Here is a 57671-nt window from a genome sequence, read left to right on the forward strand (position 1 = left end):
TCAAAAGAAAAATGAATTAACTAAAGACGAAGCTTTATATGTTGCCAAAAACTATATGAAGGAAGGTTTAGAAGTTGCTTCCATTGAAAAAATAACAGAGGCAGGAAAGCATCATGAGTATCGAGAAAAGTTACTTCCTGCCTATGTGATCTCTTATAAAACAGACGATAATTTAAAAGCATATGTGTCTATCATAGATGCAAAATTTCAAACAGTCAGACATCAAAGTTGGAGATGGTTTGATTTTTTATGGATGACACACACCATGGATTATGAAGGGAGAGACAATTTTAACACGATAGTTTTAAGAGCGTTTTCTCTTTTGGGTTTGATTACAGTAATGAGTGGATTTTTACTTTGGTATGTATCATCTCCCTCAATTAGAAAATTAGTACAAAGAAAAAAATAGAATACGATGAAAAAATATAGTGTATATCTAGGGTTATTAGCAATTGGACTGTTATCAGGGTGGTTATTATTTGGTGGTGATAATTCTGAGACAAAAGAACATGACCATACGAATGAGGTAGCTTCTAATCAAATGTGGACATGCTCAATGCATCCACAAATCATGCAACCAGAAGCAGGAGATTGTCCAATTTGTGGAATGGATCTAATTCCTGCTGAAGCAGGAGCAGATGGATTGTCAGCAGATGAATTTAAACTTACTGAAAACGCTATGAAGTTAGCGAACATCGAAACAACAGTGATTATTGATGCAAATGAATCCGAGAACTCCATCCTGTTATCTGGTAAAATTGTTGAGAATGAAAAGAAAAATGCTGTTCAAGTAACCTATTTTTCAGGAAGAATTGAAAAACTGCTTATCAATTTTACAGGAGAGAAAATAAAAAAAGGGCAACAGTTGGCTACTATTTATTCTCCTGAGCTATTTGCTGCTCAACAAGAATTACTGACAACTGTAAAGCTTAAAGAATCTCAGCCTCAATTATACAAAGCGGTCAGAAACAAATTAAAACTTTGGAAGCTTTCAGAAGCTCAAATTAATAGTATTGAATCTTCTGGAAAGGTCATTGAAAACTTTCCCGTTTATGCGACTGTTTCAGGTACAGTTACAGAGAAAATGGTGGAAATAGGGCAATCAGTAAAACAAGGCCAAGGCTTATTTAAAATAGCAGACTTGCAATCACTCTGGGCAGAGTTCGACGTGTATGAAAGTCAAGTTGAGTTCATCAAAATTGGACAGAATATTGAAGTCAGTACCAACACTCAATCTGATAAAACCATTATCTCCAAGGTTTCATTTATTGACCCTGTTTTAAATACAAAAACAAGAACCGTCACTCTAAGAGTTGATTTAAATAATTCAAAAGGTCTATTAAAGCCCGGAATGTTTGTCAAAGGAAAACTCAATGCAAAGAATAAGAATGGTTCTCTTTTGGTTCCATCTTCAGCAGTATTATGGACTGGAAAACGATCCGTTGTTTATGTGAAAACTAAACAAGACCAAGCCATATTTGAAATGAGAGAAGTACAAATAGGTTCGAAGATTGGAGAGTCTTATCAAGTGTTAGAAGGTTTGAAAAATGGAGACGAAGTCGTGACCAATGGCGCTTTTACTGTTGATGCTGCTGCACAACTCCAAGGTAAAAAATCGATGATGAACAAAAGTGGTGGCACTGTAATGACTGGTCACGAAGGACACTTAGGGATGAATCACAATGGTCAGAACATGAAAATGACCAATGAGAGAATAGAAGTAGACTCAAAATTCCAAGAACAGCTCAAAACTGTATTTGATGAGTACATTATTTTGAAAGACGCACTGATAAAAGGAGATTCAAAAACTTCAACACAAGCTTCATCAATGATGTTGAAGAATTTAGCAAAAGTCGATATGAAACTACTTAAAGGTGATGCTCATAATTCATGGATGCAACTATCCGAGAACTTAAAACTTCATACACGATCTTTAAACTCAACGACAGATATAAAAACACAAAGAAATCATTTCAAACCACTATCATCTAGTCTGATTATGGCAGTCGAAAAGTTTGGAGTGAATATGCAAGTCTATAGCCAATTTTGCCCTATGGCAGATAATAACACAGGTGGTTATTGGCTTAGTTTAGAAGATAAAGTCTTAAATCCATATTTCGGTGACGCTATGCTAAAGTGTGGTGAAGTAACCAAAACAATCAAATAATAATAATTTTTAATTTTAATCAAATGAGAAAAGTAATTTTAAGTTTAGCAGTAATTGCTGCTGTAGGTTTTACAAGTTGTAAAAGTGACGCCAAAAAAGATGAAAAAAAATCAGAGCCTACTGAAGTAAAAAAAGATGTCGCTTACACTGACGCTAGTTTTGGAGTCAGAGGAAATTGTGGAATGTGTAAGACTACTATTGAAAAAGCTGTAAATAATTTAGACGGTATATCGAAAGCAGAATGGGATAGATTGAGAAAGAAAATAGATGTTTCTTTTGATGCTTCTAAAACAAACCTAGATGCAATTCATAAAGCGATTGCTAATTCGGGTTACGATACGGATAAGTTAGGTGGTAGTGAAGATGCTTATAATAATCTTCCTGGGTGTTGTAAATATGACCATTCTATGGAGATGAGTTTAAAAGGAGAAGTAAAAGATGATGGGAATGGGCATTAATTGTTTGAAAGACCAACAAGGTAAAGTTTGCTTCATAGCCTAGTGCTTTGTAATTCATTGGATAAGCCTTTTGTTGTTGAAAGTTTATCCAGTAAATTAAGATGATGATTAGATATATTATAGCTACTATAGAATAGATACTCTAAAGTAGTGATTAACTCAGTTAGAGCTAGACTTCTTAAGTTACCCAACTTAATTCACCCAGTCATTAATCATTTTTAAATCGGAAGAGAAAAAAGTAAAACTACTTTAAGTTGACTGGATTATTATTTATTTGGGTATTTTAAAATGTACCCCTTAAGGAGATACAATTAACTAAAGAAAACAAAGTGTACCAAATAAATTTAGAAAGACCTTATTACAAATAAAAAAAGACAATCATTAAAGAATGATTATCATTTTATATCAAAGAAGGCTTTTAGTGTTTTTTGAGAGAATTTTGTTAGAATAGAACAAATGTAGCCCAAAAAGAAAAACACCCCCTTGAAAAAGAGAGTGTTAGCTTTAATCTTGCGGTCTGGACGGGACTCGAACCCGCGACCCCATGCGTGACAGGCATGTATTCTAACCAGCTGAACTACCAAACCGTTGCTCTAAGCGGATGCAAATATAACTGAGTTTTTTGTTTTTGCAAAAGAAAAAGAAAAATTTATAACATTTTCTGGCGACTTAAAAAATAACTGGTCAGTACTTGACCAAAACCGATCTGAATATCCACAGGAACATAATCTATCTTGTACTGCAAACATTTATTGCGTAGTTCTTCAAAATAGTTTTCTACCAATGCTTTGTAATGTTCTTGTATGTTTTCACTAAACAGATTCACTTCTTCGCCAGTTTCTACATCTACAAATTTTTTAGGTGCATTGTCGAAATCGAAATTCAATTCGGTCTTTCCATCAAATGTATGAAACAATACTACTTCGTGCTTGTTGTATTTTAAATGACGTAATGCTTCAAACAGTTCTTTCTCGTGCTTGCTGGATTGCAGCATGTCTGTAAACAGAAAAATCAAAGAGCGTCTGTGAATTTTTTCTGCAATCTCATGTAAATATTGATAGGTTTCAGTAGTAGCCTTGGATGTAGAATTCAATAGGTTTTCTAACTGATGTAATACCATCTTTCTATGACGATCACTTCCTTTTTCTGGTGCATAGTACTCATATGTATCGGAATAAATACTCAGTCCAACAGCATCTCTTTGTCGTTTTAAGACTTCCATCAAACAAGCGGCTGCAACTGCTGAAAAACCAATCTTATTTAAACTGTCTAATGTTTGCGTCTTTACCGTTGGATAATGCATAGACGCCGAGTTATCTATGATGATATGACATCTTAAGTTGGTTTCTTCCTCGTATTTTTTCGTGTAGAGCTTTTCTGTTTTGGCAAAGAGTTTCCAATCGATATGGCGAGTACTTTCTCCTTTATTATAAAGCTTGTGCTCGGAAAATTCAACCGAAAAACCATGAAAGGGACTTTTATGCATTCCGGTTATAAAACCTTCCACTACTTGTCTTGCCAAGAGGTCTAGGTTTTTAATTTCTGAGATTTGTACTTGAGAAAGGTTGATCATGATTCTCGAAAATAGAAAAAGGTTTGACCGTAGCCAAACCTTTTCTGTTTCAATTTTGTTAATTCCGCTAAAGACGGATTAGATCTGTTTAGATTGCATCATTGATTTTTTGCTCGTACACAGATTTTGGAGCTACTCCTACTTGCTTGTCTACCAACTCTCCTCCTTTAAAGATTAATACAGTTGGAATGTTACGTACTCCGTATTTCGCAGCAAATTCTTGATTTGCATCTACATCTACTTTTCCTACTACAGCTTTTCCATCGAAATCTGTACTTAATTCATCTACGATAGGAGCTAACATTCTACAAGGTCCACACCAAGCAGCCCAAAAGTCTACTAATACTGGTTTGTCTGATTTTAATACGACTTCGTCAAATGTTGCATCTGTAATTTCTAATGCCATGATATTATATTTCTAATTAATTCAAAAGTTTATACTACAAAAGTAATTAAATATTTTTCCATTCCTAGCTCAAAAAATTAGTTTTGATTATATGTCTATCAAGTGAGTCTATCCTTATATGTGTTAATTAGCAATGAACAGTGACAACTGATTAAAATATCTCTTTAGCTATCTTATGAATATTAGATGATTTTCCCATAGAATAGTAATGTAAAACAGGAACTCCGGCTGCTAATAGCTCTTTAGATTGCTGAATACACCATTCTACTCCTACTTGACGAACTTGCTTGTTGTCTTTGCATTTTTCTACTGCTGAAATTAAATCTTGCGGCAAATCTATTTTAAATACTTGTGGCAATAATTGTAAGTGTCTTTTAACGGCTACCGGTTTAATTCCTGGAATGATAGGAACATTGATTCCTATTTTTTTGGCTTCTTCTACAAACTCGAAAAACTTCTGATTATCAAAAAACATTTGTGTTACCACATAATCTGCTCCTGCATCTACTTTTTCTTTCAATCGTTTTAAATCTGATTGTAAAGAAGGGGCTTCTAAATGTTTCTCTGGATAACCAGCAACACCAATACAAAAATCTGCTTTGTGGTTAGCATCTATTACATCATGTAGGTATTTTCCTCGATTCAAATTCTGAATTTGATCTACCAATTCTACTGCATAGGTATGTCCTCCTTTGGATGCTTGAAAATACTTTTGATGACTCATAGCATCGCCTCGAAGTGCCATCACATTTTCGATTCCTAAATAATGACAGTCTACTAATAGATATTCTGTTTCTTCTTTGGTAAATCCTCCACATAATACATGCGGAACCGTATCTACATCATATTTGTGTTTGATGGCCGCACAGATCCCTACAGTTCCGGGTCGCATTCTTGTAATCTTACGATCTAACAATCCGTTTTTCTCTATATATACATATTCTTCACGTGAAGTTGTTACATCGATAAATGGAGGGTTGAATTCCATTAATGGATCTATATTATTATATAGTTCTTGAATGTTATTTCCTTTTTTGGGAGGGATTATTTCAAAAGAGAATAAGGTTTTTCCTCCTGCTTCTTTTATATGTTCTGTTACTTTCATATATGCTGAACTTGTTTCAGTATTTTAATTGTTGGCAATGGTTGGATGCAACCATTTTCTTGCTTTTTCTAATGCGATTCCTTTTCTATTGGCGAAATCTCTTACTTGATCATCGGTAATTTTTCCTAGCCCGAAATACTTCGCTTCTTCATTGGCAAAGTAGTATCCAGAAACGGCTGCTGCAGGCCACATTGCTAAGCTTTCTGTAAGCTTAACTCCTATTTGTTCTTCTACATTAAGAAGACTCCAAATTGTTTCTTTTTCTAAATGATCTGGACAAGCAGGATATCCGGGAGCCGGACGTATTCCTTTATAATCTTCTTTGATAAGCTCTTCATTGGTTAGGTTTTCTGAAGCTGCATATCCCCAATGTTGAGTTCTTACTCTGTGATGTAAATATTCTGCAAAAGCTTCCGCAAAACGATCGGCAATGGCTTGTGCCATAATCGCATTATAATCATCTTGTTCTTCTTTGTATTGATTGGCTAATTCATCGGCTCCAAAAATGGCTGTACAGAAAGCTCCCATATAATCTTGTTTCCCTGTTTCTTTTGGAGCTATAAAGTCTGCCAAAGCAAAACTTGGCTTTCCTTCTCGCTTTTTCAATTGTTGACGTAAGGTTCTAAACAAAGCGATTTCTTTTCCTTTTTTACTTATTGAGATATCATCGTCATTCACAGTATTGGCTTCAAAGAGTCCGAAAATAGCTTTAGGCTTCAAACTTTGATTGGCGATAATTTCTTCTACCATTTTTTGTGCATCGTTGTACAGACTTGTTGCTTGCTCTCCTACAACTTCATCGGTAAGAATATTCGGGTATTTTCCGTGCAAGTCCCAGCTTCTGAAAAACGGACTCCAATCAATAAAAGGAACTAATTCTTTTAAACTTAATTGTTCTAAAGTTTGAACTCCTAATTCTTTAGGTTTGGATATTTTAGAGGTTTCCCAATTGATAGAAAACTTTCGTTTTCTGGCTTCTTCTATAGAGATATAGGCTTTGGTTTTTCCTCGTTTTAAAAACTTTTCACGAAATTCTTCGTAATCTTTTTTGAGTTTGGCTACGTATTCGTTTCTTGTTTGTTTATTCAATAAATCTCCCACAACAGTAACTGCTCTTGATGCATCGTTTACATGTACCACAGCATTCTTGTATTGCGTATCGATCTTCACAGCTGTATGCGCTTTGGAAGTAGTTGCTCCACCAATAAGTAAGGGAACATCAAATTCTTGACGCTCCATTTCTTTGGCTAAGTATACCATTTCATCTAAAGAAGGTGTAATTAAACCACTAAGACCAATAGCATCTACATTTTCTTTTTTGGCTGTTTCGATGATTTTTTCTGGTGGAACCATCACACCTAGATCCACAATTTCATAGTTGTTACATCCTAGAACTACTGAGACAATATTCTTTCCGATATCGTGAACATCACCTTTTACAGTAGCCATTAAAATCTTCCCTAAGGCTCTTTGTTCTTCACTTTTTTCTGCTTCGATATATGGGTTTAAATAGGCAACAGCTTTTTTCATAACTCTTGCAGATTTTACCACTTGTGGCAAGAACATTTTTCCGCTTCCAAAGAGATCTCCTACTACATTCATTCCATTCATCAAATGTCCTTCGATTACGTGTAATGGTTTTTCTACACTTTGACGTGCTTCTTCTGCATCTTCTTCTATAAAAGCATCGATACCTTTTACTAAGGAATGAGTTATTCTATCTTGCAAAGGCAATGTTCTCCATTCCAATGCTTTTCCATCGTCTTCTTTTTTCTTTCCTTTTACAGTTTCGGCAAAATCTAACAAACGCTCAGTAGCATCATCTCTTCTGTCTAGAACAACATCTTCTACATGCTCTAACAAATCTTTAGGGATGTCGTCATAAACCTCTAACATGGTTGGATTTACAATTCCCATGTTCATTCCAGCTTGAATGGCATGATAGAGAAATACCGAATGCATGGCTTCTCTTACCACATTGTTCCCTCTGAAAGAAAAAGACACATTACTTACTCCACCACTTACACTTGCGTGAGGTAAATTTTCTCGTACCCAACGCGTAGACTCTATAAAGTCTATTGCATTTTTACGATGTTCCTCCATTCCTGTGGCTACAGGGAAAATATTTAAGTCGAAAATAATGTCTTCTGGAGGGAAACCAACTTTGTTTACAAGTACTTCATAAGATCGCTTGGCAATTTCTATTCTTCTGTCATAATTATCTGCTTGACCTACTTCATCAAAGGCCATAACTATAACAGCTGCTCCATATCTTTTAATCTGTGTTGCTTCCCATATAAACTTTTCTTCTCCTTCTTTTAAGGAAATAGAATTTACTACACATTTTCCTTGCACCACTTGTAATCCCGCTTCTATAATTTCCCATTTAGAGCTATCAATCATGATAGGAACTCTACAGATATCTGGTTCTGCAGCGATTAAATTTAAGAATCTTACCATGGCTTCTTTTCCATCAATCAAGCCATCATCCATATTGATGTCTATAATCTGAGCACCGCCATCTACTTGATGTCTTGCTATTGCTAAGGCTTCATCAAATTTTTCTTCTTTAATTAATCGCAAAAACTTACGAGATCCTGCTACATTAGTTCGCTCTCCAACATTGATAAAATTACTTTCTGGAGTAATAATTAAGGGTTCTAGACCCGATAAACGCATATATCTTTTTTCTTCTTTGCTCATCTTTCTTTTCTTTAACCCACAACTGCGTTTAAACTGTCAATATTTCGTGGTTGATATTTTGCTGCAACATCAGCTATGGCTGTAATATGTGCAGGTGTAGTTCCACAGCATCCACCAATAATATTGATGAGATTCTTTTTCAAATATTCTTCTATCTGTGAAGCCATTTCTTCTGGTGTTTCATCATATTCCCCAAAAGCATTAGGCAATCCAGCATTAGGATGTGCAGAGATTGCAAAATCGGTTTTAGGAGCTATTGCTTCTAAATGTGGTTGTAATAAATTGGCTCCTAGGGCACAATTAAATCCTACGCTTAACAACGGAATATGAGATACTGAGATTAAGAAGGCTTCTGCTGTTTGTCCTGACAAAGTTCTTCCTGAAGCATCTGTGATAGTTCCTGATATCATTACAGGAACTTCAATATTTCTTTCTGCTTTCACCTCTTCAATAGCGAATAATGCTGCTTTTGCATTGAGCGTGTCAAATACTGTTTCTACTAATAAAAGATCTGCTCCTCCATCAATTAAGGCTTCTGCTTGTTGTTTATACGCGATACGCAACTCATCAAAAGTAACGGCTCTATAACCTGGGTCATTTACATCTGGAGACATGCTAGCTGTTCTGTTAGTGGGTCCAATAGATCCTGCAACAAAACGAGGTTTGTGTGGTTCTTTTTTTGTGAATTCATCAGCAGCTTCTTTGGCAATCTTTGCTGACTCATAATTGAGTTCATATACTAAATCTTCCATTTGATAATCTGCCATAGCTATAGTAGTTCCTGAAAAGGTATTGGTCTCTACAATATCTGCTCCAGCAGCAAAGTATTTTCTATGAACTTCTTTTACAGCTTCAGGTTGAGTGATTGAGAGTAAATCATTATTTCCTTTCAATGGAGAAGGGTAATCTTTAAAACGTTCTCCTCTGAAATCTTCTTCTGTAAAATTATATTGTTGCAACATGGTTCCCATGGCACCATCTAGCACTAAGATTCGTTTTTGTATTTCTTGATGTATGTTTGACATTCTTGATAAATCGAATAAGATATTATCAAGAGAAAGGAAGAATATTTCTTACCGTTATCTCTCCACTAATTGTGGTAGAATTTAGCACCTTCTTTATCTAGAATAAAGGGTTGCTAAGGTTTCTCAGGGTCTATCCCTCCGCCTTTCTTGATAACATCATTAAATTAATGAACTCTGGTGCAAAGAAACGTAATATTTTTTTATTTCTAAGCTTTTAGAATTAATTTTTAGTTTCCGAAAAGATCTGAAGACAAATATCGATCTCCTCGATCACAAATAACAGCGACAATTACACCTTTGTCTATTGTTTTGGCAACTTGTAATGCTGCGTAAACGGCTCCTCCGCTACTCATTCCAGCAAAAACACCTTCTTCTCTAGCCAAGCGTTGTGTCATTTGTTTTGCCTGAGTTTCATTTACTTCTTCAACCTGATCTACTTTCGAAGGTTTGAAAATCATTGGCATGTAATCTTTGGTCCATTTACGGATTCCGGGAATCTTGGAATTTGAATCGGGTTGAACTCCAACAATTGTGACGTCTTTATTTTGTTCTTTTAAAAAATCGGATACTCCCATGATGGTTCCTGTTGTTCCCATTGCCGAAACAAAATGGGTTACTGCACCTTGTGTATCTCTCCAAATTTCTGGGCCTGTGGTGTTATAATGTGCCTTAGAATTGTCTAGATTATCAAACTGATTTAATCGAAAATAGCCTTTTTTATATTTCAACTCTAAGGCCAAATCTCTAGCTCCTTCCATTCCGAGTTCCTTAGGAGTAAGAATAACTTCGGCTCCGTAAGATCGCATTGTTTTGATTCTCTCTTCTGTTGAATTTTCTGGTAAGATTAAAATCATATGTACTCCTAATTGCTTAGCCATTAGAGCTAATGCAATCCCAGTATTTCCACTTGTAGCTTCTACTAATGTATCTCCTTCCTTTACATTTCTTCTCTTAATAGCTTCATAAATCATGTTATAGGCAGCTCTATCTTTGACACTTCCTCCAGGATTGTTTCCTTCTAATTTCAATAACAGTTTCACCCCTTCTTTGTTGAGAATGTTCTTTGCTTCTACTAAAGGTGTATTTCCAACAAAATCTACTATGCTCTTGGTTTTCATTTACTTCTTTTTACTAATTTGTTTATAGATTCATTCATAACAATTGAATTTTCTGGAATAGATTCTGTGATACACACATTGGCTCCAATAATGCTATTTTTTCCTATGATCACATTTCCTCCTAAAATGGTAACATTGGCATATATAACTACATTATCTTCTATAGTAGGATGTCTTTTTACTTCTGCTAAACTCTTTTTCACTTGAATTCCACCAAGGGTAACCCCTTGATACATTTTAACATTATTATTGATAACTGTTGTTTCTCCGATAACAATTCCTGTTGCGTGATCTATAAAAAAAGATTCTCCAATTTTGGCTCCTGGATGAATGTCTGTTCCAGTAAGTCCATGCGCATATTCACTCATCATTCTTGGTAGTACAGGAACTTTCATTTTGTATAATTCATGAGTAAGCCTGTATACAGCAATGGCATGAAAACCTGGGTAGGCATAATAAATTTCTTCTAAGCTTTTTGCTGCAGGATCACTTTGTTCAAATGCAATGGCATCTAAATCTAAGCTTTGTCGAATTCCTTTAAATGTACCTTGATATACCTCCCAAAGTTCTTCGCTGTTTTTTACATGAAGTGTATGTGTAATTTTAAGAAACAGTTTTTTAATCTCTGCCTTATGTTCCTTGCTGAAACCCTCATCAAATAGAGTGTAGAACAATTTCTTTGTAAAGGTTTCTACCGAATCTTTCAGTGCTATTTTATAATTGATAAATTGATTCATTATTACACTTCTGGTGCTAGTTTTATTTCTAATCCGTCTAATTCTTTTTTAATTGGAATTTGACATCCCAAACGACTATTCTCTTCTAAGTGAAAAGCTTCTGCCAACATCATATCTTCATCAACACTCATTTCAGGCAAAGAATGTTCTGAATTGACATAACATTGACATGAAGCACACATGGCCATTCCCCCACAGACGCCAATAGTTCCTTCTGGAGCAAGTTCATAACTACGAACAATCTCCATCAGATTCATTGCCATATCTGTTGGAGCTAATACTTCGTGTAAAATTCCTTCTCTGTCAGTTATTTTGATTTTTATGTCCATAAGAGCTTAGATTTTGACACTAACTGATTGCTTTTACAACAGCTTTTGGAGCTTCTTTTTTGGTTCCATCAAATCCTTCAACTCCTCCTACAGTTGTATACTTCATCACATATTTTTTATCTGGATAGATACGTTTGTATGCACTTTGACACATTAAAGTAGCTTCATGAAAACCGCAAAGAATCAATTTTAATTTTCCAGGATACGTATTTACATCGCCAATGGCATATATTCCCGGGATATTTGTTTGATAATCCAAAGCATTGTTCACTTTAATGGCATTTTTTTCAATCTCTAATCCCCAGTTTCCTATAGGTCCTAACTTTGGCGATAATCCAAACAGGGGAATAAAGTGATCTATATCTAGAATGAAACCATCTTCTCCTTTTTTTTCTATGACTACTCCTGTTAGTTTTTCTTTTCCAATTAAGCCTTTTACTTCTGCCGGTGTAATGAGATTAATTTTCCCTAGGTTCTTTAATTCTTGAACTTTTTCTACAGAGTCTAATGCTCCTCGAAATTCATTTCTTCTATGAACTAATGTTACTTCTGATGCTACATCAGCTAAAAAGATAGACCAGTCTAAGGCCGAGTCTCCTCCGCCTGCAATGACTACTTTTTTGTTGCGATAGATTTCTGGATCTCGAATGATATATTCTACTCCATTCTCTTCAAAATTGCTTAGATTAGTAATCAGAGGTTTACGAGGTTCGAAACTTCCTAAACCTCCTGCGATAGCAACTATTGGGGCCTGATGTTGAGTTCCTTTATTTGTAGTAACAATAAAGGTTCCATCATCTTGTTTTTTAATTGTATCTGCTCTTTCACCCAAAGTAAATCCTGGTTCAAATTGTTTGATTTGTTCCATTAGTTTATGGGTTAGATCTCCTGCTAAAATTTCGGGATAGGCAGGGATATCATAAATTGGTTTTTTAGGATAAATCTCTGAGCATTGACCTCCTGGCTGTGGTAATGCATCAATTAAATGGCATCTTAGTTTTAATAATCCTGCTTCAAAAACGGTGAACAACCCTGTGGGGCCCGCTCCAATAATTAGAATATCTGTTTGTATCATTTTTTTCTATTTCACTAAACTTTCTGTAAGCTTATTAAGGGTTACTACTTTTTTTTCGAAATTACCTTTGATGGTTTTTCTATATTGATTTAAATTTTCTACTAATTCATTGATGTCATTAGGAATGACCTCTTCAAAAAATTGACGTAATCGTTTGGCTGTGGTTGGCGATTTTCCATTGGTTGAAATTGCAATCTTGACATTCCCTTTGGTTACAATTCCGCCCAGATAGAAATCACAATATTCTGGCGTATCAGCAACATTTATCAATACATTATTCGCCTTGCAATCTTTATAGACTTGAAGATTTATCTCCTCTTTATCCGTGGCTGCGATAACAAGATCTTTTTCTTGGATATCATAAGAATCATAGGCTTTTTCAATTAGATCAATTTTGTACTTTTCAGCCAATTGCCGTACTTCTTCTCTTATTTCTGGAGCTACTAATTGTAATTGGGCATTGGGGCTCGACTTTAATAAAAAGCTTACTTTTTCTAAGGCTACTTTTCCTCCTCCAATAATCAAAACATTCAACTGATGTACTTTTAAAAAGATGGGATATAATTCATTCGTTTTACTCATAGTTATAAATTTTAAATGGCGAGCTTTGAACAGGTTGTATTTCTTGATAAAATGAACGTAGTTGATGGCTCTTCTTTACAACATCTCCTATAATTATAATTGCTGGAGATGATAATTGTTTCAAAGCCACTTGTTCTTCTATAGTATTGATAACTCCTATTCCTACTTTCTCATTGGGTAGTGTTCCGTTTTGAATAATTGCTATAGGCACTTCTCCTTTTCCTTCTTGTTGAAACAGGTTGATAATCTTAGAAAGCTTGCTCATTCCCATCAGAATTACAATAGTTGCTGATGATTTGGCTGCTAAACTCACATCTTTTGCCAGTTCGTTATTGGAATCTGTTCCTGTTAATACCCAAAAGCTTCTAGACACGTTTCTTTGAGTTACTGCAATTCCTAATTTCGCTGGAACGGCTACCGAGGAGGAAATTCCAGAAACAACTTCGATAGGAATTCCGAAACTATCTGCATATTCGATTTCTTCAGAACCTCTTCCGAACACAAAAGGATCTCCTCCTTTTAATCTGACTACATGGCCATAATTGAATGCATTTTCTACAATTAATTCGTTAATTCTTTGTTGCGAGTATCTTTTATACCCTTTTCGCTTTCCTACAAAAATCTTCTTCGCATTTTTTGCATAGGCTAAAAGATCGTCATTTGCCAAAGCATCATACATTACAACATCGGCTTTTGCTAAAGATTTAACTCCTTTTACAGTAATTAAATCAGGATCTCCGGGACCGGCTCCAACTAGTGTTAGTTTTGGTTTAATTCTAGACATGACTCACTTGTTTTAATCTATACGCATCTGCCAATTTGTAGAACTCTTTTGCTTTTTTTAGATAGCTATAAGCGAAATCTTTTGTTGGTTCGTTTTCTCTAATTTGATATACTAATTCTGAAAAAAAACTTGGTAGTTTTATCAAACCATTAGTAATAAAGTATTCGTCAAAACTTTTCACGATAGAGCTCTGTGTATTTGTTTTTATTTGTTCTGTAGTTAATAATGCCTTCGCAGTATTTATAAGTGCTGTGTAAGTATGATAAATACTATCAGCCCATTTTCCTTCTTTTAATGTTTCTTCTGCATTGACAATCTTTTCTTCGCTTTCAAATAATAAAGTTGCTACCAAATCGATTACAACTCCAGCGCATTCTCCAACACCTATTGCTTTCACATATTTTTGATCGTGACCCCAATCCACAAAATCTTCTTCTATTAAATTGGTAGTATCTGATAAGTGTTTTAGCAAATCGTAGAAATACGTTTTCTCTTTTCGATCGTAATAGGTTAAAAAGTCTTCTGATTCTTGTTGATTTTGCTCAAAATCATTTAATAATAATCGTAAAGCTTCTGGTCCTCTTTTGCTTGGCACCTTTACCAACTTATCAGCAAATCTTCCTTTTCCGTTTCCTAAAACACCTCCACCAATTAATACTTGTAAAGCTGGAGCAATTAAACCTTTGGATTTTATTGTCATTCCTTGAAAACCAATATGAGCCATGTTGTGTTGGCCACAGGCATTCATACAGCCACTAATTTTAATTGTAATGTCTTTATTATTGACATATTGAGGATATTCATTTTGTAATACTCGCTCTAATTCTACAGCAATCCCTGTACTGCTTGAAATTCCTAAATTACAAGTGTCTGTTCCTGGACAAGCTGTTATATCTAAGGTGCTGTTATATCCTATCTGGGCAAATCCTAATCTTTTTAGCTCTTGATAAAAGAATGGTATTAATTCTTCTCTTACGTGTCTGATTAAAATATTTTGACGTAATGTGAATCGCAATTCATTGGCTGCATATTTTTTAATTAGATCTGCTAATTCTCTTGCCTCTTTTGTGTAGAAATCTCCTAAATGAACTTTAATACCTAACGCATATAAGCCTTTTTGTTTTTGAGGAAGTATATTGGTTTTTTTCCAAAGCAAAAACTCTTCTTTGTCTTCTATAGAAACTTGTGGTATTTTGATTTCTTCAAACTCTATTTCTTGTTCAAAATCGTTTCTATCTATTGCGTATGTTTGATATGCCAGAGCTTTCTTCTCTTTTTCTACTAACACTAAGAAATTATCTAAGCCTAGATCTTTTACTAAGAATTTTAACCTTGCTTTTGCTCGCTTAGTTCTTTCTCCATGACGATCAAAAATTCGTAGTACTCCTTCTATAGTTGGAATGAGTTTTTCCTCTTCTAAGAATTCATACATCACATCAGCGTGACGCGGTTGTGATCCTAATCCTCCAGCTAACAAGACTTTAAACCCTCTGATTTCTTTACCATTAACTTTTTGAGTTTTGGCTATGAAACCTAGATCGTGCATATAGCTCAATGCTGTATCTTCTTCTGTTGCTGAAAAAGATATCTTGAACTTTCTTCCCATATCTTGACAGATTGGGTTTCTTAGAAAGAATTGAAACACAGCATGTGCATATGGAGATACATCAAACGGTTCTTTTGGATCTATTCCTGCGGTTTCTGATGCAGTAACATTTCTAACTGCATTTCCGCAAGCTTCACGCAATGTAATATCGTCTTTCTCTAATTCTGCCCACAACTCTGGTGTTCTGTCTAAACTCACATGATGAATTTGAATGTCTTGCCTTGTTGTTATATGCAAGCGTCCTCTAGAATATTTATCTGAAACATTGGCAATCCTATGCAGCTGTTCACTTGTAACTTTTCCGTAAGGTAGTTTGATTCGAATCATTTGAACTCCTAACTGGCGTTGACCGTAAACTCCTCTTGCTAATCGTAGGCTACGAAATCTTTCTTCATCAATCTTTCCCTCTCGGAATAGACGTATTTTTCTTTCCAATTCTAGAATATCTTTTTCTACAACCGGATTTTCTATTTCGGTTCTGAAACTTTGCATGTATTGTTTATTTTTCGAGTTAGTTTACAAAACCAACTCCTGCTGTGTTGTTTGTTTTAGCATCAATTAAAATGAAGGCTCCGTTGGCTTTGTTTTTATCATAACTATCGATAAAAATTGGCTTGCTTAATTTTAATTGAACTTCCCCTATTTCGTTTAATGTAAGTTTTGAAGGACTTAACTCTTTTCCTGAAAAATCTGTATGAATTACAGATGAAATGTCCATCACTTTTGCCTGCACATCATGAACACCATGTTTTACATAATATCTTGCTGATGGTTGCAAAGGTGTCTTATCCATCCAACAAATTGTTGCTGATAATTCTTTAACTATTTCAGGTGTTTGATTAGCTTTTACCAACATATCTCCTCTACTCACATTCACATTATCTTCAAGTTCAACAGTAACTGAACTTCCTCTTTTTGCTGTATGATATTCTTGATGAAAGAAATGAATGTTTTTCACTTTTGATCTTGTTTTAGAAGGCAGTACAATAATCTCATCACCAACACTTAAATCTCCTCCATATACTTTTCCAGCATAACCTCGAAAATCATGGTACTCTTGAGTCTTGGGTCTAATTACTGTTTGAATTGGAAATCGTGTTTCAGATTTCTCTTGTGCATCTTCTTGATGTAAATCTTCTAAGTGTCTAAGTAATGTTCTTCCTTGATACCAAGGCATATTTTCAGAGGTTTCAACAACATTATCTCCTTGTAAAGCTGAGAGTGGAATGAACGTAATATTCTGATCTGGATAATTGCTTTTAGAAGCTAAGTATTCTATTTCTCCTTTGATTTGATTGAATTTTTCTTCTGAATAGTCAACTAAATCCATTTTATTGATAGCAATAACAACGTCTTTAATACGTAATAGATTGTTGATAAAGAAATGACGATAGGTTTGTTCTACCACACCATTTCTAGCATCAACCAAAACAATAGAAGCTTGTGCTGTTGAAGCTCCTGTTACCATGTTTCTTGTATATTCTATATGCCCTGGAGCATCGGCTATAATGAAGCTAGTGTTTAGAGTAGAGAAATAGATATGTGCCACATCTATGGTAATTCCTTGTTCTCTTTCTGCTACCAAACCATCTGTTGCTAATGAAAAATCTAAATAATCGAATCCGCGTTGTCTACTCTTTTCTTCTATAGCTTGTAATTTATCTTCTGTAAGGGAATGCGTATCATATAAAAGTCGACCAATGAGTGTACTTTTTCCATCATCTACGCTTCCTGCTGTTGCTATTTTTATAACTTTCATTTTCTTTTCTCTTTACTTATTACTCAATTAAAAGTATCCTTGTTGTTTTCTTTTTTCCATTGCTGCTTCAGAGCGTTTATCATCTATTCTTGCGCCTCTTTCTGAAATGGAAGATTCTCTTATTTCGTTTACAATCGTATTAACGTCTGATGCTGATGATAAAACCGCAGCAGTACAACTCATATCTCCTACTGTTCTAAATCGAACTGTTCTTTCTTCAATTAATTCGTCTTCTTCTCTATAAACTATATCATCGGCAGCAGACCAGATGAATCCGTCTCTAACAAAAGTTGGTCTTTTATGAGCAAAATAGATGGATGGGATTTCTATTTCTTCTCTTTGAATGTATGACCATACATCTAATTCTGTCCAGTTTGATATTGGAAATACTCTTACATTCTGACCTAAATCTATTCTACCATTAAGCATATCGAACAATTCTGGCCGTTGGTTTTTTTCATCCCATTGTCCAAAGTCATCTCGAACAGAGAAAATACGTTCTTTGGCTCTGGCTTTTTCTTCATCTCTTCGAGCACCTCCAATACAAGCATCAAAACCAAATTCTTCTATTGCATCCAGTAGCGTTTCTGTTTGCAAAAGGTTTCTACTAGCGTATTTTCCTTTTTCTTCTTTTACTCTTCCTTTGTCTATATTATCTTGAACATGTCTTACAATAAGTTCTACCTCTAATTCTTTAGCTAATTGATCTCTAAATTTGATAGTTTCTGAAAAATTGTGCCCTGTATCTATATGCAATAGAGGAAAAGGAATCTTTGCTGGGAAAAATGCTTTCTGTGCTAATCGCACTAGAGTTATGCTATCTTTTCCTCCAGAAAATAACAATACTGGTTTTTCAAATTGTGCCACTACTTCTCTTAAGATATATATGGCTTCGCTTTCTAAGGCGTTTACTTTTAATATTTCTGTACTCATCTTATCTCTTTTAAATATGCAATCCGCATTCTCTATTGTTTTCTACTTTTGTTGGATCGAAATACACTTGCTCATTAGGTAAATTATGTTCTAACAAATAGCTATCTAGTTCTTGATCTGACCAATGATAAAATGGACTTATCTTTAAGATTCCATCTTTACTTTTTGAAACAATTCCTATTTTATCTCTAAAAGCTGTTTGACCTTTTCTTAGATTGGTAAACCAAACATCGGGCTGATGCTCTTCCATTGCTCTTTGGAAGGGTTCTAACTTAACTTGCTTTGTAAAGAGTTCGTGCTTAGGATTATCAATAGAAGGAAGTCCAAGAGTTACATTTCTATGTGCTACAGTTTGTTTAGGAACATATAGATGTACATTTAAATCTAACTTTTTTGTCAGTTTTTCTGCATGACGATAAGTTTGAGGCGTATTGTATCCTGTATCACACCAAATCACATCGATATCTTTTCTTTCTGAATTCACAGCATATAGAATGGCGCTTTCATAAGGTCTAAAATTGGTTGTGATTACAGGTTTTTTTGCAATAGATAAAGCCCACTGAATAATCTCTTGTGGTCTCGCGTTTTTAAACTTTCTATTGAATTGTTCTATTGTTATTTCTACAGTATTCATTTTTTGCCCCATTTAATTGTATTCCATACTCTTTCATGAAAAAAATAGAGTATCATTTTTGTTCCTAACTCGATACTTCCAATTGAGAAAGCTACTGATGCTTCACCAGTGATAAACCAAGAGATGATAATTGTATCTAAGGTTCCTAAGATTCTCCAGCTCACAGATTTCGTGACACTTCTGAAAGGAGTTTCTGAGAGTTTATCTTCTCTGTAATGCCTTTTTCTATTGATGTTTTGTTCTATAATCATTATAAATACTATTACCCTATAGGATTACTAGGATTTAAGTTGCAAATGTATCATTTCGTTTGTTACTACAAAGCTTTTTTTTAAATTTTAACTATTTGATAATAATTAAGAGATTTTTAAACTAAATCTGAGAGTGTATTATTGCGAAGTACTTGTAATGTATTATCTCTAACTTGAATCATTAACTTGTGAACTGAGCATGCGTCTTCATCTGGACAGTCATCACATTTTTCATAATAATTCAAACTAACACAAGGTAGCATTGCTATAGGACCTTCTAAGGCTCTTATGACATCTGTCATTTTAATATCTGAGGCTTCTTTTAATAAATAATAACCTCCTCCTTTGCCTTTTTTGGCTCCTAAAAACCCTGATTTTCTAAGGATTAGCAATATGCTTTCTAAAAACTTATGTGAAATATTTTCGTTAGCGGCTATCGTACCAATTTGCACTGGAGATTTGTCTTCTTGGCGTGCTATATACGCCAAAGCCTTTAATCCGTATTTTGTTCTTTTAGAAAGCATATCGCAAAAATACAATTTTTATCTCGCTGTTAATTCTGTAAAGCGTGGTTTATATCTTTTATTATATCATCTACATTCTCTAAGCCTACAGAACATCTTACCAATCCGTCTGTTATACCTACTTCTAATCTATCTTCTTCACTTAATTTACTATGTGTAGTTGAAGCTGGATGTGTTACTATGGTTCTTGTGTCTCCTAAATTTGCCGACAAAGAGCACATTTGAATATTGTTTAAAAAATTCCTCCCTGCTTCTATTCCTCCTTTAATCTCAAAAGCCACTATGTTTCCTCCTAATTTCATTTGCTTTTTGGCGACCTTATATTGAGGATGTGATTTTAAAAAAGGGTATCTAACTACATTCACTTTTGGGTGCTCTTCTAAAAACTTAGCAACCTTCAATGCATTTTCACAATGTTTTTCTACTCTTATTGGTAATGTTTCTAAACTTTTAGATAAAACCCAAGCATTAAAAGGTGACAAAGCTGGTCCTGTATTTCTTGAAAACAAATAAATCTCTTGTATCAAATCTTTTCTTCCAACAGCTATGCCTCCTAAAACCCTACCTTGGCCGTCAATTAATTTCGTTGCTGAATGTACAACCAAATCAGCTCCATAGGTTATTGGTGTTTGTAGATACGGAGTAGCAAAACAATTATCTACAATAAAAATTAGGTTATGCTTTTTTGCAAAATTCCCTAAAGCTTCTAAATCAAGAACATCTACTCCTGGGTTGGTTGGTGTTTCTACATAAAGGACCTTTGTATTCTCTTTTACTAAGCTTTCTAAGTTATTTGTTTCATCTACTTTAAAATAACTTGTAGTAATATTCCATTTAGGTAAGTATTTGGTAAATAGTGAATGAGTTGACCCAAATACTGACCTACAAGAAATAATGTGATCTCCTGAGTTTAAGAGTGCGGCAAAGGTTGAAAAAATTGCTGCCATTCCTGTAGCAAATGCATATCCGGCTTCAGCATTTTCCATAGCTACGATCTTGTTTACAAATTCAGATGTATTTGGATTGGAAAAACGACTGTATAAGTTTCTTTCTTTTTCTTCTGAGAAAGATGCTCTCATATCTTCAGCATCTTCAAAAACAAAACTTGATGTTAAGTATAGTGGTGTTGAATGTTCTTGAAACTGACTTCTTTCTAGTTGGTTTCTAATAACTTGTGTTTCTATATTATTACTCATAATTATTTTTCTGCGTTAGTTTCGATTAATCTTAAAATATCACCAAAGACTCCTCTGGCTGTGACTTCTGCTCCTGCTCCTGCTCCTTGAATTACAATGGGTTGGTTTCCATATGATTCTGTATAAATTTCAAATAGAGAATCGGATTCTTTTAAGGAACCTAAAGGAGAATTTTGAGGAACTGACACTAATTTCACTTCAAGTTTTGCTCCATGATCGTCTGAAAGGTTTCCTGAAAGATCTCCTATATATCTTAGTACATGATTTTCTTTTTGATCTTGTTTTATTAGTTGATATTTATTATTCATTTTACCTAAAGATTCTAGAAACTCTTTTCTATTGATCGTTTGCAAAGGTTTGGGAATCAAATTTTGAATTTCTACATCATCAATCTCATTGTGCAAATCTAATTCTCTAGCTAAAATCAATAGTTTTCTTGCTACATCGTTTCCACATAAATCCTCTCTAGGGTCTGGCTCTGTAAATCCTTTATCTATAGCTTCTTGAAGCACTTCTGAAAAAGATTTTTCTTCTTCAGAAAAACTGTTGAACAAATAACTTAAAGATCCTGAAAAAACACCTCTAATTCGTGTAATGTTTTCACCTGAAAGATGTAAAAGTTTAATTGTATCTATTAAAGGTAACCCTGCGCCAACATTGGTTTCATACAGATATCTTTTTTGATGTTTCTGAAGATTGTTTCTTAATTCACGATAGAAGTCTAATTCTATTGTATTGGCAATTTTATTTGAAGAAACTAGATCAAAACCATTCTCAATAAGTTGATCATACTGGGTTACAAATTTTTTACTCGCAGTATTATCTATAGCGATTAAATTTTCTAAGTGATGTTCATTGGCAAATTGAATGACATCTTGAATCTGATATAAGTTTCCTTCTTTTTCAAGTGCTTCTTTCCAATCTTTGGTTACTCCGTTTTCATTAAGCAATACCTTTTTTGAGTTGGCTATGGCAAAAATACTAAGCTTTACTCCTTTTCTTTTTTCAATCTCTTTGGCTGAAGAAATTATTTGATTGATTAGAGTTCCACCTACCAATCCATGTCCAAATACAGCAAGGTTTATTTTTTTTGAAATCCCAAAAATATCGCCATGTAATACGTTTAATGCTTTGTGTAATTGTGCTTTTTTAACAACCAAACTCACATTTCTTCCCGTTACCGCATTGTTAAACAAAAGTGGTACAATTTGGTTTTTAATTAAGGCGTTATAAGGCTTATGAAATGTGCTTAAATCTTGCCCTACAATAGAAATCACTGCAACATCATTTACAATTTCTATTGCGCTTACATCTCTAGTTTGCAAATCGTTTTCAAATTCTTTTTCTAAAGCTTTTACAGCGGCTTCTGCTTTTTGTTTGTCTATAATCAGTCCAATACCTCTTTCGGAAGAACCTTGAGATATAATGCTTACACTAATATTATGCGAACTTAAAGCTTTAAATATTCTAGCATCTACACCAATTTTTCCTAAGAGACCTCTTCCTTCTAAATGAAGTAACGCTACAAGATCTAATACTGAAAGTGATTTAGCAGCGCCCATCCTTTTTGGTTTCGATTTGATTAAAGTTCCACTATCTTTTGGATTGAATGTGTTTAATATGCGTAGAGGAATATTCTTTTCTATTAAGGGAATCATTGTTTTTGCATGTAAAACTGAAGCTCCAAAATTGGCAAGCTCATTAGCTTCATTAAAAGATAATTCTTCAATTTTTTCAGCATCTTTTACTAGATCTGGATTGGCTGTATAAATTCCGTTAACATGTGTGTAGTTCTGTAGTTCTTCAGCATCTATATAATTGGCTAACAAAGATGCGGTATAATTACTTCCGTTTCTTCCTAAAGTAGTTGTTTCATTTTTAATATTGGATGCAATAAATCCAGAAACTATGTTTACTGTATTGCCATTAAACTGTTTAAAGTGATTGAGAACATTTTCTCTGGAGAGTTTAGAAATAGGTTGTGCATCTCCAAAATTTTCATCCGTTTTTATTAATGTCCTCGCATCTGTTGCATTAGCTTTAATATTATTCTCTCTTAGCAGTTGTTCTATAAGTTTTATGGACAACAACTCTCCTTGAGCCAATACTTCGTCTTTTATTTTTTTACTATAATCTCCTAATAAGTTTACCCCTTCAAATAGTTTATCTAAAATTGAGAATTCTTTAGAGAAATTAACTTTATCAGATTCTGCAGATTGGTATTCTTTAAAGGATTCTAATTGTTCTTTAAAGGATTCATTCTTTGCTGCTTTTTCTAAAATAGACTCTAATTCGTCTGTTGCATTCCCTCTTGCGGAGACAACAACTGCTAAGTTTTCTCCTTGAATTACTTTTTCTTTGATAATAGAAACTACTCTTTGTATTCCCTTTCCGTTTGCTAAAGATTTGCCTCCAAACTTCAACACTTTTACTTTCTTGTTTTTGGCATTAGGGTTGAATATTTTGTCTACTATTTTCTGTAATTGCTTATATTCTATTAAAAAGGCATCATGCCCATGTACAGAATCAATCTCATTGTATGTAACATTAGGATGGGTTAATGCCAATTGTTTGTGTGTTTCTCTATTTTCTTCAGCAGTGAAAAACAAATCAGAATTAACACCTATAATATGAATTTCTGCCTCAACACTATCCAATAGTTTTAGGCTGTTTTTCCTTCCTTTGGTTACATCAATTGTTTTGAGTAATTGATTCATCAACTTATAGGCAGATAACTGAAATCGTTCTTGTAATTTTTCGCCATGATGCAGTAGCCAACTTTCTACATTGAATATCTTTAACTCTTCATTTTTAGATCGTTGAAATCGTTCTTTAAAAGATTCTGGAGTTCTATAACATAGCATTGCATGCATTCTTGCGTCATGAACAGGGTTCTTTGAGTTAATTAAAAATTGTTCTTGTATTTGACAATTAGCAATTAACCAATCTGTAGATTTCCAGTCTGTAGCTACCGGAATAAGGTGTTTGGTTATTTGAGGTTTCAGTACAGCCATTTCCCATGCAATTCCTCCTCCTAATGATCCTCCAATTAGAGCAAAAAGTTGTTCTATTTGTAATTTTTGAAGTCCTTTTAAAAATATACGTGCTATATCTCTAGCAACAAAGTCTTTATAGTTTTCAATGGTATATCCATCATAACCATTTCCCGGGATATTAAAAGAAAGTATTGTATATTTTTGAGTATCAATAACTTTATCACTGCCTATAAGTTCTTTCCACCATCCGTTATCTCCAGAAACATTACTATTACCTGTTAATGCATGATTGACCAAAACCACAGGAGCTGTTCCAATCTTTTTACCAAAAAACTGATAGCTTAACGGTAGTCTAGAAAACGTATAACCATTTTCGGTTGTAAAGTTTTCAATTTCTAATAAAAGAAGGTCTTTATTAAAACCTTTTAGATTGTTCATTTTTCTTTTTTTAAATGAATGAATTCATCAATTTTTAAAAAGTCAACATCCAACCTTAGGATTGGGTATAGAAAAATGTTAAAAAGAAATACAAATATGCAGGAAGCACATTCGCTTTAGTTATCTATCCATAAGATTCTGAATTCAATTCAGAACTAAGGTAGAATTTAGCACCTTCTTTGAAATTTTAAATAGTTTTTAAAACATTCAAAGGGTTGCTAAGGCTTCAAAGGGTCTAATCCCTCCACCTTTCTTGATAACACTTCAATAAGTTATTGAACTTTTCGAACACAAATATTCAGTCAGAAAAAATTAATATCCAAATGTTTTTTTATTTTTTTTATTTATTTAACGATAATTTGATTTTTGTTTATTTTCTCTTATAAAGGTTTTTCAATTCGGATTTAATTGGTAATTTTGTCGCCAGTTTGGAGGAAAAATTTGACTGATTGCAACCTCGAGTACTGTACTTGTTTCAGTACCTAGTTAAGAAAAACTAGATTCTGAAATGAATTTCAGAATAATAAAAATGCTAAAGCAGTAATTCATTACTTCTTTAGGCTATCAATCAGACTTACTTTTCTCTTTTTATAATTTTAAAAGATATATTATGTCGTATTTATTTACTTCTGAATCTGTATCAGAAGGACATCCAGATAAGGTTTCAGATCAAATATCGGATGCATTGATTGACAATTTTTTAGCATTTGATGCTGATTCTAAAGTTGCTTGTGAAACTTTGGTGACAACTGGTCAAGTTGTATTAGCAGGTGAAGTAAAATCTAAAACATATTTAGATGTTCAGAAAATTGCTAGAGATGTAATTAACAAAATTGGATATACTAAGAGTGAGTATATGTTTGATGGAAATTCTTGTGGTGTATTGTCTGCAATTCACGAACAATCTCCAGATATTAACCAAGGAGTTGAAAGAGCTTCTAAAGAAGAACAAGGTGCTGGTGATCAAGGAATGATGTTTGGTTATGCAACAGATGAAACCGAAAACTATATGCCTTTAGCATTAGAGCTTTCTCATCGTTTATTAATTGAATTAGCAGAACTTAGAAGAGAAAACAAAGACATTACTTACTTAAGACCAGATGCAAAGTCTCAAGTAACTATTGAATATTCTGATGACAATGTTCCACAAAGAATTGATGCGATTGTTGTATCTACTCAGCATGATGATTTTGATGAAGATGAAGGAGTAATGTTGGCAAAAATTAAGTCGGATATTATCAATATTTTAATTCCAAGAGTGGTTGCTAAATTACCTGCACACATACAGAAATTATTTACAGACGATATTACTTATCACATCAATCCAACTGGAATTTTTGTTATTGGTGGTCCTCATGGAGATACTGGATTAACAGGTCGTAAGATTATAGTTGACACTTACGGAGGAAAAGGAGCACACGGTGGTGGTGCATTCTCAGGAAAAGATCCTTCAAAAGTAGACAGATCTGGAGCTTATGCAACTCGTCATATTGCTAAAAATTTAGTAGCTGCTGGATTGTGTAAAGAAGTATTGGTACAAGTATCTTATGCGATTGGTGTTGCAAAACCAACAAGTATTAATGTTGAAACATATGGTACTGCAAATGTTGATATGACTGATGGAGAAATAAGCAAAGTTGTAGAGTCTATTTTTGACATGCGTCCTTATTTTATTGAGCAACGTTTGAAATTGAGAACTCCAATTTATTCAGAGACTGCTGCATACGGACATATGGGAAGAACTCCTGAAATAAAAACAGTAACGTTTTCTAATCCAATGGGAGAAACTGTATCTCAGGAAGTAGAAACATTTACTTGGGAAAAGTTAGATTATGTTGATCAAGTGAAAGAAGCTTTTCAATTATAATCTAGAGAAATATATTTAGTGTTAACTCCGTTGCAGTAGCTTCGGAGTTTTTTTATATATTAAACAATCATTTAGCTAAAAGTGAAGAAGGAAATATTTGTATACTGCATAATTGAAGAGATTTATTCTGATTATATCACCAAAGGGAAAAGATACTTTATTGTTGATGTAAAACATGACCAAGTTAAAATCAAAAATGACAATGAATATTATGTTTGGATTCCCAGCTATTGCTTCTCTTCTATAAAACCCCTTTCAATTGTCTCGATAGTAGTTGATGACAAAATTATTGACTCAAAAAAAGACTTTGTTGAAGTAACTTTCACTTTTGATGATGAAAGTAAAAGATGGGTTACATTTATGACCATACTCCATTTAAAATCTTTGTATAATGAATATAGAAATTATTTTACTAGTAGTAAGGTCATTTTTGTTGAAGAATTGATAGAAGAAGAGATATATCAAATTATCAATGATTTACATAGAAATAATGAACTAATAGAAATAAGCAATGCTCTTTAAAAGTTTATTAATTTAAGATTTTTGTTTCTCTAATTTTGCGTAAATTCTTCATTCTACTCCAAGCCAATTTATGGCGTTGCTTGTATAACCACAAACATCCTAAATCCAGTCCAAAATAAAAAAAGCTAATTCCACTTGGAGGATTGGCACTTGGTAAAAACGTGAAGTAATCAAATGCTGTCTCAGGCCATTTCCAACATTCATAACTTGTTCCTGTGATCTCTAAAAACACAATGGACAAATACATAGTTAGATAGAACAATCGTTCTCTTGGCTTCTTCCTAAGAATTAATAGTGTAGCAATGGTTAATACAAATCCAAATACATCATTTTTAAAAATTAGAAACAAAGTTGAATATACTAGAATGATTGCTATAAAGGCTTTTTCTATTTGCTTTATATGTAGTTTGGTAAAACTAGTTTTTGTAAAATACAACACTCCAATATATACCAAAGCGTGTCCCATAGGAATATAATGAGGCACATTTTCCAATCGATATGTATACATTCCTAAGGCGATTGAAAAAAGATATTCTCCTACAAAGCCAATGATTACTGCGTAAATCATTAATTCTCTAACTCTAGAGTTTACTTTCCAAAGTACAATAGAGAATATAACAACCATTAATGCATTGGCAAACCATTGTAAATCACCATAATGTTTTACAACATACTCACTGTCTATAAATAGTCCTACAAAAATATAGAGGTAAAGTATTCCTAAAGTTTTTAAGAATGCAGGCAAGAATGTTTTGGATGTAGATACACTCATGAATTGGGCTAAATAAACAAGTATTTTCTATGAGAATATCGCGCGAGCTAGTTTTTTCTTTACTCGTTTGATGATATCAGTTGGATAGGTTCGTTCTCCCATTAAAATTTGAGTCATTCCTTCTGAAATTCTATCTCCATATCTCTTAATAAGGAAGTTTCGTATCTTCTCATTATCATAAAATAATTTTGACAAACGAACTCCCACTTTTAACTCTGGCAATAAGCTTGCATTTAGTTTTTCATTATAAATCTTTTCAGATTCTTTAGAGTCAAGATTTCCTTCAATAATAGACTCAGCAGCCATAATTCCTGAAAAGATTGCATTAGAAATTCCTTCTGCAGTTAATGGATCCGCAAAACCAGCAGCGTCTCCAACTAAGAATACATTTTTCTGAACACATCCATCTGTTCTTGGCGTTACTGGAATTTGAAATCCATGCATTTCTTCGCTAATGGGTTCAGTAATTTTAAGAACATCAACCATATAATCTCTATACAGTTTTTTGAAATCAACCTTGGTTCTTCTAAAGGATGCTAATCCTATTGATAAATGATTTTTCTTTGGGAAACACCATCCGTATCCCATTGGAATTGCATCAAAATCTAATCGAACACTTTGAGATAATCTTTCAAAGTCTTCAGCATTTACTTCAACCTCATATTCTAATGCTGGTATTAGTAAACGTGTTTCTTCCCAACCAGCAATTTTAGCTGTAGGACTTAAAACACCATCTGCCGCAATGATAAATTTACTTTGTATATCTCCTTGTGAAGTGTGAAGTATATTCTCTTCACCAAATGTTATGTTTTTTAATTTATGGCCTTCAAGTAATGTGATTCCTTCCTCTTTCGCCTTATTTACTAAAAACTCATCAAAAGCATCACGCATCACCATACTAATGATAGGTTGATCTCTTTCAGAAACTTTGTGTACTCCAATTTTATCGAAATAAGCATCTACTCTAAAAAATTCTTTCTCTACAACTGGCCCAACATCAAAAGGCATTTCTCGTCTTCCTCTGTAAGCAAAACCTCCTCCACAAGTTTTATACCTTGGTAAGGTTTCTTTTTCAATAATTACAGTTGAGATTCCTTTTTCAGCGAGCTTTAATGCTGCTGAAGCTCCAGCTGGACCACTTCCTATTACAGCTACATCAAATGTTTTCATCGTTTTCGATATTGTATGTATTGTTTTTAAAAACCACAGCGAAAAATACTTTAAATATCTTTCTTACAAAAACTTTCGTGTTGTAAAATAAAAAAGCCTCGCTATCAACAATTTCGAGAGCGAGGCTTTTATTTTTTTATAGATACTGTTTACAATTGATAACGTACTCTAAAGCTTACGAATCTTGGTAAAATAAAGGTTTCATTAATTGAAAACAGAATATTGCTGGTACTAACGGAAGCTCTTGACCCAGTTGCTAATAAGTTGCTTCCTTCAATTTCATATTCCCATTTTGCATCTCTGTCTTTTCTATATGCTAAGGTAGCATTCCAGATTTTAAACTTATTCTGAATCACTCCATCTTGTTTTACTTCTGTGTAAGCGAAATCAGAGCGAACTGTAAGAGAATTCCATATATATGCATCAAAGTTTAAAGATGGTCTATGTGTAACTCCTTTAATATCTGTAGCTCTGGCACTATTACTTTGATCTGTAAAACTCACAGAATATCGTAAACTTAAATTTGGTGCCTTTCTAAAATTAGTACTTACTCTTGCATTTAATCCTTGCGAATAGCTTTCATTAACATTTTCACGAGAATTCAAGAACTGATATGTTTTACTATAATTAAAGTTACCACCAATTGAAGTTCTAATTTTATTGAATGTTTTTCCAATACGACCAAAAGCTGTGAAGGTTTCGTTATCAAACGGAGAATTTAACCTTGTACTACTTGAAACTACTGATCCTGGTTCAAAAATAATATCACTATTAATCTGATCTATTGTTTTTCTATAGTTTAAACCTCCAAAAACATTGGTGTAATTAAACAGGTTGAAACTAGAATAATTTAAGCTCAAGTTGTGTATTGTTGCATTAATCAATTCTGGATTTCCAGTGGAGAACGAACTGTAACTATTGGCTACAATTCCTCTTGCAATTTGATTTACATCAGTGAAGTTTACTTGTTGTCTATAGTTGAATCGTAAACTTTCACTATTCTTAAATTGTGCAATTAAACTAAATTCAGGCAAGAATTTCGTGAATTTATCTTCAAAAACTTCTGTTCCGTATTGTGTATTTTTAGATACGTACGAGTGAGCTGTAAATCCAGGAGTAAATGTAAAGATTCCTGATTTTAATCTATATCTCAAACCTACATAAATATCTGTAAAATTATACTCTGTATCATTTGTTATTTGTGGATCTGTAATTCCAGGAATCGTTGGATTAGGATTTAAAACATTTCCGTTATCCAATACTTGGAAAAATCTAGAATCGAAATTTTGCTTACTCAAAATAGCACCTCCAACAAAGTTCAAATTACTCTTAGAGTTTAATATATAGTAGTAATCTAATTTTGCATCTAATTGATTTGATTTTACTTTTCTATCTTGATTTAATCTATAAAACAAGTTACTTCTATCAAACCCAAGAGTTTCTGCTGTATCATCAAAACCATCTTCTAAGCCTTCTAAACTTGGATCGTCTGTTGGGTTATTGTTGGTTGGATCATTTTCTAAAGATGCAGCATAAAAAGGATCTTCATCTTGTAACAAATGCTGTACCTCTAAGGCAAAAATATTGTTCTCATTTGCCGTATAGAAATAACTTAAATTTTGATTAATCTTAAACGGTGTTGCTTTTTCTGCTTCAGCAATATCGCTTAATACTAATGAGTTTACATTGTCTGTTCTACGTTCGTTAGAAAATCTTCCTACGAAATCATAATTCATTTGATTGTTTACATTCTTTTTGTAAATAGAACTAAATTTAAACAATCCTGTATTACTGGTTTGATCTGTTATACTTTGCGTAAAATCATCTGGGATAGTTGGATCTACATAATCTCTTGTTACATTGTTCTGTTGTCCGTTACTATTGCTAGAGAAGATTAAAAATCCGCTTAAGTCTAATTTCTTATTAGGAGAATAGCTAAAGTTCAACGCAGAAAGTTTTGTTTCTATACGATTAGCGTTTCTTGCATTGGCATTTAAAAACCCTATTCCTGCACTGGCTAAATTGATGTTTGTACCATTTGATGGACTTTGACTTCTAAATCCTCCGCTAAAGTTTCTAATATCTCCCCTGTTTAGAACTACCTCTCCTATATTGTTTACATCCCCTATAACATTGATGGTATATTTGGGTGAGTAATAGAATAATTTAGGTTGTAAGAGATACAATCCTTCATTAGGAGCATCTCCTAATCCAGCAGTGATATCACCAAACCAGAAATTCTTTTTACCTTCTTTTAGTTTGATATTTAATGCAACTCTATCTTGATTGTTCTGTACTCCTCTTAACTGATTTACATCTCCGTAGTTTCTTAAAACTTGAATCTTATCTACAGCATTGGAAGGAATGTTCTTAGTAGCTAGTTTAGAATCTCCATCAAAGAAATCTTTTCCATCTACCATGACCTTTTCAACGGTCTTTCCTTCTACTTCTATCTCACCATTATCATTAATCTCTACTCCGGGTATTTTCTTCAGAACGTCTTCCAGTTTCCGTTCACTTCCATTCTTAAACGAATCTGCATTATAAATAATGGTATCTCCTTTAACTGTTACCGGCATCTTAGAAACAATATTAATCTCGTCTAAAAGATTATCATTTCCTAAAGTAACATCTTTTACCATGTCTGTATCTTTTGTAGTAAAAAACAAGTTTGCTGTTTTATAACCTACATAGCTAATTTTTAAATTATAAACCGTATTCTTTTTTAATGTTAGTTTATAGGTTCCTTTTGCATCAGTAAAGCCATAGGATGCAATTCTTTTAGCAACAGTGTCTATTGCGACAACATTTGCCATTTCTAACGGGTCACCAATGGTATCTTTTACTGTACCTGTTAGTTTAATTTGAGCACTAGAAACCCCTGTAACCAATAAAATGGCTATTAGTAATATTTTTTTCATTGTATTGTGATTAACTTATTTAGAATCTTCCTCTGCCACGGCCTCTACTTTTGAAACGCTCTCGCATTTCTTCGGTTTTCTTTTTTACAATAGCATTGTATTCTTCTCTTGTAACTTTGTCTCCTTTTTTAGGAGCTTTGATTTCCACTTTCTCTTCTGGATTGAGAACAATCTCTGTACATAACATTGTAGTTCTTCCAGCATTGAGTTCTAGTATAAGTCCTGGTAATCCCCAATGATCATCTGGTCCAGTACTTACTGGGATTTCAGGAGTGTACCATGCTGTTACTAAAATTTTTCTTTCTTTATCTTTTTGCTCTGTCTTTGTAGAGTCCTTCTTTTGATTATTTCTGTTTCTTCTAAAAACCGTCCAATCAAATTCGTTATTAACCTTTACCATGGTTGCTTTATAACAAGTATATTGACCAATCTTTTTTGTCTCAACTCCAAGTTCCCATTGCGGTGGATTCATCTTTTCGGTAACTAAAAATTTCTTCCCGAAAAACTCTAAAGACTCTATGACCTTTCCTTCTTTGGTATTTTTATAAACCGAACCTCCTGCTGAACCTCCAAATCGAAAGCCTCTTCCTCTTCCTGCTCCTGGAGCATCTAATTTTGCTTCCTCTTTAAAGTTTGATTCTGTTTGGTTGAAATCCAGCGTGTATGTTTTTTCTAAGAAATTTTTCATACGCGCCATAATTTGCTTCTTTCTTTGCTCAGACATTTGATTTCCTCCCCATGCATCTAAATCTACTGTCGTCTTTGACATATAGGTAGCTTTTCCTTGAAACCCTTTTTGAGCAAAAGTGGCAAGAGAAAAGAATAAAAGCAATAGTGTAAATACTTGTTTCATTGTTATTTGGCTTTTAGTTTTGGCAAAATTACCATTTATACTGATGTATAAGACTTAAAAAAAAGCCAAAAGTTTAATCTTTTCAAAAAAAAATTAAACAAAAACAATTTTACCCACCTATTCTTATCTCCATTTCATGACCATCACCTCTTCTACTACGAAATCTCTCCATCATTTCTTTCGCTTTCTTTCTAGAAATTTTTTCAAATTTCTCTCTACTAACGACTTTTCCTTTCTCTGGCTCTTTGATTTCTATTTTATTAGAAGGATTTAAAACGATTTCTGTACATACAATGGTTTGATCTCCATCATTTATCTCTAGAATTAAGCCTGGTAATCCTCCATAATTTCCCGGTCCATTACTTACAGGAACATCTGTTGTATACCAAGCAGTTGTTGTTCTCATTTCTTTTTTTTCTACCTCTTTAGGTTCTCCATCCACCATTTTTATTTCCATATTCTCTACTTCTCTTTCATATGTTGCTTTATAACATGTATATTGACCAATATTCTTGGTTTCGCCAGTAAGCTTCCAATCATATTTGGTCATTTCATCTTTCACTAAAAAGATTTTACCCATTAAATCTGTTTTATTGGCAATTCTATTCTCTTTAATGTTTTTATAAATGACATCATTTCCTCCTCCATTACCTACTACTTGTACAAAAACATTTCCTCCTCCAATTTGAGGTTGTGGAGAATTCAATTTCACATCTTCTTTATAGGTAGATTCTGATCTATTAAAATTTAATATGTATGTTTTTTGAAACATTTTTTTCATTTGAGCTTCTATTTGAGCTTGTAGGTCTGGATTTTGTGCTGTTTGCGTGCTATCCATTTTAAAATTTACTTTCCTATGTGTTTTATAGGTAGCTTTTCCATAAAAATCTTGTGCATAAATAGCAGCAGAAAGGAAAAAGAGTAAAATAAAAATCTTGTTTTTCATTTGTTTTAACGATTTAAGTTTAATTTTTGACGATACAAATATGTAAGACCATTTGTATTTTCTCGGTTAATGAATGTTAACGAGTGTTAACCGATTCTTTTATTTAACTGTAACTACTTACTTTTGAGGCATGAACACAAAAAAATACAATTGGATACTCTACTTAATCACAGCTACTATTGTGACAACAATAGCTGTACAATTGTATTGGAATTATAAAAACTTTCAGGAAAATAGAAAAAGAATTGCTAATGAAATTCAAATTAGCTTAGATATTGCTATTGAAGAATATTTTTCTAATCTCTCAAAAAACAATTTCTTTTCTATTGTAGCTTCTGATAGTATTTTCTTTGAAAACCATCTTTTTGGTGGCTTATGGATGGATGATTATATGAAAGAGAGAGATAGTTTAGAATATAACATCACTTTGAGTTTAAAGAATAAGTATCATGAAAATCCCAAAGAAGCACATCGAATTATAGACTCATTAATTGTAAATGATACTCTTATTGCTAAATCTTTAAAAAAGAATCGTTTGCTAACTGGTGAGACTCTTTCTATTCCATATTCAGAATCGTTTATAAGAAGAAAACTTTCAGATAGTATAAAAGTTGCTAAGGGAATTCAGTCTGTCTATATTGCTTTGACAAATGATGATATTGATTTCCCTCAATTAGATTCGCTTTTAAATCGTCAATTAACATCAAAAGGAATCTCTACAGATTATTATTTTGATTATATGGAAAGAGGTTTTTTAAGAGAAACCACGAAAAGCAAATCTGATAATTTTCAGGTTCTTAATGCTAATGCTAAATCAACTTATTTAAGACCTACTCAAGAATTAATACTATATCATTCAGACCCATCTTTGGATGCTCTTAAAAAAAGTTTAACAGGAATATTACTCTCTCTTTTGTTATCACTCACTGTTATTGGGAGTTTATTTTATCTATTAAAAATCATCAACAAACAAAAAGAATTAGCTGAGATTAAAAATGATTTGATAAGTAATATTACTCACGAATTTAAAACGCCCATTGCTACAGTTTCAACTGCAATTGAAGCTATTGAAAACTTTAATGTAATTGATGATAAAGAAAAAACGCAGAAGTATCTTTCTATGTCTTCGGTTCAATTGAAGAAACTGCATCAAATGGTAGAAAAATTATTGGAAACTGCTACATTGGATTCAGAAAAATTAATCTTGAAAAAAGAGCCTGTAGATCTTGTTGATTTAATTACTAGAATTGCTAAAAAGCATGAACTTTTAACTGATAAGAAAATCTCTTTTTCTACCAACATTTCTTCAAAGGTTTTAACAATCGATTTATTTCATTTTGAAAATGCTATATCTAATCTTATTGATAATGCCATAAAATATGGTGGTGATCAAATAGAAATTAATCTGAATGCTGTTTTAAATACTACGGAAATTTCTGTAGCCGATAATGGAAAAGGAATAGAAAAAAGTCAACAAGAAAAGATATTTGATAAATTTTACAGGATCCCTAAAGGGAACAAGCATGATGTTAAAGGATTTGGAATAGGTCTATTTTATTCTAAAAAGATTACAGAAAAACATATGGGAACTATTCATTTATCATCAAATATGAATACTACTATTTTTAAAATTATTCTTCCGGATGAATAATCATATAAAAGTTGTTTTAGCTGAAGACGAACCCAGCTTAGGTCAGATTGTTCAAGAGAGTCTTGAAACTAGAGATTTTGATGTTTTTTTAGCTCAAAACGGAGAAGAGGCATATAAACTATACAAAGAACAGAATCCAGATGTTCTGGTTTTAGATGTAATGATGCCAAAAAAAGATGGATTTACACTTGCGAAAGAGATTAGAGAAGAAGACAAACATATTCCTATTATTTTTTTAACTGCTAAATCTCAAACCAAAGACGTTTTAGATGGATTTCAACATGGTGGGAATGATTATTTGAAAAAACCTTTTTCTATGGAAGAACTCATTGTTCGTATTCATGCTCTTTTAGATAGAGTGAAATTAAGAAAGGACAATGAAAATATGAGCATTGGTGAATATACTTTTAATTATACAAAACAAAGTCTTCATTACTTAGACGAAACAGTTCTTCTGACTCATAGAGAGTCGGAGTTACTGTTTCATTTGTATGAAATGAAAAACGAGATTTTAGATAGAACATTTATTCTTAAAAAGCTTTGGGGAGATGATGATTTCTTTAACGCAAGAAGTATGGATGTGTTTATCAGTAAACTACGCAAGAAGCTTTCTAAAGACGAAAATGTGCAAATTATTAACGTTAGAGGCTTTGGCTATAAACTCACAATTTAGTAGTATAGAATTCTAAATTTTGATTACCTTTAATGCCTCTTGCCCAGCCAGCAGCTGGCAAGCTTGAACTTTAGAACACTTAATTATGCATGTAGCCATTGCCGGAAATATTGGTGCCGGAAAAACAACATTAACAAAACTATTAGCAAGACATTATAACTGGAAACCTCATTATGAATCTGTGGATGAAAATCCGTATTTGGACGATTTCTACGGCGAAATGGAGCGTTGGTCATTTAATCTTCAGGTTTATTTCTTGAACAGTAGATTCCGTCAGATTTTAGAATTAAGAAAATCTGGGAAAAAGATAATCCAAGACAGAACCATTTATGAAGATGCACACATTTTTGCACCTAACCTTCACGCAATGGGACTAATGACTAATAGAGATTTTAGTAATTATAGTTCTCTGTTTGAATTGATGGAAAATCTGGTAACTCCTCCAGATCTTCTTATTTATCTTAGGGCTGATATTTCTACCTTAGTAGGTCAAATACACAAAAGAGGTAGAGAATATGAAAACTCTATTAGTATTGATTATTTAAGCAGACTTAATGAGCGATATGAGGCTTGGATTACAACATATAAAAAAGGGAAACTTCTTATTATAGATGTAGATAATTTAGACTTTGTAGACAATCAAGAAGATTTAGGGTATATTATTGATCGAATTGACTCTCAGATCAACGGATTATTTTAAATAATAACCTTTATATAATTCAAAAGACCGCTTTTTAAGCGGTCTTTTTTTTAGCTTACGCTATTAAAATAATAGACTCCCCCGATTCTCTATTATTTTACTTTCTAATCACCATGAATGTATAAGCTAACTCTTTAATTTTCTCTTTCTCTTTCTTTATAATTTCATTACTTATAACCATTGCTAAAAAATCGAAAATCAATATTCCTTTCACAAGAGTAATATACAATGATTCTTTATCCAAAACTGTATCAATATAAAAGACAATAAAGCTCAGTAATACAAATATGGATGCTGAAACCAATATGACTTTTTTCAGCAATTCTATTTTCTTTTGTGTTTTTTGTGCCTTCATCTTTTTGTGCTTTCTATTCTTTTGACACAACTTTTTAGATGAGGTCACAAAAAAAATCAACTTTTATTCAATAATTTTTATTTGAGCATCTACAATATCCTTTATTGGAAATATCATTCTACCTTCTTCTGCATTGATTACCAGACATATATTATCTATAGATTCTATAACTCCAATTGTTTGATCTATTTTAATTTTTTGTCCTATTTGTAAGTTTTTTCGAGAATAATACCCAAAAAGTAATCTCTTAATTACGTCTGTTGAACCAATTCCAAAAGCAATAGTAAATGCCAATAATATAGAACCAAGGATTAATGAAAGGTTACTTGTTATTAAATCGGTATTAACACCAGCTTGATTTAATGCTGTTACTGAAACAATTACTGCGATTAGATAAAAAGCGATGTTTCCTACAAGGTTTCCACCAGTAAGTTCTAGAGATTTAAACATAGAGGTCAAAGCATTCTTTACCATATTAGCTATATATATACCTACACCAAATATGATAAGTGCGCTAATTAATTTTGGCAAGTAAGCAATTACATTTCCTAATTGTTCAGAGACCATTCTTAGTCCTAATAATTCAGAACCTATAATGACAAATATTAAAATGAGTATCCATTTGACTGTTTTTAAAATAATCTTTGTGGGTTCTATTTTTATTTTAGACTCACCAAAGATTTCATCGATTTTCAATTTTTCTGGAAGTCGATCTATATTAGTAAACCCGAGAGCTTTCTTAACTAGGTATAAAATTACTTTCAATAGAATCCATACTAATATTAAGAAACCAAGTCCTAATAAAAGTTTGGGTAAAAAATCTATAAAATCATTCCAAAGGTTTCTTAAAAAACTAAAATCTAAATCAGATTGTAATGCGATTAATAGTGTTTTCATGGTGTATAGTTATTAGTTAATCTTCGTTATTGTTGTCTTTATCTTCAGTTTCTTTTTCTTCTTTTTGATTTTGAGTAGCAGAAATACCATCTACAATATCTTCTATTGTTTTAGGGTACTTAACCACAAACAAATCTGCCACGTCAATAGTTAATTTAATCATGGCAACATCATTAAGTACCTTATTCCTCAAAATTTGAGGTACTTCTTCGTGATGTAATATTTTCTTAAACGGATTTTCCATACTAGAATCCTTTACAAATTTGCACTACCTTTTCTTTGGCTCTTTTCAATCTCATCTTAACTGCACTTTCACCTAAATCTAATCCTTGTGATATTTCTTTAATAGACATATCATCTTGATATTTCATTAGTAAAATCATTTTATCATTCGGATCTATCATCTCCATCGCCTTTGCCAACTGATCCGATCTAAGAGCAAATAATGTAGCGTCATCAACCTCTTCTATTGAAGCATCTTCTTTTACTTGATCTGTAACAATAGTTACTTTCTCCTTTTTCTTATTACTATTTCTTTGCACATAATTCACACAGAAATTGTAAGTAAATGAGTATAACCAAGTAGAGAATTTTGATGCTCCTTTAAAAGTTCTAAGTTTTATAAATAGTCTGATAAAAACATCATGAGTTAAATCTTCAGCTTCTTCTTTACTTTTAGAAAAACCATAACATTTATTATATACCACAGAAGCATACCGATCATAAAGAACGGCAAACAAATGAGTATCATTTGTTTTCACTATTCTAGCGACTAATTCTTCGTCGCTTAGTTTTGTTGCTTCGGGAGTTTTCAACTATAAATAAACCTTTATCTAATTGAGACACAAAGACTTTAAAAAAGTCACATTATTTTAAGAGTAATATAAGAATACTTTACGAAAAGCTTCCTTATAGAAACAGAAAAAGCCACCCTTTTCGGATGGCTTTTTTGTGAATTTTACTTCACATGAACGATAGATGTCCCCCAACCTCTATCAATTCGATACTAAATCTCAAATTATTAACATATGTTAATGCTACAAATATAGCAATAAAGCACTAAACTTCAGTATATAAACTTTATTTTTTACTATTTATTATTTCTTAAAAAAAATTCACCTTTTTGTAACATTTAGTTAAAGTCTTCCGTATAATGAAATGTAACGATAGTATTAATCCTTAATATTTTTCATAAAATACATGAGACAACTTAAAATTACAAAGCAGGTTACCAACAGAGAAACTGCATCCTTAGACAAATATTTGCAAGAAATTGGTAAAGTAGATTTAATTACTGCTGATGAAGAGGTAGAATTAGCTCAAAGAATTAAAGCAGGAGATCAAAGAGCTTTAGAGAAGTTAACAAAAGCAAATTTACGTTTTGTGGTGTCTGTTGCTAAACAGTATCAAAATCAAGGATTAACATTACCAGACTTAATTAACGAAGGAAATTTAGGTTTAATCAAAGCAGCAAAACGTTTTGATGAAACTAGAGGTTTTAAATTTATCTCTTATGCTGTATGGTGGATTCGTCAATCAATCTTACAAGCATTAGCAGAGCAATCGCGTATCGTTCGTTTACCATTAAACAAAATTGGATCTATTAATAAGATCAATAAAATGTATGCTTTCTTAGAGCAAGAAAATGAACGTCCACCAAGTGCTGAAGAGATTGCTAAAAAGTTAGACATGACGGTAAATGATGTAAAAGAATCTATGAAAAATTCTGGACGTCATGTATCTATGGATGCACCTCTTATTGAAGGGGAAGATTCTAACCTTTATGATGTATTAAATTCAGGTGAATCTCCAAATCCAGATAAAACTTTATTACATGAATCTTTACGTATAGAAATCAACAGGGCTTTAGAGACACTTACTCCTCGTGAAGCTGATGTTGTAAAATTATACTTCGGCTTAGGTGAACACCAGCCAATGACATTAGAAGAAATTGGAGAAACCTTTGATTTAACTCGTGAACGTGTACGTCAAATTAAAGAAAAAGCAATTCGTAGATTAAAACATACATCTAGAAGTAAGATTTTGATGACTTATTTAGGATAATCGTATTGTAAATATCTTATGGAAAACTCTCGAAAAATTTCGAGAGTTTTCTTTTTTATATGTCTATTTTTATACAACAAAAAACAACACAACTTACATGAGCAAATTAATTGCACCTTCTATTTTAGCCGCTGATTTTGCCAATCTTCAAAGAGATATTGAAATGGTAAATACAAGCGAGGCTGACTGGTTTCATATCGATATTATGGACGGCGTTTTTGTACCCAATATATCATTTGGAATGCCAGTTCTAAAGGCCATTTCGCAACATGCAAAAAAAACAATCGATGTTCACTTGATGATTGTAGATCCAGACAGGTATATTCAAACTTTTGCAGATTTAGGAGCAGATATTTTAACTGTTCACTATGAAGCTTGTACTCATTTACATAGAACTATTCAGGCAATAAAAGCGGCTGGTATGAAAGCCGGAGTAGCCTTAAATCCGCATACTCCTATTGCAGTATTAGAAGACATTATTAAAGATCTTGATCTTGTGTGTATTATGAGTGTAAACCCTGGATTTGGAGGACAATCTTTTATAGAGAACACGTATAAAAAAGTTAGTCAATTAAAACACTTAATTGATTTTTCAGAATCTAAATGTCAGATTGAAATAGATGGAGGTGTTACCGATCAAAATGCAAATGCATTGATAGAAGCTGGGGCTGATGTTCTAGTTGCTGGAAGTTTTGTTTTTAAAAGCGAAAATCCAACAGCCACTATTGCCAATTTAAAAACAATTATAAGCTAAAAAATAACGTATGGATCAAACTACAGCAATTATCTTGGCAGTATCACTAGGCATTATTATGTTAGGAATGGGATTGTCTTTAGTTGCTGATGATTTTAAACGAATTTTCTTACAACCCAAAGCAATTATCATAGGATTAGTAAATCAACTTATTCTATTGCCTCTTTTTGCTTTTGGATTAGCTTCGTTGTTTCCTTTGCAGCCAGAAGTAGCTGTAGGAGTTATGATTTTAGCTGCTTGTCCTGGAGGGGCCACTTCAAATTTAATATCACACCTTGCTAAAGCAGATGCTGCTCTCTCTGTAACATTAACAGCTTTTAGTAGTTTTATCACAATTCTAACCATTCCGTTTATCGTTAATTTTTCTTTAGAACAGTTTTTGGATCAAAGCAATATTATAAAGCTAGACATTCTACAAACATTTCTTCAAATCTTGATGATTATTATCATACCTGTTTCACTAGGAATGCTCATTAGAAAAAGAAAAGAAAACTTTGCTTTAAAAATGGGAAAGCCTGTTCGTATTGCCTCTGCTTTGCTTTTAATCCTAGTAATTATTGGTATTATTTTAAAGGAAAAGGAAAATTTAGTTTCTTCATTTAAAGAAGCTGGCGCTATTATTATTTTGTTGAATATTATTGTAATGCTGATTGGTTATTATTCGGCAAGAACTTTAAAAGTTACTAAAAAAAGGTCTTTATCCATTGCTATTGAATCAGGCATTCAAAATGGCACACTTGGTATAACAGTAGCTGTTGTACTTCTTCAGAATTCTTCTTTCGCTATTGTATCTGCTCTGTATGGTGTTTTAATGCTCTTCACAGCTGCTGGTGTTGTGTATATAGGGATTAGGCAAGACAACAAAAATCAATCTTAGCTATTGTATTCGGTAGTAGATATAGAAACTACTGGTAATGGATATAAAGGTCAAAAAATAACCGAAATATCTATCTTTCTTTTTGATGGTCAAAAAGTAATTGATGAGTTTACTTCGTTGGTAAATCCAGAACAAACTATTCCTGCTTTTATTACAAATCTTACTGGCATAACCGATGCAATGGTTCGTACTGCTCCAAAGTTTTATGAGATTGCTAAAAAAGTTGAAGAATTTACCAGAGATACCATTTTTGTTGCTCACAATGTTAACTTCGATTATAATATTATTCAAGATGAGTTTAAGAATCTTGGCTTTAACTTTAAAAGGCAAAAACTATGTACTGTTCGACTTTCTAGAAAAATAATTCCCGGATTACGATCTTACAGCTTAGGAAATATTTGCATCTATGAAGGTATAGAAATTGCTGAAAGGCACCGAGCAAAAGGAGATGCTGAAGCTACTGTAGAGCTGTTTCGAAGATTGATTGAAAGAGATAATGAGTTTATTGTTCAAGGATTCTTAAACCCTCGTTCCAGACAGGCAACGATTCCTCCTTTACTAGATAAAAAGGTAGTTGACAATTTACCTGAAACTCCTGGCGTATATTATTTTAAAGACCTACAAAAAGATGTAATCTATGTAGGCAAGGCCAATAATATCAAGCAGCGGGTCATTAGTCATTTCTATGACAAAAAACAGAAAGAAATTTCTATGTGTTTGGAAACAGCAAATATTACTTACCAAGAAATGGGAAGTGAGTTGTTGGCTTTACTTAAAGAATCTGCAGATATTAAACATTTGTATCCAAAATACAATAGGGCACAAAGAAGAGCTAATGAAGCCATCGGTCTTTTCTCTTATGAAGATCAAAAAGGAATTTTACATTTAGCTTATAATCGTTTAAAATTGGTGCCTAATGCTATTATGAAATTCTACAATGTTTCGGAATGCAGAAATTTGCTGGAGAAGGTATGTGAAGAGTTTGAATTGTGTCCAAAATACTGTCACCTTCAAACAAATGTTAACGCTTGTTTTCATTATCAAATTAAAAAATGTAAAGGTATTTGTTCAAGTAAAGAAGACGTTTCTTCTTATAATTTAAGAGTAAAAAATGCTATTGAGTCTCTTGGTTTACAAACAGAAAACTTGGTCATCAAAGAAAAAGGAAGAACTGAAAATGAAATTGGCTTTGTTCTTATTCTAAATGGTATTTATAAAGGTTTTGGATACTTAGATAAGGAAATTGAGTTAGAAAACCCTGATGAATATTTATTCTACGTACAACCGCAAAAAGACAACAGAGATATACAAAGGATATTAAGGTATTACTTAAATAAAAAAGAGGCTTCCTAAGAAGCCTCTCTAACATCCAAACCTATTCAATATTGCTCCAACAAATATCGAATTAAATCCGTGGTGGTAACTATACCCACCAATGCACTATTGTCAACAACGGGTAATGCATGAAACTCTTTTTCTGATAAAATCTCAGCCACCTCTTTTACCGTAGCTTGTGGAGAAACCTTTACGAGGGTTTTTGCCATCACTTGATCTATTGTAAACATATTATAAACCATTGTATCAACATCAGTTTCATTTTCATCAACAGCATCAGCATAACTAATACGCAAAAGATCTGTGTAGCTTAACATCCCAACAATTTCTTTTCCGCTTACAACGGGAATGTGCCTAATACGATGCTTTTTAAACAACGATTCTGCCATTGTTAAATCATCTGTTTGATTGATCGTTATGAGGTCTTTCGTCATTATTGTAGATACTGGCATTCTTTTTTTCATGATTTATGGTTTTAAATTCTAAACCAAATTTCTATAAAAAAAGAGCCAAATAAGATGACATTTATCATTGTATTTCTACAATGATAATTCTATCTTTTAATGAAGAATGCTCATTAAATTCTTTAAAAAACTTAGGCAGTTAAAATAATGAAGTAATGTGAAAGCCCTAAAGAGTATTAAGAAGATAGCTTATTTGTAAGTTTTAAAACTTAATTTATTTTCTTAGCAATTTTACTTATTCTTTTTTCGTCTCCAGATCCAGCTCTTAAAACTTTGATGTTTCTTAACATCAATCTTTTGATATTGCTCTTGTAAACTTTATCATTAGCTCTTAGACCAACATCTTTAAGTACATCATACATAGTTCCTGAACATCCAGTGTATCTTTTAGGGATAAATTTGATGAAGACTTTTCCTAGTTTTCTGCTTCCAAAATACAAATCTGCACTCACATCGTTAATTTCTATTTCTTGAGATTTAGGCCATAAAGCGCTTCCTACCTGACTCTTGTTATATGATTTACCTTTATATCTGAATTTTGTAAAAGATGCTTTCTTATCATAAGTAACACCTAGCTTTACTTCTCCCTTACAGTTAACAAATTGAAATTTAAATTTCACATCCTCAAAATCAAAACCATTTTTCTCTCCTGAAAAAAGTATGTTGCTTCTGTCTAAGGATAACATTTGAGCATAAGCGTTTGACTTTTGTGCTTCAACAGATAGCACAGTAAAAAGAACCAAAATGAAAGAAATAGATCTCAAAACTATATTTGTTTTTTATTAATATTCATCAAATTTTCAGTTTGCAAAAATAATACCAAACAATCCAAATGAAAAATAAATGCCCAAATTTGTTTCATTGTTCTTTACTATTATCTTCTTAGAATTTAATAGTGTAGAAAATTAAAATTTAGCATGGTTTTAATTTTTTTGTATATCCTAGGAAACTGAGCTTTGAATTCTTGTGGGGTTTCTATAAAACTCTCAATCAAAACAGCTATAAATTCATACTGATTTTCAAATGCATATTTTCTAAAGTAGTTTGAAGATAAAATTCGTTTTCTAACATGCTTATTTTCTTGCAAGTAATTCATTAGACGTTGATATCCTCTTCTAAAAATCAAAGAACTTACATCTCTCTCTTGCAAAGATTTGATATGAATAATGTGAGTAAATTCATGAATCCCTAGGTTTAAATTATCATTTTTGATAGCAATTCCTTCACAAAAATGCTTCCATGAAAAAACAACTGTTTTGTATTTTGGATTAAACTCTCCTTTGTGTTTTCGATTACTTGTTGTAGAAAGAAAAGCATCTGGGTAAATAAGAATTTTATTGAATATATCTGTTATGAATTTTCGTTTGCCGAAGGTCAGCATCACATAAGAAGAACCTATTAAGACTCTCGTTTTTACATCAATACTATATCCATCTCTACCAATAAACTCATAATGTCTTATAAAGACCGCTAAACGATGTTCAAAATGTTCTTGATATCGCTCATCTAACTTATTATAAAAATCAACATGCTGAAGAAGTATACTTTTTTGATGCTTAGATAAACGTTTTTTTCGTTTCGTTGTATGAATAATTGGGCTTCTGTTGAAAAAAGAAGTTGTTAATTTTTCTATACCTTTTATGATGAAACCTAAAAAGGCAACCAAAGGGATACCGTATCGTAAAATATAAGTGTACTTCATAGGGGATATAAAGAAACAACAAGATAGGTAATATTTTAAAAACTCATAATATATGAGTTTAATAAGATGTCTAAAATCAAATTAAAAAAGCCTATCTAATATTAGATAGGCTTTGATAAGTATTTTCTAAACAACTCTTATGAAAGAGATGCTTTAAATCCAATAGGACCTTCACCTTCATAAGTCATTCCAACTGGATCTAAAAATGTTTTTCCACCATCAGATGAAGATACTTTCAATCTTACTACATGTTGACCATCTCTACCTCCAATTACAAAAGTACCGCCAGGGTGCCAAGGTGCATTCGAACCTCCCCATTGATTTTCCACTTCATAATTGTTACCAGAAGTTAAAGTCCCTTTAAATCCGATTGGTCCTTCCCCATCGTAAGTCATAGTCCCTGTTAATGTTTTTCCTCCATCATTAGAACTAATGTCAAATGCTACTGGATTTTGATTTTCTCTGTTTCCTAGAACCCAAGTTCCTCCAGGATGCCATGGAGCACTTGTTCCACCCCATTGGTTTTCTACTGAATAATTTGCCATTTTTTTTGGTTTTTTTGGTTAATAACAGTCCAAATATATTTTGTTAAACGACTTATTTATAGACAGTTATTACCCAAATAAAAAATTACGCAAATATACTTACATCAAAAGGGTTAGGTATAAATGCGTAAAAGACTAAAAGCTATCAATGAAATTGAAAAAAGTGTACCAAACATTCAATTAATTCAAACAAAAAAATGCTCAAGCTAGCTTGGTAAACCTATTATATCAGTATTCTTAGGATTAACTCCGTTGATCCTACAAAGCTCCGCTTTGAAAACAGTTCAAACAAAAAAATGCTCAAGCTAGCTTGGCATTTTTTCTCATTGAACTATTTATTCGTGACCCCGGCAGGATTCAAACCTGCAACCCTCAGAGCCGAAATCTGATATTCTATTCAGTTGAACTACGGGGCCTTAAAGTTTTATGCTAAATGTTTACGGGCAATTCCTGAAATTGTTTTTCCATCTGCTTGTCCAGCAAGTTGCTTTGAAACAATTCCCATAACTTTTCCCATATCTTTCATCCCTTCAGCTCCAACTTTGGCTATAGTAGCAACAACTACTTTTTCTATTTCTTCTTCAGACAATGCTTCAGGTAGAAATTTTTCCAACACAGCTACCTCTGCCAACTCAGGATCAGCTAGATCTTGCCTTCCTTGTTCAATGAAAATAGCAGCACTATCCTTTCGTTGTTTTACTTGTTTTTGTACAATTTTCATTTCTTGTTCAGACGTTAAATCACCTCCAGCACCTGCTTCAGTTTTCGCCAATAAGAAAGCAGATTTTATTGCTCTTAATGCTTGCAAAGCAACAGTATTTTTTGATTTCATCGCTGCTTTCATTTCTTCCATGATTTGTTTTTCTAAACTCATCTTTATTGTTTTTTTTTTAAGTTTTCAAAGATACTATTTATCTAAAATTTCTTTAGTTTTCTGAGATATAAGACTTTCTTGTTATAATCTATAATTGCTTTTCCTTTTTCTAAAATATCTGCTCCTATAATCCCATGAACTTCTTCTGCTTCATGTTGGGTTAAGGCTTTATTTACATGTGTTAGGTTAAATAACACTAAGTGACACTTTGCTGTCTTCCACTTTCCAATTTTCAATGTATTATCATCAGATTGTTGTGTTTCCATATCAGTTGCTCCTGCTCCAGCTGCTTTTGTTTCACTTTCATGTGCATCTAATTTAAAATGCTCTATCAAATCTAATCCTACACATGAGTTTGAGGCTCCAGTGTCTAATATAAATCGACCTTTAACTCCATTAATTTCTGCATCTAACTCAAGATGATTGGTTACAATCTTTCTTAGGTTAATTTTAATGTATTTCTTTTTCTCTAATAGTTTTTTCAAACTGCTCATTTGCGTATTTTTACGATCTCTAAAATAAGATTACAAAAATACACTTTAAATGATTACGGATACGCATACTCATTTATATTCTGAACAATTTGACCAAGATAGAGGAGTTATCATGCAAAGAGCCTTTGATGTTGGTGTTAATCGTTTCTTTATTCCAGCTATAGACAGCTCTTACACGCAACGAATGTTAGATTTGGAAGAGCGATATCCTGAACATGTTTTTTTAATGATGGGCTTGCATCCAACTTCTGTTCAGACAAATTACAAAGAAGAATTAAAGCTTGTTCGTGAATGGATTGATAAACGAAATTTCTATGCGATTGGAGAAATAGGAATCGACTTGTATTGGGATCAAACTTTTTTAGAGCAACAACAAGACGCTTTTAGAACTCAGATTCAATGGGCAAAAGAAAAAAAACTTCCCATTGCTATACATTGTAGAGATGCTTTTGATGAAATCTTTGAAATTTTAGAAGAAGAAAAAGGGGATGACTTACGCGGAATTTTTCATTGTTTTACAGGAAATATAGAGCAAGCACATCAAGCGATTTCATACAATATGAAGTTAGGAATTGGCGGTGTGGTTACGTTTAAAAATGGGAAAATCGACAAGTTTTTAAATCAGATTGACCTTAAACACATTGTCTTAGAAACCGATTCGCCTTACCTAGCTCCAACACCTTACAGAGGAAAAAGAAATGAGAGCAGTTATTTGAGTATGATTGTTGACAAATTAGTAGATATTTACGATTTATCTTTTGAAGAAATTGCCGAAATTACTACTCAAAATTCAAAAGAGGTTTTTGGAATTTAAAACTACATATTACAAAACACCTATCGGAACTGCAGAAATTGTTGGAGATAAAGATGGTATACAATCTATCTCAGTAATCGATATAGATTTACCAAGTTCTCATGAAATAACAAATAATCTTCCTCAGTGCATACAAGATTGTGTAACGCAATTAGATGAATATTTCCAAGGCAAACGAAAAGAATTTAATTTAAAACTGAACCCTAAAGGAACTGATTTTCAAAAAAAAGTTTGGAATGAACTTAAGACTATTCCGTTCGGAAAAACCAGAACTTACTTAGAGCAAACTAAACATATTGGCGATCCAAAAGCCATTCGTGCTGTAGCCTCAGCTAATGGTAAAAACCCAATTTGGATTGTAATTCCATGTCATAGAGTAATTGGTTCTGATGGCTCTCTAACTGGATACGCTGGTGGTATTTGGAGGAAAAAATGGTTAATAGATCATGAAAGTCCTGTAAAACAACAATCGTTATTTTAGACTAATTTTATTATTCCTACGTTTGTAGATTATGACCAAAAAGGCGCTTTTTCTATTGCTTTTCTTTGTTGGGTTTTTTGCACATTCGCAAATTACTTCTTCTGATTTTAGGTCAAAAAAAATTCTTGTTTCTAAAGACACAATTCGATTCGACTCTGTTCCTATCAATCCGCAACAGTTTAAAGTATTAAATCAACAACAGAAAATATTATTTCCTTCAGAATATCGAATCATCTATAATGATGCGATACTTATTATCGATTCAAAAAAATACCAAGAAATTACCATTGAATATTTTAGGTTTCCAAATTTCTTGACCAAATCCTATAGTCCTTTCGACAAACGCTTGATTATCCCTAACAATAGCAATACCGGAACCCTCTATAGTTTAACTTCAAACAAAAAAGCAACAGAACTTAAGCTTTTTGATGGATTAAAAACTAGTGGATACATAACACGAGGGGTAACATCAGGAAATAATCAAAGTACTGTGACGAACTCATCAATGGATTTAAATATTGAAGGAAAACTCTCCGACGAAGTGTCTATTAGAGCTAATATTTTTGACACAAATATTCCACTACAAGAAAATGGATATAGTCAAAGTATTACAGACTTTGATAGAATTTTTATCGAATTATTCAGCAAAGATTGGAGAGTAAAAGCAGGAGATGTTAGCTTAAAAAATCAGGAAAGTTATTTCCTCAACTTTGAAAAGCAAGTAGCTGGTTTGGAGGTAGAAGCAAACATCAATGACAAAACCACTGTTCTTGCTTCTGGCGCTGTTGTTAGAGGTCAGTTTACCGCATACAATTTTGTGGGCGTTGAAGGAAATCAAGGTCCATATAAAATCTTTGGTCCCAACAACGAACCTAATATTGTAATTGTTTCTGGAAGTGATCGTGTCTTTGTGAACGGCTCGCTTATTAAAAGAGGTCTTAATGAAGACTATACAATTGATTATAATATTGGAGAAATTAGATTTAACACCACTTTTCCTATTACAAATGATATGAGAATTCGTGTTGAGTTTCAATTCTCTAATAGAAATTACACAAGGTTTATTACTTATGAAAAGGCGCAATACTCGAGTGATCATTTTTCTATCGCTGGATTCTTTTATAATGAAAATGATGTGAAAAACCAGCCTATACAGCTAAGTTTAACTGATGCTCAAAAACAAATTCTAGCCAACGCCGGAAACGACCCTAGTTTAATGGTTGCAGAGAGTGCCTTTCCAGATACTTTTGATCCAAATAAGATTTTATACAAGCGTGTTCAAGTTGGAAGTGTGGAAGTTTTTGAATACTCTACTAATGAAAACGACACACTATTTAATGTAATCTTTACCAATGTAGGAACCAATCAGGGTGATTATATATTAGATCAAACCTTAGCTAATGGTAACGTATTTTCTTATGTAGGGTCTGGGCTTGGAAATTACAACCCAATTATTCAGTTGATTGCTCCAGAAAAATTACAAGTTGCTGTTGTAAATTCAGAGTACAAACCAACCGACAAAACAAACCTATCTGCTGAATTAGCTTTTAGTAATAATGATCGTAATTTATTTTCAAGTATTGGAAATGAAGACTCAAAAGGAATAGCGTCAAAAATTAATTGGCAACAAACCTTGATTGATAAAAAATGGCAATTTCTAACTCAAGTAGAGCATTTATTTATTCATAAGAACTTTAATACTATTCAACGTTTTCAGGCTGTAGAATTTAATCGTGATTGGAACTTGGTCAATCCGCAAGGAAATCAACAACAAACCAGTTTAGGCTTCACCTTGAAGAATCAAAACGAAAGTTACCTTTCCTATTCTTTTCAGCAATTGAAATTTTCTAGTAACTATTCTGGAAGCAAACATCTTCTGAATTCTAGAATGAAATTTGACAATACCTATTTTTATGCAAATAGTAGTTTTTTAAAAAATGATTCTGACATTCAAGAGAATACTTTTTTGCGTTTAAAAGGTGGTGTTGAGCAGAGTTTTACAAAATCTTGGATTGGTGGTTTTGTTCACGTTGAATCTAATGATGGTGAATTAAAATCTACACAACAAAAAATTCTCACCAATCATAAGTTTAAAGAATACGAGGGATATCTGGGTATTGGCGATAGCACTAAAGTATTTGCTAAAGTAGGGTTCAATTACAGAAACAATGATAGTATTAGAAATAATAGTTTTGCTGAGATTAACAATAGGAAAACCATTTATTTAGATTCTAAATTGATTCAAACTGAGAAAACAAATCTTTCTTTATATGCCAATTACCGCATTACTGAAAATGCATTTACAGAAGATGAAAAAGCCTTAAACTCTAAAGTAACTTACAATCAACGTTTTTTCAATGATTTTTTAACGCTGGCTACTTTGTATGAAACCTCTTCTGGGAATGTGGCTCGTCAAGATTTTGTATATGTTGAAGTAGAACCTGGTCAAGGATTTTATACTTGGATTGATTATAACAACAATGGGATTCAAGAATTTGATGAATTTGAAATTGCTCAGTTTCAAGACCAAGCTAATTACTTGAGAGTTCCTTTACCTAATTTGAGATTTATACAAACACAACGAGCAAAATGGAATCAATCTATTGGAATCAATGCTAAACAATGGAGTCAGAAAACAGGAATAAAAAAGGTTCTCTCACATTTTTCAAATCAGTTCTTTTTAAATATTAATAACGAACAAGAGCGAATTGGAAACTCTTTTAATTTAAATCCTTTCGATTTAGATAAAGACAAACAAATTAGTTTGAATTTTAATATTAGAAATAGCCTCTATTTTAACAGAGGTCTTCAAAAATATAGTACAACCTATACTTTTGGCACTTCAGAAAGCAAGCAACAATTTTTAATTGGTAATCAAGATGTAGACACTAAAACTCATCAAATTGAATTTACGCATAAGCTAGGTAATTTTTGGGTAGTTGATATTCTGGGAAAAGTTTCAGAAAACAATTTAACAACAGAAAATTTCTTGAATAGAAATTATGAAATAAACGAACAGGAATTTCAACCCAAGGTTAGTTATCAGTTAAATGAAGACAATCGTTTTTCAGCTTTTTATCTTTTAAAGAATAAAGAAAACCAATTACAAGATTTCGAAACTTTACAACAACAAAAAATAGGCATCGAGTACTTCTATGCTGGAAAAGAGAAAACACAATTCAATGCAAACATCTCTGCTTTCTTTAATGATTTTCAAGGAGATTCTAATTCTCCCGTTGGATATCAAATGTTAGAAGGTTTGCAAGAAGGAACTAATTATACTTGGAGTTTTTTGTGGAATCAGAAACTAAATTCTTTTCTAAATCTAAATCTGAACTATAGAGGAAGAAAAAGCGAAAACTCAAAAACAATCCATATTGGAAACATTCAATTACGAGCTGTTTTTTAAATTGCTAATAATCAGACGTAAAAGAACTATTTCTGTTAAGAAAAATAGAATCTTCGTTAAATCTTGCCTAAAAAAATATTCTTTCTTAGGATTTTATATTTTCCTTAACAGCTAGGTATTTCGACTACTAATATCATTGCTCAGCTATTAATCAAAAAATCAATTTATGCATGAAAAACTACTTTAATATTTTTCGTTATCTCAGTTGATTCTTTTCTTTTTAAATGAAAAGTGAGACTGGGAGAAATTGCTAAAATATGCTGGTTAAGCAAAATCTGTTTATTCAGCATATTTAAAAATCATTCACTAAAAACACTACTATGAAAAAAACATTTTTCTTTTTAGCATTCGTTGCTATTATTTCTTATGGCCAAGCACAAGAGCTTCAAAAAAATCGTACTGAAGTAAAATTTAACGCCTTTTCACTAGCTATTGGGGCTATTGATTTTGAATTTGAAAGAACTTTAAACAAACATTCATCTCTTGGAATGTCTATGAGATTAGCCTTTAATGAAGGCCAATACAGTGAAATTTCTACCTTTTATAGACGCTATTTAGGAAAAAAATACGCTTCTGGTTTTTTTGTTGAAGGGTTTGCTATATATCATCAAAAGAAAGATCTTTTTAATCGCACTTTCCATTTTGGCACCCTTAATGTCCTTGAGACTAGAAGCGACTTTGCTTTAGGTTTAGGGATTGGCTATAAATGGGTTTCTAAAAAAGGACTCATATTACAAACTCATCTAGGTGCAGGGCCTAATCTAATTAATGGTAAGAATTCTTACGGAGAACGTTTCGCCGGTAAAGCAGGAATAAGTATTGGTTTTGGTTTTTAATCATTTTAAAAACTTTTTAAACTTTAATAACTATTTGAAGCAACCTTTTTGCATGTTAAGCATCTTAACAGTAGACAAGTTGAAAAATTGCTAAAACCTTACTGATTTTATTCTGTATCTATTTCGGCATGCTAATTGATATTTGTCAACTCATTAATCATAAAAACTTAAACATGAAAAAATTATTACCAATTCTATTATTTTGTTTTTCAACTGTAGCTTTTGCTCAAGAAGATTCTTATCCACAAGATGTAAATAAAAAACATGAAGTTACTATTAACGCATTAACCCTTATTGTTTCTGAATGGATTGATGTTTCTTATGAATACTTAATTAACGAAGAGTCTTCTTTTGGAATAGACTTGCAATTTGGATTGGATGATAATAATGATTTTGATACTTATAGAACTTTTTCTATCACACCAAATTACAGACGTTATTTCTCTAATAAGTATGCAAGAGGATTCTTTATCGAAGCATTTGGAATGCTACATAACTACAAAGACTATTACTACAATTTCGACATAACGACTAGCTCTTACACAACAAAATCTCAAACAGACTTTTCACTAGGAGTTTCTGTTGGAGGAAAGTGGGTAACAAAAAGTGGTTTTGTTACTGAAATATTTGCAGGAATCGGTAGAAATTTACTAAACAACGATAATGATTTTACCGAAGTAGCAGGAAGAGTTGGTATTTCTTTAGGATATAGATTCTAATGTTTTTACACTAAGTTTGTATAGCTTTACGTTATACTATCTTAAGAACCTTATTGTAATGAAAAAATTAATCCTATTAATTGCGTTTTTGTATTCAGGAATTGCAATTGCCCAAGAAGAAATTAAAGTAAATATTACAGATGCTTTAGCGTTGAAAACATTAACAGCTTCTTATGAACACTATTTTACAGAGCAAACTTCTGCTGGGGTTTCTGGATTGTTTAATTTTGAAGATGATAGTTCTGATTTTCGTTACAATGAAAATTTGAGTATTACTCCTTTTGTTCGTCATTATTTCTCAACAGAAAGTTTATGGAACCTTTTTGGAGAACTCTTTTTATCATATAACACAGGAGATGATGATCGTATTGAAAACGGTGTTATTGTAGAAGATAATTATACCGATGGCGCCTTAGGTTTGGCTATAGGTTATAAGTATATTTCTTCAGGAGGATTCACCGTAGATATTCACGGAGGATTGGGAAGAAATTTATTTAGCGATGAATCTCCTAGAATTGTTCCGAGAGTGGGAGTTAATGTTGGATTTCAGTTTTAAAACGATACAATAAAAAGCCTGCAAAATTTGCAGGCTTTTTTATTTATTCAGATACTGAAACAAGTTCAGTAAAACTTCGTTACATATTCATCAACCAAGTTTTCACATCTACTTCTTGTTTGATGATGTCTCTTAATTCTTCTATTTTCACACGTTTTTGTCCCATCGTATCTCTATGACGAATGGTTACTGTGTTGTTTTCTAATGTATCGTGATCTACGGTAATACAGAAAGGTGTTCCTGCTGCGTCTTGTCTTCTGTAGCGTTTTCCTACTGCATCTTTCTCATCATAAAACACATTAAAATCCCATTTCAAATCTTCTACAATCTTGCGAGCCACTTCTGGCAATCCGTCTTTCTTCACCAATGGTAAAATAGCTGCCTTTGTTGGTGCTAATACTGCTGGCAACTTCAACACAGTTCTTGTGGTATTATTATCCAGCTCTTCTTCAACTAAAGAGTTTGAAAACACTGCTAAGAACATTCTATCCAATCCAATCGAAGTTTCTAATACGTAGGGTGTATAACTCTTATTTTCTTCGTGATCAAAGTATTGTAATTTCTTTCCTGAGAATTCTTCGTGCGCTTTTAAATCGAAATCTGTTCTAGAATGAATTCCTTCTAATTCTTTAAATCCGAATGGAAACTTAAATTCAATATCAGCTGCGGCATCGGCATAATGAGCTAACTTCTCATGATCATGAAAACGATAGTTTTCTTCTCCCATTCCTAAACTTAAGTGCCATTTTAAACGGGCTTCTTTCCAATGCTCATACCATTCTTTTTGAGTTCCTGGCTTGATAAAGAATTGCATTTCCATTTGTTCAAATTCACGCATTCTAAAAATAAATTGTCTTGCTACAATCTCGTTTCTAAATGCTTTTCCTGTTTGTGCAATTCCGAAGGGAATTTTCATACGTCCGGTTTTCTGAACATTTAAGAAATTTACAAAAATCCCTTGTGCTGTTTCAGGACGTAAATACACTTTCATAGAACTGTCTGCAGAAGCTCCTAACTGAGTTCCAAACATCAAATTGAACTGTTTAACATCTGTCCAGTTTTTAGAACCCGTTAAAGGATCTGCAATTCCCAGCTCTTCAATTAAAGCTTTTACATCGGCCAAATCTTCATTTTCTAAAGATTGTGCCATTCTTGATAGAATGGTATTGATTTTTTCTTGATTGGCAAGAACTCTCGGATTGGTAGCTAGAAATTGTTCTTTATCAAAAGACTCACCAAAACGTTTTGCTGCTTTTGCAACTTCTTTATCAATTTTTGCTTCAATTTTAGCGCAATAATCTTCTATAAGGACATCTGCTCTATATCTTTTTTTAGAATCTTTGTTATCTATTAGAGGATCGTTAAATGCATCTACGTGACCCGATGCTTTCCATGTAGTTGGGTGCATTAAAATTGCAGCATCAATTCCTACAATATTTTCGTGCATTTGAACCATTGCTTTCCACCAATAGTCTCGAATATTCTTTTTTAACTCAACTCCATTTTGAGCATAATCATATACCGCACTAAGTCCGTCATAGATTTCACTTGATTGAAAAATATAACCGTATTCTTTCGCATGCGATATTACTTTCTTAAACTGATCTTCTTGCTTTGCCATAATGAGGGCAAAGATACAGGATTCATGAAAGTTATCAAGAGAAAATTAAACGACTTTTTTACATCTGTAAATAAATGCTGGAGGTACGTTTAACACTTCAAAATCTAAAGTCATTCCTTTATGAAAAACCTTTTTCAACTTTTTAAAATATGTAGGTGTGTACTGATACTGAACAAATGTTCCGTTCTCTTCTAAAGAAGCATAAGAATTATGAAGAATGCTTTGCGAAATAGCATCGGGAATATTTGTGAGTGGTAGACTTGAAACAATATGACAACTTTTTGAATAACCTAGTTTCTCTAATTCTTCTTTTACTGTTTCAGCTGATTTGTTGAGAACGATTAATTGAGAATGCTCTATTTTCTTTAACTCATTATAAAAGTGATCATTAATCTCAAAGCAAATTAATTTTGCTTTAGAGTTTAACTTACTAAGTATTTTTTTAGTTATTTTTCCATTACCTGGCCCTAATTCTACGATTATTTCTGCTTTGGAAAAATCTATTTTACGAAGCATTTTTTTTGCTAAAAACCGAGAACTAGGAGTAATTGTTCCGGAGGTTTTTATATTCTTAATAGCAATTTTAAAGAAATTATATCTATTTGTCAACGGAGTATTTTTTGGTTTGTTTTAAAGTAGACACAATTTACCTATTATTTGTTACATAAAATATGTAAATTTTTAATCTTGCTATTTTTTTATTCACATAAAACATTGTTTTTGTTATATTTACTAAAATGCTATGAAAATGAAAAGTTTATCACATCTTTTCAACTTATTCTATCCTTCTGTTTGTGTTTGTTGTGAAGAAAAATTGCTAGATCAGGAAAAACTAATTTGCTTACGTTGTCGTTTTGACCTTCCTTTTGTTGATAATGGTAATTTTATTTCTAACAATTTAACCAATACTTTTAAAGGGCGAATTCTGTTGGAAAAAGGAGCTTCATTCTTGTATTATAATGAAGTTGGAAAAACCAAAAATTTAATTCATGCTTTAAAATACAGAGCCAATCAAGAAATTGGTGATTTTATTGGAAATTGGTTTGGAGAAAAATTGTTAGCTTCTAAGAATTTTAACGATATAGATTATATAATTCCTGTACCTCTGCATAAAAGTAAATTGAGAAAAAGAGGATATAATCAACTTACTCTATTTGGTGAAAGTTTGAGCAAAGTTTTAAATATTGACTATTTGGAAGGTGCTTTAAAACGAATCTCTTTTACCAAAACACAAACATCAAAAAAAAGAATCGATCGATTTCAAAATACCTCTTCTAAATTCACCATCAATAAACCCGAAGTACTCAACCACAAACATGTTTTATTAATTGATGATGTAATTACAACGGGGGCAACCTTAGAAGCTTGCTGTAAAGAATTGTTAAAAGCTGAAAAAATAAAAATTAGCATCGTAACGATTGCCATCACTCCTTAAAATTAACAATTCAGTGACATTATTTTCCAAAAAATATATTGTTTATTTGTAGTAAAATCAAAGAGTTGAAAAAAATCCAATATCTTTTATTGTTTGTACTTATTTTATCTTTTTCCTATTGTGCGAAAAAAGGTAGACCAAGCGGAGGACCAAAGGATGAAGACGCTCCTTTATTTGTAACTGCAGATCCTCCTTATGAGACTCTGAATTTTGATAAAAAAGAAATTAAAATTTATTTTAACGAGTACATCACTTTAAAAGATCTGAATAAGCAATTAGTTATTTCGCCTCCTTTAAACCCTGCAAATCCTTCATTAATAACACCACAAGGAAGTCCTAGTAAGTATATCAACATTAAACTTCTAGACACACTTCAAGAAAATACGACTTATACATTTGATTTTGGAAATAGTGTACAAGACAATAATGAAGGCAATAAACTAGAACGGTTTAAGTATGTTTTTTCTACCGGAAATTATATAGATTCATTAAACCTAAGAGGTAGTGTTAAAAACTCTTATTCATCTGATGCAATTAAAGATATAAAGTTATTACTCTACAGACTGGATACTTCTTACACCGATTCTGCAGTATATAAAGTAAAGCCTAATTATGTTGCCAGCACGTTAGATTCATCTAATTATAGCTTCTCTAATCTAAAAGATGGCAAGTATTTTTTATTTGCTTTAAAAGATAAAGCAAGTGATTATCTTTTTGACCCCAGAATTGATGAAATAGGTTTTTATAAAGATACTATTAGTCTTCCTAGAGATAGCGTAATTACAGACATCATTTCAATTTTTAAGGAAGTACTACCCTATAAATTCAGAAGAGCAAAAGAAGAAAGAAAAGGCCAACTTATTTTTGGTTACGAAGGGAATGCTAAAGACTTAAAAGTTGCTATTCTTTCTGATGTTCCTGAAGATTTTAAAACCATTTCATTTTTCGCGAAAGATTCTGACACA

General features: G+C 32.6%; 55 protein-coding genes, 2 tRNA genes, 1 pseudogene and 2 riboswitches (1 of these 60 running past the window's edge). Of the genes and pseudogenes, 20 read left to right on the plus strand and 38 right to left on the minus strand.

The window, feature by feature from the left end:
• From AAON49_RS04685 to AAON49_RS04695, 3 genes and pseudogenes are all read left to right on the plus strand, one after another.
• Positions 1-409: pseudogene (locus tag AAON49_RS04685) on the plus strand (hypothetical protein); the annotation flags it as partial.
• A 6-nt stretch (positions 410-415) separates the two neighbouring features.
• Positions 416-2167 (plus strand): efflux RND transporter periplasmic adaptor subunit, encoded by a 1752-nt coding sequence (locus AAON49_RS04690; RefSeq protein WP_349552992.1) that lies wholly within the window; start codon positions 416-418, stop codon positions 2165-2167.
• A 23-nt stretch (positions 2168-2190) separates the two neighbouring features.
• A complete protein-coding gene (locus AAON49_RS04695) occupies positions 2191-2625 on the plus strand; it encodes a heavy-metal-associated domain-containing protein (protein WP_349552994.1) in 435 nt (144 codons plus the stop codon).
• 513 nt (positions 2626-3138) lie between these two features.
• On the opposite strand, the gene AAON49_RS04700 is transcribed toward AAON49_RS04695, so the two are convergent.
• The 20 genes from AAON49_RS04700 to thrA all read right to left on the minus strand — a co-directional run bounded on the left by AAON49_RS04700 (position 3139) and on the right by thrA (position 24399).
• Positions 3139-3212: transfer RNA gene (locus AAON49_RS04700), tRNA-Asp, on the minus strand.
• 62 nt (positions 3213-3274) lie between these two features.
• Positions 3275-4198: a DUF58 domain-containing protein gene (locus tag AAON49_RS04705; RefSeq protein ID WP_349552996.1), complete on the minus strand. Its 924-nt coding sequence runs from the start codon at positions 4196-4198 to the stop codon at positions 3275-3277.
• 88 nt (positions 4199-4286) lie between these two features.
• A complete protein-coding gene (gene trxA / locus AAON49_RS04710) occupies positions 4287-4604 on the minus strand; it encodes a thioredoxin (RefSeq protein WP_349552998.1) in 318 nt (105 codons plus the stop codon).
• A 151-nt stretch (positions 4605-4755) separates the two neighbouring features.
• The gene (gene metF / locus AAON49_RS04715) at positions 4756-5709 is read right to left on the minus strand and encodes a methylenetetrahydrofolate reductase [NAD(P)H] (RefSeq protein WP_349553000.1); all 954 of its coding nucleotides are present in this window, start codon (positions 5707-5709) and stop codon (positions 4756-4758) included.
• Between the two features lie 24 nt (positions 5710-5733).
• Positions 5734-8412, minus strand: coding sequence for a methionine synthase (gene metH, locus AAON49_RS04720; protein WP_349553001.1), 2679 nt, complete (start codon positions 8410-8412; stop codon positions 5734-5736).
• 11 nt (positions 8413-8423) lie between these two features.
• The gene (locus tag AAON49_RS04725; protein WP_349553003.1) at positions 8424-9437 is read right to left on the minus strand and encodes a homocysteine S-methyltransferase family protein; all 1014 of its coding nucleotides are present in this window, start codon (positions 9435-9437) and stop codon (positions 8424-8426) included.
• Positions 9438-9488: 51 nt separating this feature from the next.
• Positions 9489-9594: riboswitch (SAM riboswitch) on the minus strand.
• Positions 9595-9664: 70 nt separating this feature from the next.
• Positions 9665-10555, minus strand: coding sequence for a cysteine synthase CysM (gene cysM, locus AAON49_RS04730; protein WP_349553005.1), 891 nt, complete (start codon positions 10553-10555; stop codon positions 9665-9667).
• Positions 10552-11292: a serine O-acetyltransferase EpsC gene (gene epsC, locus AAON49_RS04735; RefSeq protein WP_349553007.1), complete on the minus strand. Its 741-nt coding sequence runs from the start codon at positions 11290-11292 to the stop codon at positions 10552-10554. The genes cysM and epsC overlap by 4 nt, the downstream gene beginning before the upstream one ends.
• 2 nt (positions 11293-11294) lie before the next feature.
• Positions 11295-11621, minus strand: coding sequence for a 2Fe-2S iron-sulfur cluster-binding family protein (locus AAON49_RS04740; RefSeq protein WP_349553008.1), 327 nt, complete (start codon positions 11619-11621; stop codon positions 11295-11297).
• Between the two features lie 19 nt (positions 11622-11640).
• On the minus strand, positions 11641-12696 hold the full coding sequence (locus AAON49_RS04745) for an NAD(P)/FAD-dependent oxidoreductase (RefSeq protein WP_349553010.1): 1056 nt from the start codon (positions 12694-12696) through the stop codon (positions 11641-11643).
• 6 nt (positions 12697-12702) lie between these two features.
• Positions 12703-13278: a precorrin-2 dehydrogenase/sirohydrochlorin ferrochelatase family protein gene (locus tag AAON49_RS04750; protein ID WP_349553012.1), complete on the minus strand. Its 576-nt coding sequence runs from the start codon at positions 13276-13278 to the stop codon at positions 12703-12705.
• The gene (gene cobA, locus AAON49_RS04755; protein WP_349553014.1) at positions 13271-14062 is read right to left on the minus strand and encodes a uroporphyrinogen-III C-methyltransferase; all 792 of its coding nucleotides are present in this window, start codon (positions 14060-14062) and stop codon (positions 13271-13273) included. Before cobA ends, AAON49_RS04750 begins: the two co-directional genes overlap by 8 nt.
• A complete protein-coding gene (locus AAON49_RS04760; RefSeq protein ID WP_349553015.1) occupies positions 14055-16160 on the minus strand; it encodes a ferredoxin-like domain-containing protein in 2106 nt (701 codons plus the stop codon). The genes cobA and AAON49_RS04760 overlap by 8 nt, the downstream gene beginning before the upstream one ends.
• Positions 16161-16179: 19 nt before the next feature.
• The gene (locus AAON49_RS04765) at positions 16180-17427 is read right to left on the minus strand and encodes a sulfate adenylyltransferase subunit 1 (RefSeq protein WP_349553017.1); all 1248 of its coding nucleotides are present in this window, start codon (positions 17425-17427) and stop codon (positions 16180-16182) included.
• A gap of 27 nt (positions 17428-17454) precedes the next feature.
• Positions 17455-18360: a sulfate adenylyltransferase subunit CysD gene (gene cysD / locus AAON49_RS04770; protein ID WP_349553019.1), complete on the minus strand. Its 906-nt coding sequence runs from the start codon at positions 18358-18360 to the stop codon at positions 17455-17457.
• 10 nt (positions 18361-18370) lie between these two features.
• Positions 18371-18994 carry a phosphoadenosine phosphosulfate reductase domain-containing protein gene (locus AAON49_RS04775; RefSeq protein WP_349553020.1) on the minus strand — a complete coding sequence of 208 codons (624 nt, stop codon included), beginning with the start codon at positions 18992-18994 and terminating at the stop codon, positions 18371-18373.
• The gene (locus AAON49_RS04780) at positions 18991-19245 is read right to left on the minus strand and encodes a DUF2061 domain-containing protein (RefSeq protein ID WP_349553022.1); all 255 of its coding nucleotides are present in this window, start codon (positions 19243-19245) and stop codon (positions 18991-18993) included. Before AAON49_RS04780 ends, AAON49_RS04775 begins: the two co-directional genes overlap by 4 nt.
• Before the next feature lie 116 nt (positions 19246-19361).
• The gene (locus tag AAON49_RS04785) at positions 19362-19769 is read right to left on the minus strand and encodes an RrF2 family transcriptional regulator (RefSeq protein WP_349553023.1); all 408 of its coding nucleotides are present in this window, start codon (positions 19767-19769) and stop codon (positions 19362-19364) included.
• Positions 19770-19798: 29 nt separating this feature from the next.
• Complete coding sequence (locus AAON49_RS04790; protein WP_349553024.1) at positions 19799-20965, minus strand: trans-sulfuration enzyme family protein; 1167 nt, start codon at positions 20963-20965, stop codon at positions 19799-19801.
• Positions 20966-20967: 2 nt separating this feature from the next.
• Positions 20968-24399 carry a bifunctional aspartate kinase/homoserine dehydrogenase I gene (thrA, locus tag AAON49_RS04795; RefSeq protein ID WP_349553025.1) on the minus strand — a complete coding sequence of 1144 codons (3432 nt, stop codon included), beginning with the start codon at positions 24397-24399 and terminating at the stop codon, positions 20968-20970.
• Between the two features lie 117 nt (positions 24400-24516).
• A riboswitch (SAM riboswitch) is annotated at positions 24517-24662 on the minus strand.
• A 347-nt stretch (positions 24663-25009) separates the two neighbouring features.
• Between thrA and metK the strand changes: the two genes are divergently transcribed.
• Entirely contained in the window at positions 25010-26266 is a 1257-nt protein-coding gene (metK, locus tag AAON49_RS04800) for a methionine adenosyltransferase (RefSeq protein WP_349553027.1), read from the plus strand.
• Positions 26267-26347: 81 nt separating this feature from the next.
• Positions 26348-26788 carry a hypothetical protein gene (locus AAON49_RS04805; protein ID WP_349553029.1) on the plus strand — a complete coding sequence of 147 codons (441 nt, stop codon included), beginning with the start codon at positions 26348-26350 and terminating at the stop codon, positions 26786-26788.
• A 7-nt stretch (positions 26789-26795) separates the two neighbouring features.
• On the opposite strand, the gene AAON49_RS04810 is transcribed toward AAON49_RS04805, so the two are convergent.
• The 5 genes from AAON49_RS04810 to AAON49_RS04830 form a co-directional block, all read right to left on the minus strand.
• The gene (locus AAON49_RS04810; RefSeq protein WP_349553031.1) at positions 26796-27560 is read right to left on the minus strand and encodes a hypothetical protein; all 765 of its coding nucleotides are present in this window, start codon (positions 27558-27560) and stop codon (positions 26796-26798) included.
• Positions 27561-27587: 27 nt separating this feature from the next.
• The gene (locus tag AAON49_RS04815) at positions 27588-28730 is read right to left on the minus strand and encodes a geranylgeranyl reductase family protein (RefSeq protein WP_349553032.1); all 1143 of its coding nucleotides are present in this window, start codon (positions 28728-28730) and stop codon (positions 27588-27590) included.
• Between the two features lie 149 nt (positions 28731-28879).
• Positions 28880-31651 (minus strand): carboxypeptidase regulatory-like domain-containing protein, encoded by a 2772-nt coding sequence (locus AAON49_RS04820; protein ID WP_349553033.1) that lies wholly within the window; start codon positions 31649-31651, stop codon positions 28880-28882.
• Positions 31652-31670: 19 nt separating this feature from the next.
• Positions 31671-32504: a GLPGLI family protein gene (locus tag AAON49_RS04825; RefSeq protein WP_349553034.1), complete on the minus strand. Its 834-nt coding sequence runs from the start codon at positions 32502-32504 to the stop codon at positions 31671-31673.
• A 109-nt stretch (positions 32505-32613) separates the two neighbouring features.
• Complete coding sequence (locus AAON49_RS04830) at positions 32614-33450, minus strand: GLPGLI family protein (protein WP_349553035.1); 837 nt, start codon at positions 33448-33450, stop codon at positions 32614-32616.
• Between the two features lie 130 nt (positions 33451-33580).
• Between AAON49_RS04830 and AAON49_RS04835 the strand changes: the two genes are divergently transcribed.
• From AAON49_RS04835 to AAON49_RS04845, 3 genes are all read left to right on the plus strand, one after another.
• Positions 33581-35101, plus strand: a complete 1521-nt coding sequence (locus AAON49_RS04835; RefSeq protein ID WP_349553036.1) for a sensor histidine kinase — start codon at positions 33581-33583, stop codon at positions 35099-35101.
• A complete protein-coding gene (locus AAON49_RS04840) occupies positions 35094-35774 on the plus strand; it encodes a response regulator transcription factor (protein ID WP_349553038.1) in 681 nt (226 codons plus the stop codon). The genes AAON49_RS04835 and AAON49_RS04840 overlap by 8 nt, the downstream gene beginning before the upstream one ends.
• Positions 35775-35859: 85 nt before the next feature.
• Entirely contained in the window at positions 35860-36474 is a 615-nt protein-coding gene (locus tag AAON49_RS04845; RefSeq protein WP_349553039.1) for a deoxynucleoside kinase, read from the plus strand.
• 97 nt (positions 36475-36571) lie between these two features.
• On the opposite strand, the gene AAON49_RS04850 is transcribed toward AAON49_RS04845, so the two are convergent.
• The 4 genes from AAON49_RS04850 to AAON49_RS04865 form a co-directional block, all read right to left on the minus strand.
• A complete protein-coding gene (locus tag AAON49_RS04850; protein ID WP_349553040.1) occupies positions 36572-36829 on the minus strand; it encodes a hypothetical protein in 258 nt (85 codons plus the stop codon).
• A 63-nt stretch (positions 36830-36892) separates the two neighbouring features.
• Positions 36893-37726 carry a mechanosensitive ion channel family protein gene (locus tag AAON49_RS04855; RefSeq protein WP_349553042.1) on the minus strand — a complete coding sequence of 278 codons (834 nt, stop codon included), beginning with the start codon at positions 37724-37726 and terminating at the stop codon, positions 36893-36895.
• Positions 37727-37742: 16 nt separating this feature from the next.
• Entirely contained in the window at positions 37743-37970 is a 228-nt protein-coding gene (locus AAON49_RS04860) for a hypothetical protein (protein ID WP_349553043.1), read from the minus strand.
• A 1-nt stretch (position 37971) separates the two neighbouring features.
• Positions 37972-38541: an RNA polymerase sigma factor gene (locus AAON49_RS04865; RefSeq protein ID WP_349553044.1), complete on the minus strand. Its 570-nt coding sequence runs from the start codon at positions 38539-38541 to the stop codon at positions 37972-37974.
• A 385-nt stretch (positions 38542-38926) separates the two neighbouring features.
• On the opposite strand from AAON49_RS04865, the gene AAON49_RS04870 reads away from it, so the two are divergent.
• From AAON49_RS04870 to AAON49_RS04885, 4 genes are all read left to right on the plus strand, one after another.
• Positions 38927-39790, plus strand: a complete 864-nt coding sequence (locus AAON49_RS04870) for a sigma-70 family RNA polymerase sigma factor (protein ID WP_028891227.1) — start codon at positions 38927-38929, stop codon at positions 39788-39790.
• A gap of 97 nt (positions 39791-39887) precedes the next feature.
• Complete coding sequence (gene rpe / locus AAON49_RS04875) at positions 39888-40544, plus strand: ribulose-phosphate 3-epimerase (RefSeq protein WP_349553045.1); 657 nt, start codon at positions 39888-39890, stop codon at positions 40542-40544.
• A 10-nt stretch (positions 40545-40554) separates the two neighbouring features.
• Positions 40555-41421 (plus strand): bile acid:sodium symporter family protein, encoded by an 867-nt coding sequence (locus AAON49_RS04880; RefSeq protein WP_349553046.1) that lies wholly within the window; start codon positions 40555-40557, stop codon positions 41419-41421.
• 3 nt (positions 41422-41424) lie between these two features.
• Positions 41425-42774: an exonuclease domain-containing protein gene (locus AAON49_RS04885; protein ID WP_349553047.1), complete on the plus strand. Its 1350-nt coding sequence runs from the start codon at positions 41425-41427 to the stop codon at positions 42772-42774.
• 26 nt (positions 42775-42800) lie between these two features.
• On the opposite strand, the gene AAON49_RS04890 is transcribed toward AAON49_RS04885, so the two are convergent.
• From AAON49_RS04890 to AAON49_RS04920, 7 genes are all read right to left on the minus strand, one after another.
• Positions 42801-43220 carry a CBS domain-containing protein gene (locus tag AAON49_RS04890; protein ID WP_349553049.1) on the minus strand — a complete coding sequence of 140 codons (420 nt, stop codon included), beginning with the start codon at positions 43218-43220 and terminating at the stop codon, positions 42801-42803.
• A 209-nt stretch (positions 43221-43429) separates the two neighbouring features.
• The gene (locus AAON49_RS04895) at positions 43430-43984 is read right to left on the minus strand and encodes a hypothetical protein (RefSeq protein ID WP_349553050.1); all 555 of its coding nucleotides are present in this window, start codon (positions 43982-43984) and stop codon (positions 43430-43432) included.
• A gap of 125 nt (positions 43985-44109) precedes the next feature.
• Positions 44110-44922, minus strand: a complete 813-nt coding sequence (locus AAON49_RS04900; protein WP_349553051.1) for a zinc-dependent peptidase — start codon at positions 44920-44922, stop codon at positions 44110-44112.
• Positions 44923-45059: 137 nt separating this feature from the next.
• Positions 45060-45467: a lectin OAA family protein gene (locus AAON49_RS04905; protein ID WP_349553052.1), complete on the minus strand. Its 408-nt coding sequence runs from the start codon at positions 45465-45467 to the stop codon at positions 45060-45062.
• Positions 45468-45809: 342 nt separating this feature from the next.
• Positions 45810-45883 (minus strand) — tRNA-Arg (locus AAON49_RS04910).
• A gap of 8 nt (positions 45884-45891) precedes the next feature.
• Positions 45892-46341: a GatB/YqeY domain-containing protein gene (locus AAON49_RS04915; RefSeq protein WP_349553054.1), complete on the minus strand. Its 450-nt coding sequence runs from the start codon at positions 46339-46341 to the stop codon at positions 45892-45894.
• Positions 46342-46382: 41 nt separating this feature from the next.
• A complete protein-coding gene (locus tag AAON49_RS04920) occupies positions 46383-46835 on the minus strand; it encodes a retropepsin-like aspartic protease (protein ID WP_349553055.1) in 453 nt (150 codons plus the stop codon).
• Positions 46836-46884: 49 nt separating this feature from the next.
• Between AAON49_RS04920 and AAON49_RS04925 the strand changes: the two genes are divergently transcribed.
• The 6 genes from AAON49_RS04925 (at position 46885) to AAON49_RS04950 (ending at position 53650) form a co-directional block, all read left to right on the plus strand.
• Positions 46885-47649 carry a TatD family hydrolase gene (locus AAON49_RS04925; RefSeq protein WP_349553056.1) on the plus strand — a complete coding sequence of 255 codons (765 nt, stop codon included), beginning with the start codon at positions 46885-46887 and terminating at the stop codon, positions 47647-47649.
• Positions 47639-48130 carry a methylated-DNA--[protein]-cysteine S-methyltransferase gene (locus AAON49_RS04930; RefSeq protein WP_349553057.1) on the plus strand — a complete coding sequence of 164 codons (492 nt, stop codon included), beginning with the start codon at positions 47639-47641 and terminating at the stop codon, positions 48128-48130. The genes AAON49_RS04925 and AAON49_RS04930 overlap by 11 nt, the downstream gene beginning before the upstream one ends.
• A 31-nt stretch (positions 48131-48161) precedes the next feature.
• A complete protein-coding gene (locus tag AAON49_RS04935) occupies positions 48162-51539 on the plus strand; it encodes a DUF8818 domain-containing protein (protein ID WP_349553059.1) in 3378 nt (1125 codons plus the stop codon).
• 320 nt (positions 51540-51859) lie between these two features.
• Complete coding sequence (locus AAON49_RS04940; protein ID WP_349553060.1) at positions 51860-52375, plus strand: DUF3575 domain-containing protein; 516 nt, start codon at positions 51860-51862, stop codon at positions 52373-52375.
• A gap of 173 nt (positions 52376-52548) precedes the next feature.
• Positions 52549-53094, plus strand: a complete 546-nt coding sequence (locus AAON49_RS04945) for a DUF3575 domain-containing protein (protein ID WP_349553062.1) — start codon at positions 52549-52551, stop codon at positions 53092-53094.
• Between the two features lie 58 nt (positions 53095-53152).
• The gene (locus AAON49_RS04950; RefSeq protein ID WP_349553066.1) at positions 53153-53650 is read left to right on the plus strand and encodes a DUF3575 domain-containing protein; all 498 of its coding nucleotides are present in this window, start codon (positions 53153-53155) and stop codon (positions 53648-53650) included.
• Positions 53651-53729: 79 nt separating this feature from the next.
• Here AAON49_RS04950 and AAON49_RS04955 read toward each other — a convergent pair whose 3' ends face one another.
• The gene (locus tag AAON49_RS04955; RefSeq protein WP_349553068.1) at positions 53730-55271 is read right to left on the minus strand and encodes a glycine--tRNA ligase; all 1542 of its coding nucleotides are present in this window, start codon (positions 55269-55271) and stop codon (positions 53730-53732) included.
• A 45-nt stretch (positions 55272-55316) separates the two neighbouring features.
• Positions 55317-55880, minus strand: a complete 564-nt coding sequence (locus AAON49_RS04960) for a class I SAM-dependent methyltransferase (RefSeq protein WP_349553069.1) — start codon at positions 55878-55880, stop codon at positions 55317-55319.
• Positions 55881-56019: 139 nt separating this feature from the next.
• Here AAON49_RS04960 and AAON49_RS04965 point away from each other — a divergent pair, with 139 nt between their 5' ends.
• Together AAON49_RS04965 and AAON49_RS04970 are read left to right on the plus strand one after the other, a co-directional pair.
• Entirely contained in the window at positions 56020-56706 is a 687-nt protein-coding gene (locus AAON49_RS04965) for a ComF family protein (RefSeq protein WP_349553071.1), read from the plus strand.
• Between the two features lie 65 nt (positions 56707-56771).
• On the plus strand, positions 56772-57671 hold the 5' portion of the coding sequence (locus AAON49_RS04970; protein ID WP_349553073.1) for an Ig-like domain-containing domain. The gene runs 711 nt beyond the window's last position; the window shows 900 of its 1611 coding nt (coding positions 1-900); its start codon is at positions 56772-56774; the stop codon falls past the right edge of the window.

The sequence above is a fragment of the Pseudotenacibaculum sp. MALMAid0570 genome, from assembly GCF_040151415.1.
Classification (GTDB): Bacteria; Bacteroidota; Bacteroidia; order Flavobacteriales; family Flavobacteriaceae; genus Polaribacter.

Bases quoted from the DNA above. Each gene is read 5' to 3' on its own strand.
- AAON49_RS04690 (WP_349552992.1), top strand. From the start codon at position 416: ATGAAAAAATATAGTGTATATCTAGGGTTATTAGCAATTGGACTGTTA.
- AAON49_RS04695 (WP_349552994.1), top strand. From the start codon at position 2,191: ATGAGAAAAGTAATTTTAAGTTTAGCAGTAATTGCTGCTGTAGGTTTT.
- AAON49_RS04705 (WP_349552996.1), bottom strand. From the start codon at position 4,198: ATGATCAACCTTTCTCAAGTACAAATCTCAGAAATTAAAAACCTAGAC.
- trxA (WP_349552998.1), bottom strand. From the start codon at position 4,604: ATGGCATTAGAAATTACAGATGCAACATTTGACGAAGTCGTATTAAAA.
- metF (WP_349553000.1), bottom strand. From the start codon at position 5,709: ATGAAAGTAACAGAACATATAAAAGAAGCAGGAGGAAAAACCTTATTC.
- metH (WP_349553001.1), bottom strand. From the start codon at position 8,412: ATGAGCAAAGAAGAAAAAAGATATATGCGTTTATCGGGTCTAGAACCC.
- AAON49_RS04725 (WP_349553003.1), bottom strand. From the start codon at position 9,437: ATGTCAAACATACATCAAGAAATACAAAAACGAATCTTAGTGCTAGAT.
- cysM (WP_349553005.1), bottom strand. From the start codon at position 10,555: ATGAAAACCAAGAGCATAGTAGATTTTGTTGGAAATACACCTTTAGTA.
- epsC (WP_349553007.1), bottom strand. From the start codon at position 11,292: ATGAATCAATTTATCAATTATAAAATAGCACTGAAAGATTCGGTAGAA.
- AAON49_RS04740 (WP_349553008.1), bottom strand. From the start codon at position 11,621: ATGGACATAAAAATCAAAATAACTGACAGAGAAGGAATTTTACACGAA.
- AAON49_RS04745 (WP_349553010.1), bottom strand. From the start codon at position 12,696: ATGATACAAACAGATATTCTAATTATTGGAGCGGGCCCCACAGGGTTG.
- AAON49_RS04750 (WP_349553012.1), bottom strand. From the start codon at position 13,278: ATGAGTAAAACGAATGAATTATATCCCATCTTTTTAAAAGTACATCAG.
- cobA (WP_349553014.1), bottom strand. From the start codon at position 14,062: ATGTCTAGAATTAAACCAAAACTAACACTAGTTGGAGCCGGTCCCGGA.
- AAON49_RS04760 (WP_349553015.1), bottom strand. From the start codon at position 16,160: ATGCAAAGTTTCAGAACCGAAATAGAAAATCCGGTTGTAGAAAAAGAT.
- AAON49_RS04765 (WP_349553017.1), bottom strand. From the start codon at position 17,427: ATGAAAGTTATAAAAATAGCAACAGCAGGAAGCGTAGATGATGGAAAA.
- cysD (WP_349553019.1), bottom strand. From the start codon at position 18,360: ATGAGTACAGAAATATTAAAAGTAAACGCCTTAGAAAGCGAAGCCATA.
- AAON49_RS04775 (WP_349553020.1), bottom strand. From the start codon at position 18,994: ATGAATACTGTAGAAATAACAATAGAACAATTCAATAGAAAGTTTAAA.
- AAON49_RS04780 (WP_349553022.1), bottom strand. From the start codon at position 19,245: ATGATTATAGAACAAAACATCAATAGAAAAAGGCATTACAGAGAAGAT.
- AAON49_RS04785 (WP_349553023.1), bottom strand. From the start codon at position 19,769: ATGCTTTCTAAAAGAACAAAATACGGATTAAAGGCTTTGGCGTATATA.
- AAON49_RS04790 (WP_349553024.1), bottom strand. From the start codon at position 20,965: ATGAGTAATAATATAGAAACACAAGTTATTAGAAACCAACTAGAAAGA.
- thrA (WP_349553025.1), bottom strand. From the start codon at position 24,399: ATGAACAATCTAAAAGGTTTTAATAAAGACCTTCTTTTATTAGAAATT.
- metK (WP_349553027.1), top strand. From the start codon at position 25,010: ATGTCGTATTTATTTACTTCTGAATCTGTATCAGAAGGACATCCAGAT.
- AAON49_RS04810 (WP_349553031.1), bottom strand. From the start codon at position 27,560: ATGAGTGTATCTACATCCAAAACATTCTTGCCTGCATTCTTAAAAACT.
- AAON49_RS04815 (WP_349553032.1), bottom strand. From the start codon at position 28,730: ATGAAAACATTTGATGTAGCTGTAATAGGAAGTGGTCCAGCTGGAGCT.
- AAON49_RS04820 (WP_349553033.1), bottom strand. From the start codon at position 31,651: ATGAAAAAAATATTACTAATAGCCATTTTATTGGTTACAGGGGTTTCT.
- AAON49_RS04825 (WP_349553034.1), bottom strand. From the start codon at position 32,504: ATGAAACAAGTATTTACACTATTGCTTTTATTCTTTTCTCTTGCCACT.
- AAON49_RS04830 (WP_349553035.1), bottom strand. From the start codon at position 33,450: ATGAAAAACAAGATTTTTATTTTACTCTTTTTCCTTTCTGCTGCTATT.
- AAON49_RS04835 (WP_349553036.1), top strand. From the start codon at position 33,581: ATGAACACAAAAAAATACAATTGGATACTCTACTTAATCACAGCTACT.
- AAON49_RS04840 (WP_349553038.1), top strand. From the start codon at position 35,094: ATGAATAATCATATAAAAGTTGTTTTAGCTGAAGACGAACCCAGCTTA.
- AAON49_RS04845 (WP_349553039.1), top strand. From the start codon at position 35,860: ATGCATGTAGCCATTGCCGGAAATATTGGTGCCGGAAAAACAACATTA.
- AAON49_RS04850 (WP_349553040.1), bottom strand. From the start codon at position 36,829: ATGAAGGCACAAAAAACACAAAAGAAAATAGAATTGCTGAAAAAAGTC.
- AAON49_RS04855 (WP_349553042.1), bottom strand. From the start codon at position 37,726: ATGAAAACACTATTAATCGCATTACAATCTGATTTAGATTTTAGTTTT.
- AAON49_RS04860 (WP_349553043.1), bottom strand. From the start codon at position 37,970: ATGGAAAATCCGTTTAAGAAAATATTACATCACGAAGAAGTACCTCAA.
- AAON49_RS04870 (WP_028891227.1), top strand. From the start codon at position 38,927: ATGAGACAACTTAAAATTACAAAGCAGGTTACCAACAGAGAAACTGCA.
- rpe (WP_349553045.1), top strand. From the start codon at position 39,888: ATGAGCAAATTAATTGCACCTTCTATTTTAGCCGCTGATTTTGCCAAT.
- AAON49_RS04880 (WP_349553046.1), top strand. From the start codon at position 40,555: ATGGATCAAACTACAGCAATTATCTTGGCAGTATCACTAGGCATTATT.
- AAON49_RS04890 (WP_349553049.1), bottom strand. From the start codon at position 43,220: ATGAAAAAAAGAATGCCAGTATCTACAATAATGACGAAAGACCTCATA.
- AAON49_RS04900 (WP_349553051.1), bottom strand. From the start codon at position 44,922: ATGAAGTACACTTATATTTTACGATACGGTATCCCTTTGGTTGCCTTT.
- AAON49_RS04905 (WP_349553052.1), bottom strand. From the start codon at position 45,467: ATGGCAAATTATTCAGTAGAAAACCAATGGGGTGGAACAAGTGCTCCA.
- AAON49_RS04915 (WP_349553054.1), bottom strand. From the start codon at position 46,341: ATGAGTTTAGAAAAACAAATCATGGAAGAAATGAAAGCAGCGATGAAA.
- AAON49_RS04920 (WP_349553055.1), bottom strand. From the start codon at position 46,835: ATGAGCAGTTTGAAAAAACTATTAGAGAAAAAGAAATACATTAAAATT.
- AAON49_RS04925 (WP_349553056.1), top strand. From the start codon at position 46,885: ATGATTACGGATACGCATACTCATTTATATTCTGAACAATTTGACCAA.
- AAON49_RS04935 (WP_349553059.1), top strand. From the start codon at position 48,162: ATGACCAAAAAGGCGCTTTTTCTATTGCTTTTCTTTGTTGGGTTTTTT.
- AAON49_RS04940 (WP_349553060.1), top strand. From the start codon at position 51,860: ATGAAAAAAACATTTTTCTTTTTAGCATTCGTTGCTATTATTTCTTAT.
- AAON49_RS04945 (WP_349553062.1), top strand. From the start codon at position 52,549: ATGAAAAAATTATTACCAATTCTATTATTTTGTTTTTCAACTGTAGCT.
- AAON49_RS04950 (WP_349553066.1), top strand. From the start codon at position 53,153: ATGAAAAAATTAATCCTATTAATTGCGTTTTTGTATTCAGGAATTGCA.
- AAON49_RS04955 (WP_349553068.1), bottom strand. From the start codon at position 55,271: ATGGCAAAGCAAGAAGATCAGTTTAAGAAAGTAATATCGCATGCGAAA.
- AAON49_RS04965 (WP_349553071.1), top strand. From the start codon at position 56,020: ATGAAAAGTTTATCACATCTTTTCAACTTATTCTATCCTTCTGTTTGT.